Consider the following 52,723-nt stretch of genomic DNA (forward strand, 5'->3'; position numbering starts at 1 on the left):
CGCCATGTATTCGCTGTACAAATCGTCGAAATGCATTTCCGAACCAACCCAACCACGACACATCCAGTTTTCAGACAGCAGTCAGGAACCCCAGGATGAGCAGAGCCTGATCCAGCGTCATCAGCGATGGCGGGTCTCCCGCATCGATATTGTCGACAAGCCACAGATCGGGCCGTGCCAACCGCATGCGCTCGATGGCCTGCCGGTCGATGGCCTGGCTGGCGCGGCCGTACATCAGCAGCGTAGGTGCGTCGATCTTGGCGGCGATCGGGAACAGATCGTATTCGCGGCCGGTCATAGCCCCGAAATTTCCCGTAGTGGCCGGATCAAATGCAAGCCGGAAGCCATCCGGGCCGGTTGTGATCCTGTTCTCGATGTAGCGGTTGAACACCTTGTCCTCGATCGGCCGCACAACGTCGTTGGTGGCGCTCAGATAATTCTTGGCCGCCGCACGGGTCGGAAATGCAAGCGCGCTCTCTTTCAAAACCTCGTCTCTCATCGCGTCAACCTTGGGCCCACCAAGCATGGGCACATCGTTGAGAACGATTTTTGAAGCCTTGGAGCGGGTCATCTGCAGAAACAACAGCAGGATCGTGCCGCCCCACGAAGTGCCGATGAAGTGGTTCTCCGTACTCGCGAACTCGCCGAGCGCACGCAGGCATTTTGCGTAGACGTTGATGTCGTATCCTGAACCCAGATAAGCGCTGCGCCCGCGCCCCAGCAGGTCCGGGCAGATCACCAGGAAGCCGTTACGGCACAGGAAGGTGGCGAGGTAGTCGAAGTCGGCGCCATTGCCGGTGAAGGCATGCAGGCAGAAGACCGTCGCGCGCGGCGTGCCGGCAGGCCTCCAGATGCGCACGAACATTGCGGCATAGCGGTCATCCAGCCGGATGAGGATCTCTTGCGTCAGCGCCTCAGCGGAGTCGACCGATTGCATCAGAGGTCGCGCTTGCGGACGGCGCGCTTTACCGAGCCGCGATTGTCGATGAAGTCACGTTTCCAGAATACCGACTTGTCTAGGTTAATGAGCTTGGCTTTCTTGATCATCGGTAGGATGTGGGATGAGGACCTTGTCGCCAGCACCGTCACCGCGGTGGCATCGCCCCCAGGGAAGGGATTGAGTGGCCCGCCATTCGTCGCCCAGGCTTCGGCTATCTCACGGCTGGTCTGGATCCAGCCGACATAGGCGACGATTACGTCGTCGATCGAGCCGATCATGTGCGTCTGCTGATCCAATTGAAAACGCAGTGTCTTCACCATCAGGCCGAACTCATAGCCGTCGAAAGGCGGATAGTGCGCAATAAAGTTGCAGACGAGCCCGAGCGAAACCGGATTGCTCGGAACGTGGGAAAACAGAAGGCTGCTCATGTCGAGATTTTATTGACCCCGCCCGACCCAGATCATAACGATCAATCCGTACTCGCCACGAAACACGAACACAATCGGAATTACCGGACTGCCGTGGCTGATCACGCCGCATGTCCAACCGCATAATATCACAGGCTCGGATGCATCCGAATCACCGCGCTAAGCAGCGGTTGCCGAAGAGAAGCAGGAGAACCCAGAATGGCCGAAGACAGTCCTTTCACCGTCGACGCGGACTGGCTGCAGGGGCGCCTGGGCGAGCCTGGTCTGACGATCATAGACGCGTCCTGGTACCTGCCGGCGCAAAAGCGCGACGCGCGCGCCGAGTATAACGCAGCCCACATCCCAGGCGCCCGTTTCCTGGATCAGGATGCCGTATCGGATCCCGACGCTGCTTTGCCGCACACGCTGCCGTCACCGCAGCATTTTGCCCAATATGTCGGTGCCATGGGCGTCTCGGCCGACGACACCATCGTCGTCTATGATGGACCAGGCTTCTTTTCGGCTCCGCGCGCATGGTGGATGTTCCGGATCATGGGTGTCTTCCAGACCTATATTCTGGACGGCGGTTTCGACGGCTGGAAAGCGGCCGGCCGGCCGGTAACGGCCGAACCGACGAAAATCGCGCCAAGCGTATTCCACGCCAATTTCGACGCCGGTCGCGTCGCCAGCCTCGCCGACATGCGCCGGATCGTCGAGACCGGCGCCAGCCAGATCGCCGATGCCCGCGGACCGGGCCGCTTTACCGGCGCCGAACCTGAGCCTCGCCCGGGTATCCGCTCCGGTCACATGCCGGGCGCGCGCAATGTGCCGTACTCCGCACTGTCGGAAAACGGCATGCTGCTGTCGAAGGACCGTTTGCGCAAGGTGATCGAGGAGGCCGGCATTGACCTGTCGAAGCCTGTCGTCACATCTTGCGGCTCCGGTGTCACCGCCGCGGTGATCACCCTGGCGCTGGAGACGCTTGGCCACACCGACAACAGGCTCTATGACGGCTCATGGACCGAGTGGGGCGGGCTCTCCGACACGCCTGTCGCGACGGGCCCTGCGATGACCGGCCCCATGACGACCGGCAAGGAATGACTACGATGGAAAACGGCGTGTTGCAGGACATTGAAGTCACCGTGACTTTTCTCGAAATGCATGCCCCTCCCGCCGCCTCGCCGCCAATGCCCTACAACCGTCAGGTCGCGCTGCTGAAAACCAGGGACATTCCCTTGCATTTTTACCGCTACTTGATGGACCGGGTGGGGCGCAAATGGCACTGGGTGAATGTTCTCAGGCTGAATGATGAGGAGCTTGCGGCCGGTATCCACCGTGAGGATCGCGACATCAGGGTACTCTATCTCGATGGCGCGCCGGCCGGCTTCTTCGATCTCAAGCCGCATCTGCCGGAGGAAGTCGAACTTGCCTATTTCGGCATGATGGAGCATGCCACCGGGCAGGGCATTGGCCGCTGGTTCCTGGGCTCGGCGATCGCCGCCGCGTGGTCGTACGGACCAAAACGGGTGACGGTGCAGACCTGTACGCTCGACCATCCGGCGGCTCTGCCGCTCTACCAGAAGCTCGGTTTCAAGCCGGTCGCGCAGAAGAAGGAAACGGTACACCCGCTGCCTTTCGCAGAGCGCTCGGCCAGCGTCATGCGGCCGTGACCACGGCTACCAATATCCGGTCGGTGCTTCGGCACTTGGCATGAATCGGGTGGGAAGCGTCAGCCCGTGCCTATAATTTCCGGTCGACGACACCGGAGATTTCACCATGACCATCCAGTTCAAGGCTCTGCCGACCGAAAATGTCAGAGCGCTGCAGCGCGGCGGACCTGATGCCTACGGCCACACGCCCGAGCGCAGGATTTCCGATGGCGACGGCATGCCTTGCCGTCATTGTCTGAAGAACATTGCAGCCGGCGATGCCTACCTCACTCTGGCTTACCGGCCGTTTCCGAACCTTCAGCCCTATGCCGAAACCGGCCCGATCTTCCTGCACGCCGAGGAATGCGAGCGTGCCGCCGAGATCCAGGCGCTTCCCGAGATTCTCGAAAGTCCGGACTATATCGTGCGCGGCTATGGCAGGGACGACCGTATCGTCTACGGCAGCGGCGGTGTCATCCCGACCGAGGCAATTGCTAAGCGGGCCGAGACACTGTTCGAACGCGACGACATCGCCTATGTGCATGTCCGCTCGGCCCGCAACAACTGCTACCAGTGTCGGATCGAACGGCCTGAGCCGAAAAATGCAGGCAGGAACCCTGTCGTACTCCCGTCGCATTGACGCTGTAAAAGGCAATTGTCGATCGATTGGCCGACCGCGGATGAACCGGCGGCAATCTCGACATCGAGGAAGCGGGGCTTTGGCTCCGCTTTTTTGTTGGCTGCGCTTTGCGCGCAAAGAAAAAACCCGCCGGTGTGAACCGGCGGCAATCTCGACGTCGAGGAAGCGGGGCTTTGGCTCCGCTTTTTTGTTGCCTGCGCTTTGCGCGCAAAGAAAAAACCCGCCGGTGTGAACCGGCGGGCGAGACTGAAGAAGCTCTTGGTTTCTGTTGAAGTCAGGCGGCCAGCACAGCCTTCGGCTCGACCAGATCGTAGCCGAGCGCTTCTGCAACCGCACGGTTGGTGATCTTGCCCTTGTGGACATTGAGGCCGTTGCGCAGGTGGTGGTCGTCGACCAGCGCCTTCAGGCCCTTGTCGGCGAGCTGCAGGCCGTAGTGCAGGGTCGCATTGTTGAGGGCATGGGCCGAGGTGACCGGCACAGCACCTGGCATGTTGGCGACGCAATAGTGGATAACGCCGTCGACTTCGTAAGTGGGCTCGGCGTGAGTTGTCGCATGCGAGGTCTCGAAGCAACCGCCCTGGTCGATGGCGACGTCGACCAGCACCGAGCCCTTCTTCATGCCGGACAGCATTTCGCGGGTGACGAGCTTGGGTGCTGCCGCGCCCGGGATCAGCACGGCGCCGACGACGATGTCGGCCGAGAAGCATTCTTCCTCGAGCGCCTCGACGGTCGAATAGCGGGTGTGCACACGGCCGGCGAAAAGGTCGTCGAGCTGACGCAGCCGTGGGATCGAGCGGTCGATGATGGTGACGTCGGCGCCAAGACCGACGGCCATGCGGGCGGCATGCAGGCCTACGACGCCACCGCCAAGCACGGTGACCTTGCCGGGCAGCACGCCAGGCACGCCGCCGAGCAGCACGCCTCGGCCGCCATTGGCCTTCTGCAGCGCCGTGGCGCCGGCCTGGATCGACAGGCGGCCGGCGACTTCCGACATCGGCGCCAGGAGCGGCAGGCCGCCACGATCGTCGGTCACGGTTTCGTAGGCGATTGCCGTCACGCCGGAAGCGAGCAGGCCCTTAGTCTGCTCCGGATCCGGAGCCAAGTGAAGATAGGTGTAGAGGATCTGGCCATCACGCAGCTGGACCCATTCATTTGGCTGCGGCTCCTTAACCTTGACGATCATGTCCGACTTGGCGAACACGTCGGCGGCGGTCTTGGCGATGGTGGCGCCGGCAGCGCGGTAGGCGTTGTCATCGGCGCCGATCCCGGCACCGGCACCGGCCTCGACCAGCACTTCGTGGCCATGGGCGACATATTCGCGAACCGAGCCGGGCGTGAGGCCGACACGGTATTCGTGGTTCTTGATTTCCTTGGGGCAGCCGACGCGCATTTTTCTTCTCCTGATCCGGCCCTTTCGGGCTCACTCCCTGTATTGTCGCAGTGAACCATGAATCGGCGCGCAAGTGTTTGCGAATGCGCTTGCGCGGGCGGGCAGCTTTCGATAATCGTTGCGTGAAATAGCCACTTTTTCGCAGGATTCACGAAAAATGCCGCTCGACAGGATTGATATCGCCATTCTCGAGGCTTTGCAGAAGGATGGCAGGATACCCAATGCGGCACTTGCGGAAAAGGTCGGCCTGTCGCAGTCGGCCTGTTCGCGCCGGCTCGACAATCTCGAGAAATCCGGGACCATTCGCGGCTACCACGCCCGGTTATCCAACGCAGCGCTCGGTCATCAGATGACCGCGATCGTGCATATATCGCTGTCGGGCCAGTTCGAGAAGACGCTGTCGGATTTCGAGGCGGCGATCAAGCGTTGCCCCAACGTGCTGTCCTGCCACCTGATGTCGGGCGAATACGACTACATCCTGCGCATCGCGGCAAAAGACCTCGTCGACTACGAGCGCATCCACAAGGAGTGGCTGTCGGCGATGCCGCATGTCACCAAGATCAATTCGTCATTCGCCTTGCGCGAAATCGTCGACCGGACCGCCATGGGCATGAAGCCGGAAATGGCTTAGCAGCTAGCTGGCTTTGAATGCCTCCGTCACGATCCGATCCATCGGAATGTCGTGCGGCTGCGGATAGATGGTGACGATGCGCTGCAGATCGTAGCCGACGCCGATGACCAGCGGTTTGAACGGCATGGCGGCCAGCGTGCGGTCGAAGAAGCCGCCGCCATAGCCCAGGCGATAGTTCGCCGGGTCGATGCCGACGATCGGCGAGATGACGATATCAGGCAGCACCGGATCGCCCTCGGCTGGGATCGGGATGTTCCAGACGCCCTTTTCCAGCCGGTCGCCGGATTTGTAGGCGCGAAAGATCAGCGGCTGCCCTTTCTCGACGACGATGGGCAGCGCGGTGCGGCCGCCTCGCTCATTGACGGATGCCATCCATGGCCGCAAGTCCGGCTCGCCGCGAAACGGCCAGTAGAGGCTGACCATGCGGCCAGCGATCTCGCCGATGACCGCGTCAAGCCCATCCGCAATGCGTTGCGACATCGCCGTTCGAGTGTCGGCGGAAACAGTCAGCCGAGCGCCTATCAGCCGTTCGCGCTCGGCCTTGCGCCAGCGCCTCACATCGGTCCAGTCGCTCAAAGGGGCCCGGAATTCGGGATCGAGCTCGTGCATGAAGCAGGGTGGCGAAGAATACTGCGCCGGACCCTGGTCGTCATGATCGTCGGCCATGCCTCACCTCATCTTGCTGTTACGTCGAAACTATACCTTGGGATGGAGGGCGGCATGTGCATACACGACACTTGGCGGCGAGTCCCGGTCAGTCACACGCGGACTGGCATTGTTGCATTGCACAAAAACACCTACATCGAAGTCGGCGAATTGTTCGCCTTGGTGAACGACATGGACGAAGCCAGACATCACGTGGTCGTTGTCGGCGCGGGTTTCGGCGGCCTCGAATTCACCCGTGCGCTGGCTGGTGCACCGGTGCGCATCACCATGATCGACAAGCGCAACCATCATCTTTTCCAGCCGCTGCTCTATCAGGTGGCGACGACGGCGCTGGCGACCTCCGAGGTCGCCTGGCCGATCCGCCATCTCTTGCGCAAGCGCAAGGACGTGACGACGCTGCTGGCCAATGTCGCCGGCGTCGACCGTGCCGGCAAACGCGTGCTGCTCGATGACGGCGGTGCCGTCACCTATGACACGCTGGTGCTCGCCACCGGTGCCCGCCACGCCTATTTCGGTCACGACGAATGGGAGCCGTTCGCGCCAGGCCTGAAGACGCTGGAGGACGCCACCACCATTCGGCGCCGCATTCTGCTCGCCTTCGAACAGGCCGAGCGGGAGACCGATCCCGCCAAACGCCAGGCGCTGCTGACCATCGCGATCGTCGGCGGTGGGCCGACGGGCGTGGAACTGGCCGGCACCATCGTCGAGTTGGCGCACGACACATTGCTCGGCGAGTTCCGCAACATCGATACACGCGAAACGCGCGTGGTGCTGATCGAGGCCGGCGACCGCATCCTGGCCAATTTCGCGCCGAAACTCTCCGACTATGCCGGGAAGGCACTCGATCGGCTTGGCGTCACGGTTGAACTCGGGCGGGCTGTCACACGCTGCGACGCCGACGGCGTCGTCTTTGGCGACAAGCAGCTACAGGCGAGAACAATCCTGTGGGCGGCCGGCGTCGCCGCCTCGCCAGCCGCCGAATGGCTGGGAGCGAAGGCGGACCGCGCGGGCAGGGTGCTTGTCGAGCCTGACCTCAGCGTGCCGGGCAGCCCGGAGATTTTTGTCATCGGCGACGCCGCCCTCGTGCTGCGGCCCGATGGACGGCCGGTACCCGGCGTGGCGCCTTCAGCCAAGCAAGAGGGACGACATGTTGCGGCCACCATCAAGGCCAGGCTTGATGGTGACACGGCCGCGCGTCCTTTCCACTACAGTCATGCCGGCGATCTGGCGACGATCGGCAAACGCGCCGCCGCGATCGATTTCGGCTGGATCAAGCTCACGGGCTGGCTCGCCTGGTGGCTGTGGGGAATTGCGCACATCTATTTCCTGATCGGCTTCCGCAACCGGCTTGCGGTTTCCCTGAGTTGGCTATGGATCTACGTCACAGGCCAGCGCAGTGCGCGCCTCATCACTCAGGGCGACGACGACAAGGGCTGATCTTCTTCGCCCACGCACGTTCATCCGCGCGTCATCTGTTGCTGATCGACTGACGTTCCGATCCGCGCGACTTCTTGAATGGACTCAGGTCGGTTTCAGCGCGAAGTTCGCTTCTGGGCACGGCTTGTCACGTCGTTGAAGTAGGAGGAAACATGTCGCAACTGCTCCACGCCGTTTCTCGCCGCGGTCTCCTCGCTGGCGCCGCCGCCACTGGGGCACTGATCATGCTTCATCCCTTCTCCGCCCGCGCTCAAGGTAACCAGGCGCATCTTCGCATCATGGAAACCACCGACATCCATGTGAATGTGCTGCCTTATGATTACTACGCCGACAAAGCCAACGACACGATGGGCCTGTCGCGCACGGCGTCGCTGATCGACGCGGTGCGCAAGGAAGCCGTCAATTCGATGCTGGTAGACAATGGCGACCTGCTGCAGGGTAACCCGATGGGCGACTACATCGCCTATGAAAAGGGCCTGAAGGAGGGCGATCTGCATCCGATCATGAAAGGCATGAACCTGCTCGGCTACGAGTGCTCGACGCTCGGCAACCACGAGTTCAACTACGGCCTTTCCTTCCTGGACAAGGTGCTGGCCGGCGCCAATTTTCCGTTCGTGTGCGCCAATCTGATCCGCGGCACCGAACTTGCCGCCAATCCGCGAGACGACAAGCTCTACCTCAAGCCCTATGTGATCCTTGACAAGAAGATCAAGGACGGTTCGGGCGCCGAGCAGCCGATCAGGATCGGCATTATCGGCTTCGTGCCGCCGCAGATCATGGTCTGGGATCTCAAGAATCTCGAAGGCAACGTCAAGACGCGCGACATCGTCGAGGCGGCAAAGGCCTGGGTGCCGCAGATGAAGGAGGAGGGCGCCGACATCGTCATCGCCCTCTCGCATTCCGGCATCGATGTGAAGCAGGGCGACATGATGGAGAACGCATCGTTCTTCGTCGCCGGCGTCGACGGTATCGATGCGGTGTTCACCGGCCACCAGCATCTGGTGTTCCCCGGCAAGAAGGATTTCCAGTCGCTCGGAGGCGTCGACACGCAAAAGGGCACGCTGCAGGGAAAGCCCGCCGTCATGGGCGGGTTCTGGGGCTCGCATATGGGATTGATCGACCTGATGCTGGAGCGTGACGGATCGAAATGGAGGGTCGTTTCCGCCACCACAGAGGCGCGGCCGATTTTCGAGCGCGTCGACAACAAGAACAAGCCGACCGTCGCGGACGACAAGCGCATCATCGCGGCCCTCGAGCAGGACCACCAGGCGACCTTGGCCTATGTGCGCCGCCCCGTCGGCAAGACCTCCGCGCCGCTCTATTCCTATTTCTCGCTGGTCGCCGATGATCCGTCGGTGCAGGTCGTCAGCCAGGCGCAGACCTGGTACTTGAAGGACATTCTCAAGAGCACGCAGTGGAAGGACATGCCGCTGCTGTCGGCCGCCGCTCCCTTCAGGGCCGGCGGGCGCAACGGCGCCGACTACTATACCGACGTGCCGGCCGGCGACATCGCCATAAAGAATGTCGCCGACCTTTATCTCTATCCCAACACCGTGCGGGCTGTCGAAATCACCGGCGCTCAGGTCAAGGAATGGTTGGAAATGTCGGCCGGCATCTTCAACAGGATCGAGGCGGGTAAGGCCGACCAAACGCTCATCAACACCGACTTCCCATCCTACAATTTCGACGTCATCGACGGCGTCACCTACAGGATCGATCTTTCGCAGCCGCCGAAATACGACGCCAAGGGCGGGGTGGCGAATGCCGGCGCCAACCGCATCGTCGACTTGATGTTCGACGGAAAACCAATTGATCCCAATCAAAAATTCGTCGTTGCGACCAACAATTACCGGGCCGGCGGCGGTGGCAATTTCCCTGACATCAATGCATCGAAGATCATCTATGAGGCGCCGGACACCAATCGCGACGTTATCGTTCGCTATATCGTAAGCCAGGGTATGATCAACCCGTCGGCGGACGGCAACTGGTCGTTCGCGCCGCTGCCCGGAACCAGCGTCATGTTCGAGACGGGCGTCAAGGCGAAGGACTTCATCGCCGATGTGAAGTCGCTGAAGATCGAACCAGCGGGCGAGGGCGAAGCCGGTTTCGCAAAGTATCGCATCCTGCTCTGATCCGGTCGGATAAGGATCTGTCTTCGCGCCGTCCCCCGCGCAGGAGATGACGTCCTGCTCGGGTGGTGGCATCACCGCTCCTCCTGGCGGCCCGTTTTGGGCTGGCGGGGCCGTGGCATCGTCCCGCCATTGGTCCCAACTAAGCCTTGTAGACCACCTGGCGCACATCGATGTAGCTGGCGCGGAAACCGGCTTCGCAATAGTGGAGGTAGAATTCCCAGAGCTTCTTGAAGCGGTCGTCGAAGCCGAGCGGCACGATCTTCTCCCACGATACCCAGAAACGCTGCCGCCATTCGGCGAGCGTGCGCGCATAGTCGTCGGGAAACACGCGCTCACGCAAATGCGCAAGGCCATGGTCCTTGCCTAATGCTTTCAGGATCGACGGCGTCGGCAGCATGCCGCCCGGGAACACATAGCGCTGGATGAAATCCGGCCTGGCGCGATAGGTGTCGTAGGCGGCTTCGTTGATGGTGATGATCTGCAGGCCCGCGGTGCCGCCGGGCTTCAGACAGGCCTTCATCTTGGAGAAGAACACCGGCCAATATTTCTCGCCGACCGCTTCGAACATCTCGATGGACGCAATGCGGTCGTAACGTCCTGTTTCGTCGCGATAGTCCTGCAGCTTGATGTCGACCCTGTCGGCAAGCCCGGCCTTGGCGATGCGTGCCTTGGCGAAATCGTGCTGTTCGCGGCTGATCGTCAGTCCCGTAACGCGGCAGCCGATTTCGCGTGCCGCGAATTCGGCAAAGCCGCCCCAGCCGCAGCCGATCTCCAGCACATGATCCTTTTCGCCGATACCCGTATCCCTGGCCAGTTCCCGATATTTGGCGGTCTGGGCGCTCTCCAAATCGTTGGCGCCATTCGCGTAAAGCGCTGAGGAATAGGTCATGCTCGGGTCGAGCCACTCCTTGTAGAAGGCGTTGCCGAGATCGTAATGCGCCGAGATGTTGCGTTTCGAACCGGTGCGCGTGTTCTCGTTGAACCAGTGGCGGATGCGTTGGACGGTGCCGATGAGCCAGCTGGCGCCGCCGGCGACGCGTTCGCCGATCGCCGAATTGACCACGAACAATTCCAGGAAGCTGGTGACGTCAGGACTTTCCCAATCGCCATCCATATAGGATTCGGCAACGCCGATCGTGCCACCGGAAAAGGCGCGGCCCGGCAGGCGCCAGTTCTTGAGCACCAGTTCGGCGTCCGGGCCGGGCCCCTTGCCGCCGACGAGGACGGCGCGGCCGTCAGGCATCCTGACCTTCAGCGAACCGCGCGGCAGGTTCATCGCCGCCGACAGTACCATGCGCGCCTTGGCCGGCAGGCCCTTGACGATCTCGGCGAAATTGAACTCGTCGAGCCTGACCGCCTCGCCGGGCGCTGCGCGATCATGGTCCCCATATGCCATTTCATGCCCCCGAATTTCCGTGGTGCCGGCGCAAATTGCCGACCTACGGTTTTCTTTCATTCGCCAGCTTCGAATGCCTTGCCTTGTCCCGTGGCTCACCGGTTCGGCGACAGCCTGGCTCGAACGAAAGCGCGCGCCCGTTGACCGCAGCTTCAGCGCTTCCCGGTGGATGTCTGCCACAATCTTCCACGTCATGAGGGGGAACTTCAAGAGGCAGGCTGTTGGCTGGGCTGTGCCAAGTGGCGCCTGGCATCTGCTCTCCGCGTCGAGGTGCTGCCCAAACTCAAAAACGTCTATGGCCGCCACCGCGCTTGTGCGATAGCTTTAGCCATGCGTTATGTAGTCGTCATTGCCGCCATTGCGTTCTTCCTGATCTGGGACGGCCTCTACAATCAGGGCCGGTATCTCGACATCTCGGTCAGGGAACTTTCCCATGCCGTGCGCTACGTCACCGGCAAGGCCTGAATATCCCTTTCAAGGATTGCAGCCCGGCGCTTCATTCGAGATGTTCGTCGCTGCGAGATGAGGTCCCTCCGGGGCGCGTCGCAAGGACGCGTGGCGCCATGAACGGTTGACGCGACGAGACCGCCATCACAAAAGACGCCGGCATTCAGATCGAGGAGGCGGGATTGATCCGGCATATCGTTTTCTTCAGCGCGCGTCGCAAGGAGGATGTGGAGGCAGTGCGCACCGGGCTGCTGGCCCTCGGCAATATTCCTCATTCCAGCCTTTTCGAGGTCACCTTGAACACCAAGGTCGATCCGCTGTCGGACGAGATCGACGTCGTCGTCTACGCCGAGTTCGCGGACGAAGCGGCGCTGGCCGCTTACAAGGCGCATCCGCTCTATGCGCAGACCACCAGCATGGTCAAACCATTGCGCGAACTGCGTTATTCCGCCGATGTCGTTGCCGGCAGCTGCGCCGCCGCTGGCGGCGAGGATTGCAATCACGTCTTGAACCGTTTCGCGGAATGATGCACATCGCGCCTGCATGACCCGATCCACAGCAGCCGGCATTCATCCGCTCGATCATCTGGTGCTGCCGACGCAGGACCTCGATGTGGCGCGAGCCCGGCTCACCTCGCTGGGCTTCGTCGTCGCCCCGACCGGCGTTCATCCCTTTGGAACGGAAAACTGCTGCGTTTTCCTCGCCGACGGAACCTATCTGGAGCCCCTCGCGATTGGTAATGAGCAGGCAGCGATCGACGCGGCTGCCGAGGACAACGTCTTCGTCACCCGCGACCGTCTCTATCGCGAAAGCCGCGGCGATGAAGGATTTTCCGCGGTGGTTCTGGCTACCGACAATGCCGATGCCGACCATGTGCGCTATGTCGAAGCCGGCCTGTCGGCTGGAGACACGCTGAGCTTCTCGCGCGCTTTCACCGATACATCAGGCAAAAGCGACATGGCGTCATTCAAATTGGCCTTCGCCTCGGCCAGCGGCGCAACCGATGCGTTCCTGTTTGTCTGCCAGCGGATCAACGCACCAAAAGTGGACCGCGCGGCCTTGCAAGCTCACCCCAACGGCGCCACCGGCATTGTGGAAGTGGTCGCGGTCGGCGACCAGCCCGCCGAACAGCATCGCCTGATTTCCGTGGCATTGGGCGATCCTGCCGCCAGCGGGCAGGGCGGTGCGTTTCACTTGCCGAATGCAACTCTAAGTGTGCTCGACCCAGCGTCTTTCGCTGCCCGCTTCGGCATTTCGGCCGGTTTACCCACGCAGCTTCGTTTCGCTGCCGTCGTCTTTGCGGTCCGCGGCATCAATGTCGTTTCAAGGCTGCTTGCAGCCAACTCCATCGAGCACGATATAGCGGGCACTGACATTGTCGTGCAGCCGGCATCCGGACAGGGCGCGGCTTTCATCTTCCGGGAGATCCCATGAACAACCCCCTGGCGCCCAATTCGGCGGTAACCGTCGGCAACGTCGTCTTCGACAACAATGCGGCCCTGGCGCTGATCGCCGGCCCGTGCCAGTTCGAATCGCGCCAGCATGCCTTCGATATGGCGGGCGCGCTGAAGGAATTGACCGGCAAGCTCGGGATCGGCCTCGTCTATAAGACCAGTTACGACAAGGCCAACCGCACCTCGCTTTCGGCGACACGCGGCGCCGGCATCGACGCAGCGCTCCCCGTCTTCGACGAACTGCGCAAGGAATTTTCGCTTCCCGTGCTGACCGATGTCCACACCGAGGAACAATGCGCGATCGTCGCGCCGCATGTCGATGTGCTTCAGATTCCTGCCTTCCTGTCGCGCCAGACCGACATGCTGGTCGCCGCCGCACGGACGGGCAAGGTGATCAACGTCAAGAAGGGGCAGTTTCTTGCGCCCTGGGATATGAAGAACGTGGTCGGCAAGATCACCGGTTCCGGCAACGCCAACGTCTTGACGACCGAGCGCGGCGCGTCCTTCGGCTACAACACGCTGGTGTCGGATATGCGCGCTCTGCCGATCATGGCCGAGATCGGCGCGCCGGTGATCTTCGATGCCACGCATTCGGTCCAGCAGCCGGGCGGGCAGGGCGGTTCGTCTGGTGGCGAGCGCCGCTTTGTCGAGACCTTGGCTCGCGCGGCCGTCGCCGTCGGTGTTGCCGGCGTCTTCATCGAGACCCACCAGGATCCCGACAATTCGACCTCTTCCGATGGTCCCAACATGGTGCCGCTGAAGGACATGCCCGCACTTTTGGAACGGCTGATCGCGTTCGACCGGGTGGCGAAGGGCCGTTAAGCTCTGCCCATTCCTGCCGGCGCTTGTTGCCGGCAATTTCGGGTTGTACGCTTGACCGGCAAATGAACGCTTTTGGCAGGAGGAAGCCATGTCTGTCGCCCGCGTCACCGAAATCACCTCATCGTCGGAAAAAAGCTTTCAGGACGCCATCGAGCAGGGAATTGCGCGCGCCGCCAAGACACTGAAGAACGTGGAAGGCGCTTGGATCCAGGACCAGAAGATCGTGGTCGAGGACGGCAAGATCGCTGCTTATCGCGTCAACATGAAGGTGACTTTCATTCTCGCGGAGTGATCGGCCGACGCCGAAAAAAGTCGGGAACTTTCGCCCGTCCCTCTCATTGTCGAAGCAGAGTTTAACGACAATGAGGAGCACGCCATGACAACTCAGACAGGCCACACCCAGGCCATTGCCGCTTCGCGAGTCATCGGCACATCGGTCTACAACACCGAAGGCAAGAGCATCGGCAGCATCGAGGACGTCATGCTCGATAAGACATCGAATGGCATCATGTTTGCTGTGATCGGGTTTGGCGGCTTTCTTGGCATTGCCGAGAAGTACCATGCCATCCCTTGGGCAAGTCTCGACTATGATGAGGACAAGGGTGGCTATGTCGTACCCTTCTCCAAGGAACAGCTGAAGGCAGCGCCCGCCCATTCGATCAACGAACTGGCCGGCGCCGACGGTGAGAGAGCGCGTGACGAGTCGTACAGGTACTACAAGGTCACGCCTTACTGGCATTGATGTGACATTCAAAAAAAGGGCCCCTCTCGACGAGGCCCTTTTTGATTCAGCGCGATGCTATCCGCTGATATGCAAGGCCGGCAAAGGCGCGCTGGCCTTTGGCGGCGACTGCTGATTGTCGCATGACGTCAGGAACGCCGCCGCGATCAGGAACAGACTGACGATACCGCTCAACTCAGACATGGCGAAACTCCTCCTGTTTCGCCCCGCGCGACAACAGCCATAACCTGGAATGCGTCGCCGGCGGCATGACTTATGATGACAGAAATTTGCGCTTCGTGAATCGCGAGCGCGGCACTATTCAGCCGTGGCTGGATTGCCTTTTGCGTCGCTTTGGCTAAGACGGGCGCGACCTTTCGTCAGATCAATCGGGGACATCGCAATGACCGCCATCATCGACATTGTCGGACGTGAAATCCTGGACAGCCGTGGAAACCCGACCGTCGAGGTCGATGTCGTGCTCGAAGACGGTTCGATGGGCCGGGCCGCGGTGCCGTCGGGGGCCTCGACCGGCGCGCACGAAGCCGTCGAGCTTCGCGACGGCGGCGCCCGTTATCTCGGCAAGGGCGTGCTGAAGGCCGTCGAGGCGGTCAACGGAGAGCTGTTCGAGGCGATCGGCGGCATGGAAGCCGAGAACCAGATCCATATCGACCAGACGATGATCGAACTCGATGGCACGCCCAACAAGAGCCGGCTCGGCGCCAACGCCATCCTCGGTGTCTCGCTGGCGGTGGCCAAGGCCGCGGCCGATGCCGCCGGCCTGCCGCTCTACCGTTATGTCGGCGGCACCAAGGCCCATATCCTGCCGGTGCCGATGATGAACATCATCAACGGCGGCGCGCATGCCGACAACCCGATCGATTTCCAGGAGTTCATGATCCTGCCGGTCGGTGCACCGACTTTGCGCGAAGGTGTGCGCTGGGGCTCGGAAATCTTCCACACGCTGCGCAAGAAGCTGAAGGATGCCGGCCATAACACCAATGTCGGTGACGAGGGCGGCTTTGCCCCGAACCTGAAGAGCGCGCCGGTGGCGCTCGATTTCATTATGGAGTCGATCGAGAAGGCCGGCTTCAAGCCGGGCGAGGAGATCGCGCTCGGCCTCGACTGCGCCGCGACCGAGTTCTTCAAGGACGGCAACTACGTCTATGAGGGCGAGAAGAAGACGCGTGATCCCAAGGCACAGGCAAAGTACCTCGCCAAGCTCGCCGCCGACTATCCGATCATCTCGATCGAGGACGGCCTGGCCGAGGATGACTGGGAAGGCTGGAAGTACCTGACCGACTTGATCGGCAAGCAAACGCAGCTGGTCGGCGACGACCTCTTCGTCACCAACACGGCGCGCCTGCGCGACGGCATCCGCATGGGCGTTGCCAATTCGATCCTGGTCAAGGTCAACCAGATCGGCTCGCTGACCGAAACGCTCGACGCGGTCGAGACCGCGCACAAGGCCGGCTATACCGCCGTCATGTCGCACCGCTCGGGCGAAACCGAAGATTCGACCATCGCCGATCTAGCCGTCGCGACCAACTGCGGACAGATCAAGACCGGTTCGCTGTCGCGCTCTGACCGCATGGCCAAATACAACCAGCTGATCCGCATCGAGGAAGAACTCGGCAAGCAGGCGCGTTACGCCGGCAAGTCGGTAATCAAGAGCTGATCCGAAAACGCCATCCCACTATTGCTCGAGGGCGGGATCATTCCCGCCCTTTTTCATCTGAGCACAGCCATACCGGCCATCCGTAACCGTCCGTTAAGCACAATCGGGCGAAAAAGATCGTGAGCCGCCTGAGTTCGCGGCCGCGAGGAAACGGGCTATGTGGACGCGTCAGCACAAGCAGAGAAATACCGGCCGGCTGATCATCCCCTCCCTATGCGCGGTGTTCCTGGCCTATTTCGGCTTTCATGCCTATCACGGTGAGTTCGGCATCAACTCGAAATATCAGCTGGAAGCGCAGACTGTCGCGCTGCAGGCCCAGCTTGACGCCGTCAAGGCCCGACGGATGGAGCTCGAACGGCGCGTTCGGCTCATGCATGACGGCACGCTGGAGAAGGACATGCTCGACGAGCAGGCGCGCAAGGCGCTCAACCTGTCCCAGGCTGATGAAATCACCATCATGCTACCGGCATCGTCGAAATAACTGACTTTCAGTTAATCACCAATATTTTCAATGATTTTAATCCCTTAGGCGCATGCCAGCTATGCAAATTCGTCATGGCGCAACGCTGTGACGCGTGTTAGCCTTGCATAAATCGGTGGGGAGAGCTGATCTCCCAGGGCGGATTTCATCCGGCCCTAATGTCCGCAAAGAGACGCCAACAGGGAGTGATGCATGGCCACCGCAGCCAGAAAAGCGCCTGCCAAATCGAAATCCGACGGCAAATCGGGGCTTTCAGCGCCCAAGCCTGCTGAATTCACCAAGGACGAAGAGCTTGCCGCCTACCGGCACATGCTGCTCATCCGCCGCTTCGAGGAAAAGGCCGGCCAGCTCTACGGCATGGGCTTCATCGGCGGCTTCTGCCACCTCTATATCGGCCAGGAAGCCGTCGTCACCGGCATGAAGATGGCGCTGATCGATGGCGATCAGATGATCACGGCCTATCGCGACCACGGCCACATGCTGGCGATGGAGCTCTCGCCGCGCGGCGTCATGTCCGAGCTGACCGGCCGTCGCGGCGGCCTGTCGCGGGGCAAGGGCGGCTCCATGCACATGTTCTCCAAGGAGAAGCATTTTTACGGCGGCCACGGCATTGTCGGCGCGCAGGTGTCGCTCGGCACGGGCTTGGCCTTCGCCAACCGCTATCGCGACAACAACAATGTCTCGCTGACGTATTTCGGCGACGGCGCCGCCAACCAGGGCCAGGTCTATGAAAGCTTCAACATGGCCTCGCTGTGGAAGCTGCCGGTGATCTACATCATCGAAAACAACCGCTACGCCATGGGCACCTCGGTCTCGCGCTCTTCCGCCGAGACGGATTTTTCGCATCGCGGCGCCTCGTTCAAGATTCCCGGCATTCAGGTTGACGGTATGGATGTGCGCGCGGTCAAGGCTGCCGGCGATCTCGCCACCGAATGGTGCCGCGCCGGCAACGGCCCGCTGATCCTTGAGATGCAGACCTACCGCTATCGCGGTCACTCGATGTCGGACCCCGCAAAGTACCGCTCGAAGGAAGAAGTGCAGAAGATGCGCTCCGAGCATGACCCGATCGAGCAGGTCAAGACGCGGCTGATCGAGAAGAAGTGGGCAACCGAGGACGAATTGAAGACCATCGACAAGCAGGTCCGTGACATCGTCGCGGACGCCGCCGAATTCGCCCAGAACGACGCGGAGCCGGATCCGTCCGAGCTCTGGACCGATATCGTATTGTAAGGGAGGGCCAGGACATGCCGATTGAAATTCTCATGCCCGCTCTCTCGCCGACCATGGAAGAGGGCAATCTTTCCAAGTGGTTGAAGAACGAGGGCGACAAGGTCGTCGCCGGCGACGTCCTCGCCGAGATCGAAACCGACAAGGCGACGATGGAAGTGGAAGCCGTCGACGAAGGCACGCTGGGCAAGATCCTGATCAGCGCCGGCACCGAAGGCGTCAAGGTCAACACGCCGATCGCCGTCTTGCTGCAGGACGGCGAGAATGCCGGCGATATCGGCAAGTCCGTGGCTCCCGCCAAGGCGGAAGCACCCGCAAACGCTGATGCTCCAACCGAGGAGAAGGCGGAGGCCGCAAGGCCAGCCGCGGCACCTGTCGCGGCCGCTCCGAAAACGGAAATCGCCGCCGATCCGGATATCCCGGCCGGCACGGAAATGGTCTCGACGACGGTTCGCGAAGCATTGCGCGATGCCATGGCCGAGGAGATGCGCCGCGACGGCGATGTCTTCGTCATGGGCGAGGAAGTCGCCGAGTACCAGGGCGCCTACAAGATCACGCAAGGGCTGCTGCAGGAATTCGGACCGCGTCGTGTCGTCGACACGCCGATCACCGAACATGGTTTTGCCGGGGTTGGCGTTGGTGCTGCAATGGCCGGCCTGAAGCCGATCGTCGAGTTCATGACCTTCAACTTCGCCATGCAGGCGATCGACCAGATCATCAACTCCGCCGCCAAGACGCTCTATATGTCGGGCGGCCAGATGGGCGCGCCGATCGTGTTCCGTGGGCCCAACGGGGCGGCTGCCCGCGTCGCCGCCCAGCACTCGCAGTGCTATGCCGCCTGGTACAGCCACATTCCGGGCCTGAAGGTGGTGATGCCGTATACGGCCGCTGACGCCAAGGGCCTGCTCAAGGCGGCGATCCGCGATCCGAACCCGATCATCTTCCTCGAGAACGAAATCCTCTACGGCCAGTCCTTCGACGTGCCGAAGCTGGATGATTTCGTGCTGCCGATCGGCAAGGCGCGCATCCACAAATCGGGCAAGGATGTCACCATCGTGTCCTTCGGCATCGGCATGACCTATGCGGTCAAGGCTGAGGCCGAACTGCGCGGCATGGGCATCGACGCCGAGATCATCGACCTCAGGACCATCCGTCCGCTCGACCTCGACACCGTCATCGCGTCGGTCAAGAAGACCAACCGGCTGGTCGTGGTGGAAGAAGGCTTTCCGCAGAACTCGGTCGGCGACCATATCGCCAACCAGGTCTCGCTGCGCGCCTTCGATTTCCTCGACGCTCCGGTCATCACCATTGCCGGCAAGGACGTGCCGATGCCCTATGCGGCGAACCTCGAGAAGCTGGCATTGCCGAATGTCGGCGAGGTCATCGAGGCGGTCAAAGCCGTCGCGTATCGCTGAACCGGGCGGGAGGACAAAATGCCAATCAACATCACCATGCCGGCCCTGTCACCGACGATGGAAGAGGGCAATCTGTCGAAGTGGCTGGTCAAGGAGGGCGACAAGGTTTCGCCCGGCGATGTCATCGCCGAAATCGAAACCGACAAGGCGACGATGGAAGTCGAAGCCGTCGATGAGGGCACGGTTGCAAAGCTCGTTGTTCCGGCCGGCACCGAAGGCGTCAAGGTCAACGCGCTGATCGCCGTGCTTGCGGCTGAGGGCGAGGATGCGAGCGCCGCCGCGAAAAACGGTGGTGCAGCGCCTGCGAAAGCGGATGCTCCCAAAGCCGAGGCACCAAAGGCTGAGGCTCCCACCTCCCCCTCCGATGGGGGAGGTCGCGCCGCAGGCGCGGGTGGGGGTGAACCCGCCGCCGCAACCCCCACCCCGGCCGGAAGGCCGGCCGGCCCTCCCCACAAGGGGGAGGGTGAAGGTCGCACCTTTGCCTCACCACTTGCGCGCCGCATCGCCAAGGATGCGGGCGTCGATGTGTCGGCGGTGACCGGAACCGGCCCGCATGGCCGGGTGGTGAAAGCTGACGTCGATGCCGCGATTGCCGGCGGCGGTGCCAAAGCAGCACCCGCGGCCAAGGCTCCGGCTGGCGCGCCTGCTGCCGCCGCTCCGACGGCGAAGGCGATGTCCGACGAACAGGTGCTGAAGCTGTTCGAGGAAGGCTCCTACGAGCTCGTCCCGCATGACAATATGCGCAAGACCATCGCGCGCCGCCTCGTCGAGGCCAAGACCACCATCCCGCATTTCTACCTGACGCTCGACTGCGAGCTCGATGCACTGCTGGCACTGCGCACGCAGATCAACGCGGCGGCCCCGGTGAAGAAGACCGACAAGGGCGAGGCGCCGGCCTACAAGCTGTCGGTCAACGACATGGTGATCAAGGCGATGGCCATGGCTTTGAAGGCGGTGCCGGATGCCAATGCGTCATGGACCGAAAGCGCCATGGTGAAGCACAAGCATGCCGATGTCGGTGTCGCCGTCTCGATCCCCGGCGGCCTGATCACGCCGATCATCCGACGCGCCGACGAAAAGACGCTGTCCACCATCTCCAACGAGATGAAGGACCTGGCGAGCCGGGCGCGCAGCCGCAAGCTGAAGCCCGAAGAGTATCAGGGCGGCACCACGGCCGTGTCCAACCTCGGCATGTTCGGCATCAAGGACTTTGCCGCCGTGATCAACCCGCCGCATGCGACGATCCTGGCGGTTGGTGCCGGTGAAGAGCGGGCGGTGGTCAAGAATGGCGAGATCAAAATCGCCACCATCATGTCGGTGACGCTGTCTACCGATCATCGCGCCGTCGACGGAGCGCTCGGTGCCGAACTGCTGGTCGCCTTCAAACGGCTGATCGAGAACCCGATGGGCATGCTGGTGTAGGAAAGGAGAGGGCGGTGAGGAAATTCGTCACCAGCCTTTTCGTCCTGATCATTTCCGGATTCGCCGGCGGGTGAAACGCGGCAAGGCAGACATAGGCGGGTTGAGCGGATGAAGACGGTGCTTTGCTACGGCGACTCGCTGACCTGGGGTTACAATGCCGAAGGCGGGCGACATGCGCTCGAGGATCGCTGGCCAAGCGTGCTGCAGGCTGGCCTCGGCGGTGGCGTCCAGGTCATCGCTGATGGTCTCAATGGCCGCACCACCGCCTTCGACGATCATCTTGCCGGCGCCGACCGCAACGGCGCGCGGCTGCTGCCCACGGTGCTGACGACGCACGCGCCGATCGACCTGATCGTTATCATGCTCGGCGCCAATGACATGAAGCCATGGATCCACGGCAATCCGGTCGCCGCCAAGCAAGGCATCCAGCGGCTGATCGACATTGTGCGCGGCCACGACTATCCGTTCGACTGGCCGGCGCCGCAGATCCTGATTGTTTCGCCACCTGTCGTCAGCCGCACTGAAAATGCCGATTTCAAGGAAATGTTTGCTGGCGGCGATGACGCCTCGAAGCAGCTGGCACCGCAATATGCCGGGCTGGCCGACGAAGCCGGCTGCGGCTTCTTCGATGCCGGCGCGGTGGCCATCACCACACCGCTCGACGGCGTCCACCTCGACGCCGAAAACACGCGGAACATCGGCAAGGCGCTGACGCCGGTCGTGCGTGTCATGCTGGAACTGTGAGTAAGGAGAAAAACCGTGGCTGAGAACTACGACGTCATCATCATCGGCTCCGGTCCCGGCGGCTATGTCACGGCGGTGCGTTCCGCCCAGCTTGGCTTCAAGACGGCGATCGTCGAGCGCGAGCATCTCGGCGGCATCTGCCTCAATTGGGGCTGCATCCCGACCAAGGCGCTGCTGCGCTCGGCCGAGATCATGCACTATTCGGATCACCTGAAGGACTATGGCCTGAAGCTCGACGGCGGCAAAATCAGCGCCGATACCGCCGCTGTCGTCGACCGGTCGCGCAAGGTTTCGCTGCGGCTCAATGGCGGCGTTGCCTTCCTGATGAAGAAGAACAAGGTCGACGTCATCTGGGGCGAAGCCAAGCTGTCGAAACCCGGCGAGATCGTCGTGTCCAAGACGGCGAAGAAGCCGATGGAGCCGCAGCCGCCAGTGCCGAAAGGCATCAAGGGCGAGGGCACCTACACCGCCAAGCACATCATCCTGGCGACCGGCGCCCGGCCGCGCGCGCTGCCCGGCATCGAGCCGGACGGCAAGCTGATCTGGACCTATTTCGAAGCCATGGTGCCGAAGGAGATGCCGAAGTCGCTGCTGGTGATGGGCTCAGGCGCCATCGGCATCGAATTCGCGTCCTTCTACCGCACCATGGGTGCCGATGTGACGGTCGTCGAACTCTTGCCCGCTGTGATGCCGGTCGAGGACGCCGAAGTCTCGAAATTCGCGCAGAAGCAATTCGAAAAGCAGGGCATGAAGATCATTCTCGAAGCCAAGGTGACCAAGGTCGAGAAGGGTGCCAACTCGGTCACCGCGCATGTCGAGATGAAGGACGGCAAGGTCGAGAAGATCACCGCCGACCGCATGATCTCGGCAGTAGGCGTCCAGGGCAACATCGAAAATCTCGGGCTTGAGGCGCTTGGCGTGAAGACGGAGCGAGGCTGCGTCGTCGTCGACGGTTACGGCAAGACGAACGTGCCCGGCATCTATGCGATCGGCGATGTCGCCGGCCCGCCGATGCTTGCCCACAAGGCCGAGCATGAGGGCGTGGTGTGCGTCGAGAAGATCGCCAATTTTCCAGGCGTGCATGCCACCGACAAGCTGAAGATCCCCGGCTGCACCTATTGCAATCCGCAGGTCGCCTCCGTTGGCCTGACGGAAGCCAAGGCCAAGGCCGAGGGCAAGGATATCCGCGTCGGCCGCTTCCAGTTCGCCGCCAACGGCAAGGCGATCGCGCTCGGCGAGGACCAGGGGTTCATCAAGACCATCTTCGACAGGAAGACCGGTCAGTTGCTCGGCGCGCATATGGTCGGCGCCGAGGTGACCGAACTGATCCAGGGCTTTGTCGTGGCGATGAACCTCGAAACGACCGAGGAAGAGCTGATGCACACCATCTTCCCGCATCCGACGCTGTCGGAGATGATGAAGGAAAGCGTGCTCGACGCCTATGGTCGCGCGCTGAACGCATGATAGATTCGCCGCAAGAGACTCAGCCGCGAAAGCCCTGGGATCTCGACGGCAAGGTACTTCGTTTCCGGATGCATTTTTACTCTCGCAAGGAGAAGGCATATGCACTTGAACGGCGTGGGCTGGATCGCAGCCATCATCATCGGCGGCCTGGCAGGCTGGCTCGCGGAAATGGTCATGAAGAGCAACACCGGCATCTTCATGAACATTGTCATGGGCATCGTTGGCGCCGTCGTGCTGAATGCCATCCTGCAGGCCTTGAATATCGGTGTCTTCGGCGTCGGTTGGACCGCCTATCTCGTCACCGGCTTCATCGGTGCCTGCCTGCTGATCTGGGTCGGTCGCCTGGTGCGCCGCTAGTCGATATCGTTCTGGCCATGCGAAAACGGTTGTAGTGGCATGCGCTCCTGCAGCCTTTTTCTTTGCGCCGAAAAGTCCTAGATGACGTTAAAATGACGATCGCCGACGGGCGGTCGCGAGAAAAGCCAGGGTTCAGATGGTCACTGTCCTCGACACGATCGCCAACGCGCCGCGGCTGCGGCATCCCGAGAAGGCGCACAAGCCCGACCAGGAGGTGTTGCGCAAGCCAGACTGGATTCGCGTCAAGGCGCCGGTCTCGAAGGGCTATGCCGAGACGCGCGAGATCGTCAAATCGCACAAGCTGGTGACCGTCTGCGAAGAGGCCGGTTGCCCGAACATCGGTGAGTGCTGGGAAAAGAAGCACGCCACCTTCATGATCATGGGCGAGATATGCACCCGCGCCTGCGCTTTCTGCAATGTCGCCACCGGCATTCCGACGGCACTCGACCCCGACGAGCCGGCGCGCGTCGCGCATGCCGTCAAGCAGATGGGGCTCAGCCACGTCGTCATCACTTCGGTCGACCGCGACGATCTCGCCGATGGCGGCGCACAGCACTTCGCCGACGTCATCCGCGCGATCCGGGCGGCAACGCCGTCGACCACGATCGAAATCCTGACGCCCGATTTCCTGCGCAAGGACGGCGCGCTGGAGATCGTCGTGGCGGCCAAACCCGACGTCTTCAACCACAATCTCGAAACCGTGCCGTCGAACTATCTGACGGTTCGGCCGGGCGCCCGCTATTTCCACTCGATCCGGCTGTTGCAGCGGGTCAAGGAACTCGACCCTTCGATCTTCACCAAGTCCGGCATCATGGTGGGGCTGGGTGAGGAGCGGAATGAAATCCTGCAGCTGATGGACGATCTGCGTTCGGCCAATGTCGACTTCATGACCATCGGCCAATATCTGCAGCCGTCGAAGAAGCACCATCCGGTGATCCGCTTCGTCACCCCGGAGGAGTTCAAGTCCTTCGAGACGATCGGCCGGACCAAGGGTTTCCTGCTGGTGGCATCGAGCCCGCTGACGCGTTCGTCGCACCATGCCGGCGACGATTTCGCCAGACTGCGTGCGGCGCGCGAGGCGCAGCTCCAGAAGTCGGTCTAGCGCAGGGTTCATGCCGAAATTCGAAGCCACCCGCCGCGTTGCTCATACGCCGCAGCAGATGTTTGCGCTGGTTGCCGACGTCGAGGCCTATCCGCAATTCCTGCCGCTCTGCGAAGCGCTGACGGTGCGCTCGCGCAAGGAGCGTGACGGACGCACCGTTCTCGTCGCCGATATGAGCATCGGCTACAAGGCGATCCGCGAGACCTTTACGACGCAGGTCCTGCTGAAGCCCGACGAGAACGCCATCGATGTTAAGTACATTGACGGCCCGTTCAAATATCTGAGCAATGTCTGGCGTTTCGAACCCGACGGCCCCGGGTGCACAGTGCGCTTCTTCATCGACTACGAATTCAAGAGCCGCATCCTCGGCGCGGTGATGGGCACCATGTTCGACCGCGCCTTCCGCATGTTCGCCGAGGCTTTCGAAAAGCGCGCCAACGTCATTTATGGCGCTGCACCGTCGGCCTGACGTTGTCCAAGTGCACGCAGACCAAGTTCCAGCGCGCGCTTGACGGTCTCTTGACGAACGAAATCGCGGCCCTTGTCGGCAAACAGCCTGTGTTCTACCGTCACGGTCTCGCCGTCCAGGCCAATGCCGAACCACACCAGGCCGACCGGCTTTTCCGCCGAACCGCCGCCGGGTCCGGCGATGCCGGTCACGGCGAGAGCAAGCCCGGCCCGAGAACGGGCAAGCGCGCCTTTTGCCATCTCGATCGCCGTTTCGCGGGAAACGGCACCATGCACGTCCAGCGTTGAGGCGCGAACGCCAAGCATGTCCACCTTGGCTTCGTTGGAATAGGTGATGAAGCCGCGATCGACCACGGCGGAGGAGCCGGCAATGTCGGTCAGCGCGGCGATGATCATGCCGCCGGTGCAGCTTTCCGCCGTCGCGACCATGATGCCGCGCTCCCGGCAGGCCTCGAATAAAGCGGTTGCCAGCGCGCTGTTGCTCATTCCGGCACCTCGCCGGGAAACACCACGCTGGCGGTAGCGATCGCTGCGATGCCTTCCTCGCGGCCGACGAAGCCGAGCTTCTCGTTGGTTGTCGCCTTGATGGAGATGCGGTCGGCGGAAATCCCCAACATCTGCGACAGGGCTGACGTCATGGCCTCGCGGTGCGGACCGACGCGCGGCGCCTCGCAGATCAGCGTGATATCGGCATTGGCGATGCGCCCGCCGCGCTCGCGTACCACTCTTGCCGCATGTTCGACGAATATACGGGACGCAGCACCTTTCCATTGCGGATCCGACGGCGGGAAATGCGTGCCGATGTCGCCGGCGCCGCAGGTCGCCAGCAGCGCATCGGTGAGGGCGTGCAGCCCAACGTCGGCGTCGGAATGGCCGGACAGTTTCTTGTCATGCGGAATGGCGACGCCGCACAAGGTGACGTGGTCGCCGGCTTCGAACGCATGGACGTCGTAGCCGTTGCCGGTGCGGATGTCGGGGAAGAGTGTTCGTTCGCTGGAAAGCCGCTGGTGCGCCATGGCGATATCCCGTGCCCAGGTAAGTTTGATATTGTCCGGCGAGCCCGGAACGAGCTTGACTGGAATATGCGCCCATTCGGCGATCGCCGCGTCGTCGGTGAAATCCAGCTTGCCGAGCTGATGGGCCTTGTCGTGTGCGGCAAGAATCGGCCCGTAGGGGAAACCTTGCGGCGTTTGTGCCGCGTGTAGCCCGCTGCGGGAAACGGTTTCCGCAACCACGCCGGACGTCGATTCGCGCTTCAGCGTGTCGGCGACGGGCAGCGCGGGCAATGCCCCTTCATTCTCGCCGATGGCGGCGATGATGCGGTCGATCAATTCCGCGTCGACGAAAGGGCGGACGGCATCGTGAATCAGAACCCGGTCCGGCGCGTGGTCCTTGAGCGCAAGCAAGCCGAGGCGGACGGACTCCTGCCTGGTCGGCCCGCCAACGACGGCGGTGACGCGTTGCGCATGAAGGCCCGCCGCCTGCCGGAACAGTTCGTGGTCGTCGGCATGGATGGCGACGACGATCTGGCCCGTCTGCGGATGGGCCAGAAACATCTCCAGCGTATGCGCAATCACGGCGCGGCCACCGATGTTTTGGTACTGCTTGGGCCCATTGGCCTGCCCGGCACGAGCGCCGCGGCCGGCGGCGACGATCACCACCGCGACCCCGCCTCGCGCGCTCGAGCTTTCATTTGCCTCAATCATGCCGATTGGCTTAGCGCACGATCCCCAAAAGTGTAATCGGTTTTCGGAAAAGATCGTGCGCCAAATATGAAGATCGCAAGGCGCCATTTGCGCATGTCGGGGATGCGCGGCGCTTTCGTCGCGGCAAAATCCGCCGGCCGGAATTTTCCCAATTGCGCCTTAATGTGACGTCATTCCGCGTTGCACATTGCGACGGTTCTGGCTAGAGAATGTGCAACGAATGGACATGCTTGGTTTTTGTGCATGGTTAACTTGACCAAATTGGCCGCACCTCTTGATATCGGCGGCGTAAGAATCCGCAATCGCGTGTTCCTCGCGCCCATGTCGGGAATTACGGACCAGCCTTTCCGGCAGCGCGCCCACGCGCATGGCGCCGGCCTGGTCGTGTCCGAAATGGTGGCAAGCGGCGAACTGGCCAAGGGAAGAGCCGGCTTCGACCTGCGCATACGCCATTCCGGCCTGCCCGTCCATATGGTGCAGCTAGCCGGCCGCGAGGCGATCCATATGGCTGAAGCCGCGCGGATCGCGGCCGGAGAAGGCGCCGACATCATCGACATCAACATGGGCTGCCCGGCCAAGAAGGTCACCGGTGGTTATGCCGGCTCGGCATTGATGCTGGACCTCGACCATGCGCTTTCGCTGATCGAGGCCGTGGTTGGCGCGGTTGACGTGCCGGTGACCGTCAAGATGCGGCTTGGCTGGGACGAAGGCGCACTCAACGCGCCAGCCCTGGCACGCCGTGCCGAGCAGGCGGGCGTCAGCATGGTGACGGTGCATGGACGCACGCGCTGTCAGTTCTATCAGGGCAAGGCCGACTGGCGCGCGATCGCTCGCGTCAAGCAAGCCGTCTCCATCCCGATCGTAGCCAATGGCGATGTCTGCTCGCCGGCCGAGGCCGCCGCCATTCTCGATCAGTCCGGCGCCGATGCGGTGATGGTCGGCCGCGCGCATTATGGCGCGCCCTGGATCGCCGGTGGCATCGCAGCCGCGGCAGCAGGCGAAACGGCGGCCAACATGCCTGGGAATCCCGCGGCATTGGCCGACTATGTCGTCGCTCACTACGAGGACATGCTGGCGCTTTATGGCGTCGAGAGTGGCTTGCGACAGGCGCGCAAGCATCTGGGCTGGTATCTCGATCGCCATGCCGGCGGCGTCGCCGACGACAGCCGAAAAGCGATACTGACCGCCTTCGAACCGGCCCGCGTCGTCGTCTTGCTGCGCGATGTGTTTTCGCGTGATCCGCAACCCTTGAACCTGCGGAGCGCCGCATGAACGCCACCGCTGGCCAGGGCATCGAGACGGCGGATGCCGCCCAGATCGTCCTCAACACCATCCGCCGCCCGGTGATCATGATCAGCGATGAGGGCTTCATCACCTTCGCCAATGCCGATGCCGAGGACTTTTTTCGCTCCAGCGCGACCATGCTGGCGCGCAACACCCTGTCCAAGCTCATTCCCTTCGGCAGCCCGCTGCTGACGCTGGTCGATCAGGTGCGCGAGCGCCGGGCCCCGGTCAACGAGTATCGGGTCGACGTGTCGTCGCCACGCCTCGGCATCGAAAAAGTCGTCGATCTCTATGTCGCGCCCGTGCCCGAGTTTCCTGGCTCGGTGGTGGTGATGTTCCAGGAGCGGTCGATGGCCGACAAGATCGACCGGCAGATGACGCATCGGGGTGCCGCGCGTTCGGTGACCGGTCTGGCGGCGATGCTCGCCCACGAAATCAAAAACCCGCTCTCCGGTATCCGCGGCGCCGCGCAACTGCTCGAACTGTCCGCCTCCGATGAGGATCGCGCGCTGACGCGGCTGATTACCGACGAAACGGACCGCATCGTGTCGTTGGTCGATCGGATGGAGGTGTTTTCCGACGAGCGGCCGATCGATCGTTACCCCGTCAACATCCATGTCGTGCTCGATCATGTGAAGGCGATCGCCAAAAACGGTTTTGCAAAGAGAATCAAAATATTGGAGGACTATGATCCATCATTGCCTCCAGTATTCGCCAATCGCGACCAGCTGATCCAGGTGTTCCTTAACCTGGTCAAGAACGCCGCCGAGGCGATCGGCAGCGACCCGCAGGGCGAGATCGTGCTTTCGACGGCGTTCCGGCCGGGCATCCGTGTTTCCGTTCCGGGAACGCAGGATCGCGTGTCGCTGCCGCTGGAGTTCTGTGTGCGCGACAATGGCTCCGGCGTCTCGGAGGATATCCTGCCGATTCTGTTCGATCCCTTCATCACCACCAAGCCGAACGGCTCGGGGCTGGGGCTCGCACTCGTCGCCAAGATCGTCGGCGAGCATGGCGGCATCATCGAATGCGAATCGACGCCGCGTATCACCACCTTCCGCATCCTGATGCCGGCCTGGAAGGAAACGCAGTTCGGTGCCGATGAAGACGGCGAAGGAGACCGCAAATGACCGTTCGCGGCAATATTCTCGTCGCCGATGACGATGCGGCGATCCGCACCGTGCTCAATCAGGCTCTGTCGCGCGTCGGCCACGAGGTGCGCGTCACCTCCAATGCCTCGACATTGTGGCGCTGGGTGGCGGCAGGCGAGGGCGACCTCGTCATCACCGACGTGGTCATGCCGGACGAGAACGCCTTCGACATGCTGCCGCGCATCAAGAAGGCGCGCCCGGAGCTGCCGGTCATCGTCATGAGCGCCCAAAACACCTTTATGACCGCGATACGCGCGTCCGAAACCGGCGCCTATGAATATCTGCCAAAACCGTTCGACCTGACCGAGCTCCTCAACATCGTCAACCGGGCGCTGTCTGAACCGCGGCGGCCAAAGATCGATGCGCGGCCGGATGAACAGCCCGAAACGATGCCGCTGGTTGGCCGCTCGGCAGCCATGCAGGACATCTACCGCATGCTGGCGCGCATGATGCAGACCGACCTGACGGTGATGATCTCCGGCGAATCCGGCACCGGCAAGGAACTTGTGGCGCGTGCGCTGCATGAATATGGCCGCCGTCGGGGTGGGCCGTTCGTTGCCATCAACATGGCGGCGATCCCGCGCGACCTGATCGAATCGGAACTGTTCGGCCACGAGAAGGGTGCTTTCACCGGCGCCCAGAACCGCTCCACCGGCCGCTTCGAGCAGGCTGAAGGCGGCACGCTGTTCCTCGACGAGATCGGCGACATGCCGATGGAAGCGCAGACGCGTTTGCTGCGCGTCCTGCAGCAAGGCGAATACACGACGGTCGGCGGCCGCACGCCGATCAAGACCGATGTGCGCATCGTCGCCGCAACCAACAAGGACCTGCGCACGCTGATCAACCAGGGGCTGTTCCGCGAGGACCTGTTTTATCGCCTCAACGTCGTGCCGCTCAGGCTGCCGGCGTTGCGCGAGCGTTCCGAGGATGTGCCCGACCTCGTGCGCCACTTCTTCAAGCTCGGCGAACTGGAAGGGCTGCAGACCAAGCGCATCTCGTCCGGCGGCATCGAACTGATGAAGCGCTACCCCTGGCCGGGCAATGTGCGCGAGCTCGAAAACCTTGTTCGCCGCCTCGCCGCGCTCTATTCGCAGGACGAGATTTCCGCGGAAATCATCGAGGCGGAGCTCAAGACCGGCGAGCGTCCCGTGGTGCCGGATGGCGGCAACCTCATTCCCGACGACCTCTCCATCGGCCAGGCGGTCGAGCACTTCCTGCAGCGTTATTTTGCCTCGTTCGCCGGCGAATTGCCGCCCGCCGGCCTCTACCAGCGCATTCTGTCCGAAGTCGAATATCCGCTGGTCCTGGCCTCGATGACGGCAACCCGTGGTAACCAGATCAAGGCCGCGGAACTGCTGGGGCTTAACCGCAACACCCTGCGCAAGAAGATTCGCGAATTGGGCGTCAACGTCTACAAATCATCGCGGCCGGGCTGAGCGCTGATCTGGCACCAACTCTTTTTAGGGGACTGAGCGGGGAAAGATTTCCGCCATTGTCACACTTGTTGCATAATCGCCACAATGCATTGCATACATCGGACGCAATCATTGGCTCCAGACGGCGACATGACTCCCCAGGCACCTGTACTCAACCGACCGCTTTTCAGCCAACCCGGCGCACGCGACGGGCGCCGGCTGCTGGCGCTGCCCGGCGTGGTGGCGGTGGTCGGCGCGCTGATCATGGCGGCCATTTCGTTCACCATCCTGGTCGGCGCGACGCCGATCGCGCCTGACGCCAAGACGACCTGGGCGCTAATCGCGCTCAACGCCGCCTTCGTGCTCGTCCTCATCGCACTGGTCGGACGCGAGGTGCATCGCATCGTCATGGCGCGCCGGCACGGCAAGGCGGCCTCGCGGCTGCATGTTCGCATCGTCGCCATGTTTGCCCTTGTCGCCGCCATCCCGGCCATCATGGTGGCGATCATCGCATCGATCACGCTCGATATCGGCCTCGATCGCTGGTTCGAGATTCGCACCAAGACGATCGTCAATTCCTCGCTCTCGATCGCCGATGCCTATGTCCAGGAAAACGCCCGGAATTTGCAGGGCACAACGCTGTCGATGGCCTATGATCTCGATGCGTCGCGGACGCTCTACGGCCTTGATCGCACAGGCTTTCTCGACCTCCTGAACAAGGAGGCGGTGGGCCGGTCGCTGGCCCACGCCGCGCTTATCAAGCCCGACGGCTCGTTCGTGATGAGCGCCAAGACGGATGCCGATTTCGCCATGCCGGAACCACCGGAAGGCGCGGTCAACAGCGCCACCGACGGCAAACCCGTGCTGATAGAGCCGCGCACCCGCAACATCATGGGCGCCATCGTCAAGTTGCGTGAGATCGAGGGCCTCTATCTCTACACCATCCGTCTTGTCGATCCAGAGGTGATCAAGGCGCGGCAGATCGTCAGGTCCAACACGGATGAGTATCGCAATCTCGAAGACAACAGGCGCACCTCGCAAGTTGCCTTCGCACTGCCCTATCTGTCGCTGACCCTGATCATCATCCTATCGGCGATCTGGACCGGTATCGCCGTTGCCGACCGCTTGGTGCGCCCCATTCGCCAGCTCATCGGTGCCGCCGACGAGGTCGCGACCGGCAATCTTGACGTCGCGGTCCCCGTCAGGCCTTCGGACGGTGACGTCGCCTCACTCGGCGACACGTTCAACAAGATGCTTCTGGAACTAAAATCGCAGCGCAACGAGATCCTGTCGGCGAAGGACCTGATCGACGAGCGGCGACGCTTCTCGGAAGCGGTGCTAGCCGGTGTCACCGCCGGTGTGATTGGGGTCGATCCCTATGGCATCGTCACCATCGTCAATCGCTCGGCCGAATCGATGCTGGCGATCTCCGCCACCGCCGCACTCGGGCAGAACCTGTCCTCCATTCTGCCGCATGTCGGCCGTGTCTTCGAGATCGGCCGCCAGTCGGGCAAGCCGGTCTATCGCGAGCAGGTGACATTCTTCCGCGCCGGCACCGAGCGCACCTTCAACGTGCAGATCACCGTCGAGGCCGGCGATGACGGCTCGGAGGAAAAATCCTACGTCGTGACGGTCGACGACATCACCGACCTGGTTCAGGCACAGCGTTCCTCCGCCTGGGCGGATGTGGCGCGGCGCATCGCCCACGAGATCAAGAACCCGCTGACGCCGATCCAGCTTTCCGCCGAACGCATCAAGCGCCGCTATGGCAAGGTCATCACCGAGGACCGCGAGGTTTTCGACCAGTGCACCGACACGATCATCCGGCAGGTCGAGGATATCGGCCGCATGGTCGACGAATTCTCGGCTTTCGCGCGCATGCCCAAACCCGAGATGAAGGCCATCGATTTGCGCGAATCACTGCGCGAGGCTTCGTTCCTGGTCGAAGTCAGCCGCGCCGACATCACCTTCGAGCGGGTCTTCGGCAACGAGCCGCTCAAGGGCACTTTCGACAGCCGCTTGATGGCGCAGGCTTTCGGCAATGTGATCAAGAATGCCGCCGAGGCAATCGACGGATCGGAACAGAAGGACGGTTCGCGCGGCATAATCCGGATTCAAGCCGGCCGTCAGAATGGCGCGATTCGAATCGACGTCATCGACAATGGCAAAGGCCTGCCGCGCGAGAATCGCCAACGGTTGCTCGAGCCCTACATGACCACACGCGAGAAGGGCACCGGGCTTGGCCTCGCTATCGTCAAGAAGATCGTGGAGGACCATGGCGGCAGGCTGGAACTTCACGATGCGCCTGCGGACTTCCACGGCGGGCGCGGCGCGATGATCAGCATCATCCTGCCGCCCTCGGCTGCCATGCCGTCGCGCGGTGAAGCCAAGGCGGAACACGAAAGAGAAACTGAAAAGGTCGGTAATGGCGTCTGATATTCTCATCGTCGATGACGAGGAAGACATCCGCGAGCTCGTCGCAGGCATCCTGAGCGACGAAGGTCACGAAACCCGTACGGCATTCGATGCCGACAGCGCGCTGGCGGCCATCGCCGACCGGGCGCCCAGGCTGATTTTCCTCGACATCTGGCTGCAGGGCTCGCGTCTGGACGGACTGGCCTTGTTGGACGAGATCAAGACCATGCATCCCACCTTGCCGGTGGTGATGATCTCCGGCCACGGCAACATCGAAACAGCGGTCTCCGCCATCCGTCGTGGCGCCTATGACTTTATCGAGAAGCCATTCAAGGCCGACAGGCTGATCCTCATTGCCGAGCGTGCGCTCGAGACCTCGAAACTGAGGCGCGAGGTTTCGGACCTCAAGCTGCGCAGCGGCGAAACTTTCGACCTGATCGGCATGTCATCGGCGATGAGCCAGTTGCGCCAGACCATAGAGCGCGTCGCGCCGACCAACAGCCGCGTTATGATCATCGGCCCTTCCGGCTCGGGCAAGGAACTGGCCGCTCGCGCCATCCACACGCTGTCGGTGCGCAAGGGCGCACCATTCGTGACTTTGAGCGCCGCCAACATCACGCCCGAACGCATGGAAATCGAGCTGTTCGGCACCGAATCGAATGGCGTCGAGCGCAAGGTCGGCGCGCTGGAAGAGGCCCATCGCGGCATTCTCTACATCGACGAAGTGGCCGACATGCCGCGCGAGACACAGAACAAGATCCTGCGCGTTCTGGTCGAGCAGCAATTCGAGCGGGTAGGGGGCACCAAGCGGGTCAAGGTCGATGTCCGCATCATCTCTTCGACCTCGCAGAACCTGGAGGCCATGATCGCCGATGGGCGTTTTCGCGAGGATCTTTATCATCGCCTGGCGGTGGTTCCGGTCATGGTGCCGGGGCTGGCCGAGCGGCGCGAGGATATTCCCTACCTCGTCGACAATTTCATGAAGCAGATCGCCCGTCAGGCCGGCATCAAGCCGCGCCGCATCGGCGATGATGCGCTTGCCGTGCTGCAGGCGCACAACTGGCCGGGCAACGTCCGCCAGCTGCGCAACAATGTCGAGCGCCTGATGATCCTGGCGCGCGGCGACGATGTCGATGCACCGATCACCGCGGACCTTCTGCCGTCCGAGATCGGCGATGTCATGCCTCGCACGCCGAATCAATCCGACCAGCACATCATGGCGCTGCCCCTTCGGGAGGCGCGTGAGCAGTTCGAGAAGGACTATCTGATCGCCCAGATCAACCGTTTTGGCGGCAACATCTCGAAAACCGCCGAGTTCATCGGCATGGAGCGCTCCGCTTTGCACCGCAAACTGAAGTCGCTGGGCGTCTGACGCGCTGGCGCCTGTCCGGCCGCGCCTGGGCCAAGCATTTGCCGGTTACGGCGGCAGCGGAATCGCATAAGAAGGCCCGAGAATTTTTCAGGGGTCGCCAATGCCGCGCATTGCCTATGTCAACGGGCGCTACGTCGCCCATGCGGACGCTTCCGTGCATATCGAGGACCGCGGCTATCAGTTCGCCGACGGCGTCTACGAGGTCTGCGAGGTGGCGCGCGGCTTCATCGTCGACATGCCGCGCCATCTGGCCCGGCTGAACCGGTCGCTCACCGAACTGTCGATCGCCTGGCCGGTGGCGCGCAACGTGCTGCCGCTCATCCTGCGCGAAGTTGTCAATCGCAATCATGTCGCCAACGGTCTGGTCTATGTCCAGGTGACGCGCGGCGTCGCCAGCCGCGACTTTGTCTTCCCTTCGGCGGACACCAAGCCGTCCCTGGTCGTGACCGCGAAGAAGGCCGATCCCGCCGCCGGTACAAAGCGAGCGGAGGCCGGCATCGCCGTCATCACCGTGCCGGAGAATCGCTGGGATCGCGTCGACATCAAGAGCGTCGGGCTATTGCCCAATGTATTGGCCAAGCAGAAGGCCAGGGAAGCCGGTGCGCAGGAAGCCTGGTTCGTCGATACCGACGGCAACGTCAAGGAAGGCGGATCGTCGAACGCCTGGATCGTCACCAGGGACGGCGTCCTGGTCACCAGGCCGGCCGACCATGGCATCCTGCGCGGCATCACCCGCACCACCATGTTCGAAGTGGCGGCAAAGCTCGGCCTGAAGATCGAGGAGCGCGGCTTTTCGGTTGCCGAGGCCAAGACGGCACGCGAGGCGTTCATCAGTTCCGCAACGACGATTGCCATGCCGGTCGTGGCCATCGACGGTGATCCGGTCGCCAACGGGCACCCCGGCTCAATAACACTTTCGTTGCGGCAGGCCTTTTTTGACATTGCGGAAAAAAGTCCAGCCTGATAACCGCACAGGTGGAATGAACATCAATATATCTCGTTCTGCTTGTCGTTACTGACGGCAAGATGGTGTTTGCGCGCTTGACATGTGCCTGACAATTTGGCGCATTGGCTTGCAAACCGAAGGGGATCGGCGAAAGACAAGAACAATGGCGGAACGATCGCAAAACCTTCAGGACCTGTTCCTGAATTCAGTTCGCAAGAGCAAGAACCCGCTCACCATCTTCCTTATCAACGGCGTGAAGCTGACCGGCGTGGTCACTTCGTTCGACAATTTCTGTGTGCTGCTGCGCCGTGACGGTCACTCCCAGCTCGTCTACAAGCACGCCATTTCCACGATCATGCCGAGCCAGCCGGTTCAGATGTTCGATGGTGAGGAAAGCCAGGGCGCCTGATTGGCACGTGAGAAGGACGCGGACGGCACGGTTCGCGGAAAACCAGCACATCATCCCGGGACGGAAGCCAAGGGTCCGACCCCGGCTGTGGTCATTGTGCCCGTGCTTACCCGCCAGCCGCGCGGCGACGACGACACGAACCGTCCTCGGCTCACGCGTTCGGCTGAAGCCCGCCATGATGAGGCAGTCGGCCTCGCTCGCGCCATAAATCTTGATCTGATCCACACGGCGGTGGTGACCGTCAACGATCCGCGTCCGGCGACCTTGCTCGGCAGCGGCAAGGTCGAAGAATTCGCCGAAATCGTTAGGGAAGGCCACGCGGAAGTCGTCATTGTCGATCATCCGTTGACGCCGGTGCAGCAGCGCAATCTTGAGAAAGAGTTGCAAGCCAAGGTGCTGGACCGCACCGGGCTGATCCTCGAGATCTTTGGCGAGCGCGCCCGCACCAAGGAAGGCACGCTGCAGGTCGAACTCGCCCACCTCAACTACCAGAAGGGCCGGCTTGTGCGCAGCTGGACCCACCTCGAGCGCCAGCGCGGCGGCGCCGGCTTCCTCGGCGGCCCCGGCGAAACCCAGATCGAATCGGATCGGCGCGTCCTCCAGGACAAGATCATCAAGCTGAAGCACGACCTGGAAACCGTGCGCCGCACCCGTGATCTGCACCGTGCCAAGCGCAAGAAGGTGCCGTTTCCAGTGGTGGCTATCGTCGGCTATACCAATGCCGGCAAGTCGACACTGTTCAACAGGCTGACCGGGGCAGGCGTGCTGGCGCAGGACATGCTGTTTGCCACGCTCGATCCGACGCTTCGGCGTGTGCGGCTGCCGCATGGCACGCCGATCATCCTTTCGGACACGGTCGGTTTCATCTCGGACCTCCCGACGCATCTGATCGCGGCTTTCCGTGCCACGCTGGAAGAGGTTGTCGAGGCTGATCTCGTCATCCATCTTCGCGACATTTCCGATCCCGACACCGCAGCACAGGCCGAGGATGTCGAGCGCATCCTGGCCGATCTCGGCGTCGACGCCAGCGACAGCAAGCGCGTGATCGAAGTCTGGAACAAGATCGACCGACTGGACGAAGGCAACAGGAGCCGGTTGCTTGCCGATGCCGCCGACGGCAGCAAGGGTCCGCCCATTGCCGTATCGGCGGTGACCGGCGAGGGCATCGAAGCGCTGAAGGCGATCATCGAGACGCGCATGGCGGGCGAGCTTGAAGATCTGACAGTGACGATCGAGCCGGCGCAGTTCGGCCTTGTCGACTGGCTTTACCGCAATGGCGATATCGTTTCGCGTACCGACAACGACGACGGCAGCGCCACCATCTCGCTCAAGGCCACGCAAAGCGCCCGCGAAGAGATCGAAAGCCGATTGCGCAGGAAAAACAACGGCTAACCCAGAGCAATTCCAGGAAAAGTGTATAGCGGTTTTCCGTCCGGAATTGCCGAGCTATTGGCTTATCTCGCGGTTTTTGCTTGCTGCCAGAGCGCTTCCATCTCGGCAAGTGTCGCCTTGTCGAGCGTGTTGCCGGACTTTTCCAGGGCCTGCTCGACATAATGGAAGCGCGAGCGGAATTTTTCGTTGGTGCCGCTCAACGCGGCTTCCGAATCGAGCTTGAGGTGGCGACCAAGGTTGACGACGGCGAACAGCATGTCGCCGAACTCATCCTTGATCGAGGCCGTCTCGCCTTTGGCCAGTGCCTCGCGCAATTCGCCGATCTCTTCCTCGATCTTGTCGAGGATGGGAGCCGCCTCGCTCCAGTCGAAGCCGACGCGGGCGGCCTTCTCCTGAAGTTTTAGGGCTCGCGTAAGCGCGGGCAGGGCGACCGGAACACTGTCCAGAAACCCCTTGCCATTGTCCTCGGGGTCGAGGCCGCGCGCGAGGCGGGCCTGCCGTTTCTCCGCCTTTTCCTCGGCCTTGATCTTTTCCCACATGCCCTTGGCCATGCCGGCGCTGCGGGCCTTCTCGTCGCCGAAGACATGCGGGTGGCGGCGAATCATCTTGGTGGTGATGGCCTGAACCACGTCGCCGAAGGCAAATTCACCGGCTTCCTCAGCCATCTGCGCGTGATAGACGACCTGCAGCAGCAGATCGCCGAGTTCATCGCGCAGATCGTCGAGGTCGCCGCGCGCGATGGCATCAGCCACCTCATAGGCTTCCTCGATCGTGTAGGGCGCGATGGTCGAGAAATCCTGTTCGATGTCCCACGGACAACCGGTCTTCGGCGCCCGCAGCGCCGCCATGATCTCGATCAAGCGCGAAATGTCTTTGGATGGCGTCATGCGGCGGATTCTATCCCGAGGGGGGCTGCGCGGACAACGCTGTCAGCCGGCGAGGGCGCCTTGTCCACAGCTGCGATCCCAGATCTTCAGTCGAGCACCGAAACGATCGCCTTGGCGAGGTCGTCCATGCCGTCCTCAGGCAAACCGGCGACATTGATGCGGCTATCGCCGACCATGTAGACACCATGCTCGGCACGCAGCCGCTCGACCTGCGCTTCCGTGAGGCCAAGCCGCGAGAACATGCCGCGGTGGCTGGCGACGAAATCGAAGCGGTCGGAATTGGACTGCCGGCGCAGCGCCTCGGCGAATTGGACGCGAAGCCTCAGCATGCGCAGGCGCATCTCCTCCAGCTCGGCTTCCCAGTCGGCGCGCAGGGCGGCATCTTCCAACACGATGCGCACGGCCGCGGCACCGTGGTCCGGCGCCATCGAATACATGGCGCGCGCGGCCGACAGCATTTGGCTCATCGCCACATCAGCTTGCGCGCTGTCCCTGGCCAGGATCATCGCCGCGCCGACACGATCGCGGTAGACGGCGAAATTCTTCGAGCAGCTGGAGGCGACAACCATTTCCGGAACTTTCGCCGCCAGCAGGCGCAAGCCCAGCGCGTCGGCCTCGAGCCCATCGCCAAAGCCCTGATAGGCGATGTCGACAAACGGCAGCAGCCCGCGCTCGACGACCAGATCGGTGACGGCCTCCCACTGCGCCGCGTCCAGATTGGCGCCGGTCGGGTTGTGGCAGCAGCCATGCAGCAGCACCAAGTCGCCGCTCCTGGCCGTCCGCAACGCCGCCAGCATGTCGTCGAAGCGCACAGCACCCGAGGCGGCATCGAAATAGGGGTATTCGCGGATCTGCAGGCCGGCGGCGCGCATCACCGGCATGTGGTTCGGCCAGGTCGGGTCCGACAGCCAGGCGGTTGCATCCGAACGCGTGCGCTTCAGCAATTCCGCCACCAGCCGCAGCGCGCCTGAGCCGCCCGGCGCCTGTGCCGCCCGGATGCGCGTCATATCTGCGCCCGGGCCGAAGGCGAGCTTGGCCATCACTGTGTTGAAGCCGGTGTCGCCGGCAAGACCGAGATAGGTCTTGCTATCCTGGCTGTTCAGCAGCCGCTTTTCGGCCTCACGCACCGCGCGCATGACAGGCGTCTTGCCGTCGCGATCCTTGTAGACGCCAACGCCGAGGTCGACTTTGTCGGGGCGCGGATCGGCGCGATAGAGGCCGATCAAGGCCAGGATCTTGTCGGCGGGGGCGGGCTGCAGGTCTTCGAACATCGCTATGGTTCCGTTGGCGCGGCGGAGTGATACGCAAATCGAACGCGCTTCACCAGCGCTTTCGGCTTGATCAGGGCGAAAACCGGCGCCTCGGCATGCCATGCCAGATCCCGTCGGCGACCGAGGGCTGAGCGACCAGCGCCGAGAAAAAACCGAACGGGTCAGGATTAAAACCCCCACATGCCGCGTAAACAGGGCATGAAACGGTCGATGCCACGCTTTGACATCATAGGACAGCTCGGATCGCTGCGGCGCTACGCGCAGTCGCTGACGCGCGACAGTGCGGACGCCGAGGATCTCGTGCATGACGCGCTGGTGCGCGCCTATGAGCGGCGCGGCACCTTTCGCTCGGGTGGAAACCTGCGGGCGTGGCTGCTGTCGATCGTCCACAATGCGTTTGTCGACCGCATGCGCTCACGGCGCTCGGAAGCGGTGCGCATCGAACAGGCCGGATACCTCGCCGATGCAAGCACGCCGGCGCCGCAGGAGCATTCGGTGCGCCTGGCGCAGGTGCGGGATGCCTTTTTCAACCTGCCGGAAGAGCAGCGTTCGGCGCTGCATCTGGTTGCCATCGAAGGGCTTTCCTACCAACAGGCGGCCAATGCCACCGGGGTGCCGCTGGGCACGCTGATGTCGCGCATCGGCAGGGCGCGCGGCGCCTTGCGCCTGATGGAGGACGCCGCCCCGGCGCGCGGAAAAAATCATCTTAGGATCGTGGGAGGTGAGCAATGACCGCTCTTGTCGACCCCGTGACCGACACCGATCTCGACGCCTATGTCGATGACCAGCTGGACGTGCCCCGCCGCATCGAGGTCGAGGCATTCCTGTCCACACGTCCGGAGGCCGCCGCGCGCGTGATGTCGGATCTGCGGACCCGCGATGAACTGCGCGTGGCGATTGCCGGCTCAAATGGCATCGCGTGGCCGGCGACCGCTGACGCGGCGCGGCGGCTGGAGAGGGGGCTCGCCCGCGGCCGCATGTTCGGCGTGTTGCAGCGCGCTGCCGCCGTCGCGGCCTTCGTTGCCGCCGGCTGGCTGGCGAACGGCATCATCGGGCCGATGTCGGTAACCAAGGTCGTCGCTTCGCCGCAGCCACCCGCCTATGTCGACGAGGCGGTGCGGGCACACAGAACGACACTGGTGCGCGAAACCATGCCCTCGCAGCGGGAAGCGCCAAACTATGATGCCGGCGAGATCCGCGCCGCGACCGCGATCGTCATGCCGTCGCTGCCCAAGGACTGGAAGGTGCGCGACGTGCAGATCTATCCGTCGCGCTTCGGCCCCAGCGTCGAGATGGCTGTCGACACCAAGGAGATGGGCCTGGTGTCGCTGTTTGCGATCCGGCCGGGAACCTTCGACGTCGTGAAGCCGACGGTCGCGCCCTCGGGAGATATCTCCTCGGCCTATTTCCAGATCGGTGAGGTCGCCTATGCGGTGGTGGCGCGCAGCGGGGTTCATGACCTCGACCGCGCCGCCGAGACGCTCGCCAGAACGCTTTACTGACCGCCCCACAAAGGAGAATAGAAATGAACACGCCCAATCTGGGATATCGCGTTGGCAGCGGCGCCCAAACCGGAGCCGTCTTTGACGAGGGCCTGCGCCAGCACATGCTGCGCGTCTACAACTACATGGGCCTTGGCCTGGTGGTCACCGGCCTCGTCGCCTTCATGGTGTCGTCGACGCCGGCGCTCTACGTGCCGATCTTCTCCAGCCCGCTGAAATGGGTGGTGATGCTGGCGCCGCTGGCCTTCGTCATGCTGTTTTCGTTCAAGATGCAGACCATGTCGGCGGCGAGCGCCCAGATGATGTTCTGGGCCTTCTGCGCGGTGATGGGCCTGTCGCTGGCCTCCGTGTTCCTGGTCTTCACCGGCACCAGCATCGCGCGCACCTTCTTCATCGCCGCCACCATGTTCGGCGCCACCAGCCTCTATGGCTACACGACCAGGCGCGACCTGACGCAATTCTCGTCGTTCCTGATCATGGGCCTGATCGGCGTGGTGATCGCCAGCATCGTCAACATCTTCCTCGGCTCGACCGCGCTGCAGTTCGCCATTTCGGTGATCGGCATCGCCGTCTTCATCGGCCTGACCGCCTGGGACACGCAGACGATCAAGGAACAGTATGCCGAGAACTTCGACGCGGAATCGCGGCAGAAGCTGGCCGTCTTCGGCGCCTTCTCGCTCTACCTGAACTTCATCAACATCTTCCAGCTGCTGCTGAACTTCACCGGCGAGCGCGAGTAACGACTGTCCGCTGTAGGCAGGGGCGGGGATTGTGGCTTGATGCGGAGAGGTGGCCGGAGGGATTCTCCGGCCACAATTCGTTCCGGCAAGAGGCTGCATCTTGAGTCCCCAGGAGCTTTTGCTAGTCTGCCTCGGCCTTCAACACCGCGCGAGGACAAGTGGCAGACAGCCAAACGCTTCATGGCGACGGCATCTCAGCTGTAATAACCGGGCAGGGCGCCGAACTGGTTTCGCTGCGGGATGCGCAAGAATTTGAATTCCTATGGCAGGCCGGGCCAGAGTGGCGGCGTCATTCGCCGGTGCTGTTTCCGATCGTTGGGCGGCTGAGGGGTGATCAGTTACACCATCGGGGTCAAACCTATCCGATGACGCAGCATGGGTTCGCCCGCGACAAGCCGTTTGCGTGGGCGGAGAGGGGACCTCGATCCTGCACGCTGGTTCTCACCGACGATGCCGACACACGCGCGCGCTACCCCTTCGCCTTTCGTCTTGATGTGACCTATACGCTCGACCGCCGGCAGCTTGGCGTGACCTTCGAGGTCACCAACACCGGCGACGAGCCGCTGCCGGCCTCAATCGGCGCGCACCCTGCATTCAACTGGCCATTGCTGCCGGAATTGCCCAAGGAATCCTACCGGCTGACCTTTGCCGAAAATGAACCGGCGCCGATCCGCCGCCTCAAGGATGGCCTCCTGCTCCCAGCGCCGCGGCCGACGCCCATTGAAGGCAAGACTCTTGCACTGTCCGAACGGCTGTTCGATGACGACGCAGTCATCCTGGATCGGCCCGCGAGCACCAGCGTGCGCTACGCCGCCGATCATGGTCCGGCTATCGAAATGTCATGGCAGGGAGTTGAGGAACTTGGCATCTGGTCCAAACCCGGCGGCGCGCCGTTCCTGTGCATCGAGCCCTGGCACGGCATCGCAAGCACGGCCGATTTCGACGGCGAGTTCAGCGACAAGCCTGGCGTGATGCTGATCGAACCGGGAGCGAAGCGTTCGCTGGGCTACCGGATCAGCCTGGAAGAGGGCTGCTCTCGTTCTTGACCCATAAGTTGCGTGGGATTTGACAGGGCTCGAGAGCTGTCGCGAGAGATCTGCCTTGCGTTTACGTTGAACGGATTATAGTTTATGTTCAACACAGGAGGCTGGCATGGGTGCTCAAATCCCTTCTGCTGAAGACAGTGAGGCAAAAGTTGCGATGACCCGCAACAAGCTTGTGCTTGAGCAAGCGAGGGCGGTTGGCCTTCTCGGCACGGCGAAAAATACCCGTTTGTCGGGGCGTGTACCATCTGAGTTGATCGACGCGGCGAAGAAGCGCGCCCATGTCACTTCGGATACTGAGCTGTTGGAACTGGCATTGTCACGGTTGGCCCTGGAGGATGACTTTGGCGCCCGCCTCGTCAAGCGCAAAGGCAGCATTCCATCGGATGTAGACCTTGGGATTTGATCTCTCTGAAGCCCTTCGATCGATTAAACCCCAGAAACGACAGGGAACGCTTGAGCGTCGGGCCGATGACGATCTGCCTTGGGTCGATGATGAGCCAACCATTGGCGGCCCGCTGTTTCTGGACACCAGCGTCTATCTGGACGTGCTGCAGGGGCGGTCGCCGGCGGAGGTGGACACGCTTCTAACCTATCGCCTATGTCACCATTCGGCGGTCTGCCTGTCTGAGTTGACCCATGCATTCGGTCGCCTGGATCCGAAACATGCTTCCACAAAAGCGGTGCTGGAAACAATCCAGGCGACGGTAAACGATGTACCGGAGCACAGGCTTCATGCTCCAGACACAGCAATCTGGGGTCAAGCGGGTGTCCTTTCCGGCTTGCTATTTCGGTTGAGCAATTTGCCAAGGGGTGCGGGGCACGAGCGTCGATTCCTCAATGACGTGCTGATTTTCCTGCAGGCGCGGCAGCTTGGTGCAAGTGTGCTTACCGGCAACATCAGGGACTTCGACTATCTTTCCCAGATGATTCCGACGGGGCGCATTATTCTGTACCGAACTTCCACAGCCTCGCCATCCGAATGAACATCGCGCTCGCCCAGTCTTCTCCGCATTCGTCACGAACTGGAGCTGTCGGGACGGGAGCGGTCCACCGACGTCAATCATCTACAGAACGGACCGGCGTTCCTGCGCTATCGACGGGCGGGGTTCTAACCCTCGGGTTCCTACCATCCAGAAGTCGCATAAGATAGATTATGGAACTGACGCCTTGACCACCAGCTGGAAATAACCGCGGATTTTCATAGGCTTGAGACGACCGATGCATGTTGCCTTGAGTGAATGATCAACGCTACGCTGTTTGGATGTCGATAGCAAAGCGTGAGATGGAATCGGCGATCGAGGTGTTCGTGTATGGATACAGCACCGACCGGAGCCGAACCTTTCCTTACGAAGCCAGCCGCGTCGGACCATTGTGGCTGATGCGCGATGCCGTGCGCAAGAACCCTCGTAATTACCGCAGCGAGGAATGGGTCGTCCACGACGTCGCTCCTCAGGAGGCTGATGCGATCGCGCGGCAGCACGCACGGTCGGGCTTCGCCATCTCCGTCATGATGGCGAACGAGGAGCCCGATGGACCGACGCGAACTGCCTATAAGGATCTCGGCTATCGGCTGCTTCGGACGGAAGGTTTCTTTCTCCAGCGGTTGCGCCAGATTCCGAACCCGCCGGCCGTCGTCTCGATCGAACGCGTGCAGACAGTCGAACGGGCGGCGCAATTGGGAAAGATCATGCGCAAGCGGCCGATCGCGGCCGATCTGCTCGGTGACGGCGCGCCGTTCCGGCAATATGTGGCGGTCGATGGCAACGATATCGTTGGGCGCGTGCGCAGCGTGAACGCCGCGGGAGCCACGTGGTGCGCGGCCATGTATGTCGAGCCTTCGCACCGGCGTCGCGGCATCGGCCAGGCGCTGATGTCTAAAATGCTGCACGACGACAGGGCTCGTGGGGCGCGGTGTTCGGTGCTGGCGGCGACACACGCTGGGGCGCTGCTATATCCCCGCATGGGTTACGAGCGCATCGGCACGCTGTTGATATTCCAACCGAAGAAGCGAACGGCCAAATGAACAGGCGCCAAATAAACAGACGTATGTATCACGCTGTTTCATAAGGGATTTCAATCACCATACCATCATATGCGGGCTCAATGGTGTCAGGCGTCTCAGCCATGACCGTGGCGTAGTCGAGCGGCACATGCATATGCGTCAGCACGGAGTGTTTTGGCGCCAGCCGTTCGATCCATTCAAGCGCCTGGCCAAGCGACAGGTGGCTCGGATGCGTTCTGTACTGCAGCGCGTCGATGATCAGGACATCGAGGTCGCGCAGCCGTTCGACGGTGGCATCTGGAAAGTCGCTGACATCAGGGCAATAGGCCAGCCCCCCAACACGAAAGCCGAGCGAGATGATGTCGCCATGGACCTGCGGCAACGGCTCGAGGGCGAGGGCACCCCCCTCTCCTTCGATCATCACCGGCCTTGCGTGGTCGATGATATGGGCACTGACGATCGGCGGATAGGAACTGCCTGGCGGTGTCTCGAAGCAGTAGCCGAACGCCTGGCGCAGCCGCAGCATCGTCGGCTCGTCGGCATGGATATCGATCCGCTGGCGTTGATCGTGGACGAAGCCGCGCAGATCGTCGATGCCGTGGATGTGGTCGGCGTGCGGATGCGTATAGACGGCCGCGTCAATGCGCCTGACAGAGGCCAGCAGCATCTGCTGGCGGAAATCCGGCCCCGTGTCGATGACGACTGTCGTGCGGTTGCCGTTCGCCGCGATCCGTTCAACCAGAATGGCGGTTCGCGTGCGCCGGTTCTTAGGATTGTCCGGGTCGCACTTGCCCCAGTCGCCGGTTATGCGCGGCGTACCTGGCGACGAGCCGCAGCCGAGAACGGTGACGCGCAGCCTGTCGGTCATGCCTTGGACGCTCGCTGGTCCGGGCGCGGCATTTTTCCAAACAGCCGGAAGAAATTATTCGTCGTCAGATCAGCGATTTCAGCCTCGCTGACACCAATCGTCTCTGCCAGCACCTTGGCGGTTTGCGCGACATAGGCCGGCTCGTTGCGCTTGCCGCGAAACGGCACCGGCGCCAGGTATGGTGCGTCGGTTTCGACCAGCAACCGGTCATGCGGCACATCGGCGGCGATGGCGCGCAATTCTGCCGAATTCTTGAAGGTCAGGATACCCGAGAACGACACATAGCCGCCGAGCGAAACGCCGATTTCGGCCAATCCGCGTCCCGAGGAGAAACAATGCAGGATGAAGGGGAAGGCGCCCTTCCCTGTTTCCTCCTCGAGAATGTCAGCCATGTCGCCGTCAGCGTCGCGCGCATGGATGACGAGAGGCAGGCCGGTCGCGCGAGCGGCGGCGATGTGGGTGCGAAAGCCCTGCGCCTGCGCATCGCGCGGCGCCTTGTCGTAGAAGTAGTCCAGTCCAGCCTCGCCGATCGCCACCACCTTCGGGTGGGCAGACAGGCGGACAAGCTCCTCGGCCGTCACGTCCAGCTCTTCGGCGGCATTGTGCGGATGGGTGCCGACAGAGCAATACACTTCGTCGAAAGTCTCCGCGATTTCAAGTATTTGCTGAAACCGCTTCACGCGTGTAGAGATTGTTACCATGCGGCCGATTCCGGCCGCTAGGGCGCGGGCGACGATGGCCGCCCGCTCCTCGGCGAAATCTGGAAAATCCAGATGGCAGTGGCTGTCGACGAGCATCAGGCGTTCGTGCCCGGTTGGTCGACGTAACGCGGAAACACACCTTCCGGCACGGGCAAGGCAGCACCCGACACAAGCGCATGATCGGCGTGGACATGCACGAAGTCGCGCTTGTCCGCCGGCACCGCCAGCAGGTCAAGCAGCTTCGTGGCCGATCCCGGAATGAAGGGTTGGCATAGAACCGCCACACGCCGCACCACCTCGGCTGTCGTCCACAGCACCGTTTCCATACGCTCCGGATTGGTCTTCTTCAGCGCCCATGGCTCCTGTCCGGCGAAGTAGCGGTCGGCTTCCGCCACCACGCCGAAGATCGCCGCCAGCGCCAGATGGATGCCTTGTTCGGCCATAGCCTTGCGGGCGGTGGCCAGAGCGGCGGCAGCCTGGTCGAGGATCGCCTTGTCGGCATCCGTCAGGTCGCCGCGCTTCGGCACCACGCCGCCGCAGTTCTTGGCGATCATCGACAGCGAACGCTGCGCCAGATTGCCGAGGCCGTTGGCAAGATCGGCATTGGTGCGGTTGACGATCGCCTCGTGGCTGTAGCTGCCGTCCTGGCCGAACGGCACTTCGCGCAGGAAGAAGTAGCGCACCTGGTCGAGTCCGTAGTGCTCGATCATGGCGAACGGGTCGATGACGTTGCCGACCGATTTCGACATCTTCTCGCCGCGGTTGAACAGGAAGCCGTGGCCGAAGACGCGCTTCGGCAGCGGGATTCCGGCCGACATCAAGAAGGCCGGCCAGTAGATGGCGTGGAAGCGGACGATGTCCTTGCCGATGATGTGCGCATCGGCCGGCCAGAATCGCCATTTCTCGTCATTTTCATCGGGATAGCCGACACCGGTGATGTAATTGGTCAACGCGTCGACCCAGACATACATCACGTGCTTGTCGTCGCCGGGCACCGGAACGCCCCAATCGAAAGTGGTGCGCGAGATCGACAAATCCTTCAGCCCCGATTTGACGAAGCTCATCACCTCGTTGCGTCGCTCGGCCGGGCCGATGAAGTCGGGCTGGTTTTCGTAAAGCGCGATCAGCTTGTCCTGGTAGGCCGAAAGGCGGAAGAAATAGCTCTCTTCCTCGACCCATTCGACTGGCGTTCCCTGCGGCCCATAGCGGACATTGTCGGGACGGACCTCCGTCTCCTCCTCGCCGTAATAGGCTTCGTCGCGGACCGAGTACCAGCCGGCATAGCCACCCTTGTAGATGTCGCCATTGGCATCCATCGCCTTCCAGATCGCCTGCGAGGACGCGTAGTGACGCTCTTCCGTGGTGCGGATGAAGTCGTCGTTGGAGGCGTTGAGCGCGGCTGCCATGCGTTTGAAATCGGCTGAATTGCGGTCGGCCAGCTCGCGTGCCGCGACGCCTTCGCGCTTCGCCGTCTGCAGCATCTTGATGCCGTGCTCGTCAGTGCCGGTGAGGAAGAAGACCTGCTTGCCGTCGAGCCGCTGGAAGCGCGCAAGCGCGTCGGTGGCGATCAGTTCGTAGGCATGGCCGATATGCGGCTTGCCGTTCGGATAGGAAATCGCGGTCGTGATGTAGAATGTGTCGCGTGACATGAATGAACCGTCATGAATGTCTGAATGGAAGCCGTGGCGGTGGATATCGCATCGAGACGGCATTTGCCATCCCGGTGGGGCCGTCACATTCGCATTGCAGAATTCAGGCGGTCGATCATGGTCAAGGCGTGCTGCTTCTTGTCGAGATTATAGGTATCGGTCTCAGATATAGCGTCCAGCGCCTCATGCCAAGTGTCCGACAATGCTTTCGCCCTTGCGAGATCGCCGGCCAGGGCGGCCTGGCTTGCCGCGTCCGACAATAAATCAAGTGCACGGCGATTGAAGATGTCGAACTGGATCGCCTGGTCGCGGCCGGCAACGGCTTCGGCGAGGCGGTAGGCTCCACCGACGTCGCTCCTTCCTGCCGCGACCAGCGTGTCGAGGGTCTGGGCGATCTCCAGCCCGCCATATTGCGTCAAAAGGATCGCGTTGCGGGCGCTGCCCCCTGCCCGCTCGACCAATGCCGCTCGCGCGGCCGGATCGTCCGGTGGTGGTGCTTCGGCGGTCTTCAGCACCGCCAGCAGTTCGTCGGCGTCGAGGGGCGTCAGGCGCACGACCTGGCAGCGCGAGCGGATCGTCGGCAGCAGGCTGCCCGGCGCGTGGACGATGAGAATGAACAGCGTTCGTGCCGGCGGCTCCTCAAGGTTCTTCAGCAAGGCATTGGCGGCATTGGCATTCATGTCATCGGCCGGGTCGACGATGACCACCCGATAGCTGCCGTCGTGTGAGGTCAGCGACAGGAAGCGGTTGACCTTGCGGATCTCGTCGACGGTGACGACGGTCTTGAAGCTCTTGGTCTTGTCGTTCAGCGGACGGGTGAGATGCAACACGCCCGGGTGCGCCCCGGTTGCGATCTGGCGAATCAATGGCGAGGCCGGATCAGGCACGGCAAGGCTTTCCGGGGCCTGCTCGAAGGCTGGGTGCTTCAGCAGGTGATGCGCGAGATGGAAAGCGAGCGTTGCCTTGCCGATGCCGACTGGTCCGGCGAAGATCAGCGCATGCGGCAGTTTTCCCGCGCGATAGGCGGCGGCGAGCATGCCGGCCGCCTGCCCGTGTCCGACCAGACGAGGCGTTTCCGATGGTTCGGGCACGCCGTCCAGCGTGTCATGCTGTTCCGGCGCGATGCGTTCGAAGATCATACCGGTGCGGCCTGCCTGTTGCGCGCCGGAGCTTTCGCCTCCAAAGCCGCGAACACGGCGGCGGTGACGACGTCCTCCACCGTGTCGGGATCGGCGGATGCGTCGACGACAATGCAGCGTTCCGGCTCGGCCCGGGCGATCGCCAGAAAGGCCTCGCGGCGGGCCTGGTGGATATCAAGCGTTTCCTTTTCGAAACGGTCGGCACCGGCATCGCTGCCGCGCCGCAGCGTTGCGCGCTTCAGGCCCTCGGCCGGATCGATATCGAAGATCAGCGTCATGTCGGGCATCATGCCGTTGATGGCGACCTGTTCCAGCGCCGTCATGAACGCCGGGTCGATCCCGCCGGTTACGCCCTGGTAGACGCGCGAGGAATCCAGGAAACGGTCGCAAAGCACGATGGAGCCGCGCTCGACCGCCGGCCGGATGACCTGCTCGACATGGTCGGAACGCGCGGCAGCGAAGAGCAGCGCTTCCATCTTCGGCCCGAATGGCTCCGCAGCGCCTGAAAGCAGCACATGCCTGACCGCCTCGGCGCCCGGCGAGCCGCCCGGTTCGCGCGTCAGCAGGACATCATACTTCTTGGCGCGCATCTTTCTCGCCAGCCGCTCGATCTGCGTCGACTTGCCTGCGCCCTCGCCGCCTTCAAAGGTGATGAAAAATCCGCGCGCCAATCGAAAGAGCCTCTGTCCATGTTGGAGTGGATTGTTGCGCTCTAGATAGTCCGCGTTCGGGGAAACGTCCATGCTGTCGGCGTTATCGCAGCCAGCCGATCGCCAGTTCCTTGACGGCATCGAGCGCGCGTTGCGGCAACGTGCCGACGCCGATCGTTTCGGCGGCGAAAAGCGGCGTCTCCTGGCTCAGCGTGTCGCCGATCCATACGCGCAGCGCGCCTACCGGCTGGCCCTCCTCCACCGGTGCGGCGACCGGGCCGGTGTAGACGATCCTGGCCGTCAGCTTGTCGCGGTTGGTGATCGGCAGGAAGATGTCGATCGGCCCTTTTGCCTTCAACGTCACGCCGGATTTCGCACCGCCAAAAACCTGGGCCTCGCCGACCACCTCGTCCCTGGCGAAGATCTCGGTCTTCTCGAAGGAGCGCGCGCCCCAGTCGAGCAGCTTCCGCGCTTCCTCGGCGCGTTCCTTGTCATTGGCCAGCCCGCTCATTGCCGCGATCACCCGTGTTCCGTTGTGGCTGGCCGAAGCGACGATGCCGAAACCGGACGCCTCGCTCGCGCCGACAGCCAGGCCATCAGCGCCAATATCCATGGCCAGCAGCGGGTTCCGGTTCTTTTGCGTGATCTTGTTCCAGGTGAAATCCTTGAGGCCATAGTAGCGATAGAAATCCGGATAATCACGCCACAGATGCAGGGCCAACTGCGCCAGTTCGCGCACGGTCGTCTGCTGGCCGTCGGCAGGCAAGCCGGTCGAATTGACGAAAGTCGATGTTTTCAGACCGATCTGGCGGGCGCGCTCGGTCATCTCTCCGGCAAAATTGTCCTCGGATCCTGCCATGCCTTCGGCAATCACGATACAGCCATCATTGGCCGCCTGCACGGTCACGCCCTGGATCAGGTCTTCGAGGCGGATTGCCGACTTGAGCTTGGCAAACATCGTCGATGTTCCCGACGGCGCGCCGCCCTTGCGCCACGCGTTTTCGCTCACCACGAACGTGTCGTCGAGCTTGAGGCGCCCGGATTTGATGGCGTTGAAAACCACTTCCATGGTCATCAGCTTGGCCGTCGAGGCCGGTGGAATCGGCTTGTCGGCATCTTTCGAGAACAGCACGGTGCCGGTGTCGGCATCGATCATGAAGGCCTGTGCGGCCTTGGTCTCGAAAAGCTGCGCGTGGGCTGGAGCAAGGGAAAGCAGGAGGCCGAGAAGAAAAACCCCGGCGAAAGGCTGAAGCAAGCGAAACTGCATGAAATTCGACCCATTGGCCGGTCCTCCGGCAAGCCCGCGAAACTATCGGGCTTTTTCCAGGACGGATCAACTGTCCAAAGGAGTATCGGCTCTCAATTCAGTTGCGCACAGCCAAAGCATCGGGTGCGCCGTGCGACCACGCCGCTTGCAGCAACTCGTCCAGGCCGCCACGGCCATTCGGATAAAGATTGACCGCATACCAGTCATTGCCGTCGAGATCGGAACGCTGGATCTCCGTTCGGCCAAAGGGCTCGAGTGCCGCTGCCACGCGTTTGGCTTCGGCGGCGTCGTCGAACGTGCCGGCGGCGACATAGTCGGAGTTGGACGGCGAAGCTTGCGGATTCGATTTCTTCCACGACTGCAGGATGTCGGCCGGCGACATGCCGCTGTCGTCCAATGCGGCGAAGACATCCGCGCGTCGCACGCGCTCATCGGCATAGGACAGCGAGGCCATCGCGAATGGCGACTGCGGTGGGAGACCGATCCCGGGCCGTTCGGGAACGATCGGTCCGAAATCGGGCAGCACCAGGTCACCGAAAGCCGGCGCCTGCGCCGACAAGGCCGGCTGCGCCGCAACTACTTGTCCGGAATCCGTCAGCTGGCCCGGGAACGGTGCGGCGGTCGCGCCCACCGGCACGCTGGGCGAAGGTCCGTTCATAGCGACCATGACGCCGCTCGGTAAACCATCCGAGGGGTCCGGAATCCTGTTGCCTGGATGGTAGGATGCCATCAGGTACTGATCGTCATCGCCGTCGAGCGGCGCGCGACCGACATATTCGACCTTGACCTTCGCGGTGCCGACCTTGGCATAGTCGAGCATCTGCGCGGCACGCTCAGAGACGTCGATGATGCGGCCCTCATGATAGGGGCCGCGGTCGTTGACGCGCACGATGACCGAACTGCCGGTTTCGAGGTTGGTGACGCGGGCGTAACTCGGCAGCGGCATGGTCGGATGCGCGGCGGTCAGATGCGTCGTGTCGTAGACTTCACCATTGGCGGTCAGCCGGCCGTGGAAGGCGTCGCCATACCAGGAAGCCAGGCCGACCTTGGCGTAGCGCTTGTCTTCCTTGGGATAGTACCACTTGCCGCGCACCTGATAGGGTTTGCCGAGCTGATCGCGGCCGCCGCCGCGCCGCATGAAGGCCACGCGCGGGCTCGCCTTCACGCCATATTCGGTTTCGGAGAAATATTCCTTGGAACGAGGCTTGGGATTCACCATTCCCTTCGGCTCAGGCTGCGACGCGCAGGCCGCCAGCAGCGCAGCCGACGCGGCAAACAGCGTAAGCGTGGAAGCGCAACGAAGACGCGGGCGCGTCGTAGCCTGCATTTTCCTGAAATCCCCTACAGTCTCAATCAAGACGCCGTAATTTTGAACAGCAGAGGAGCCAAAGCACTCACTCGGCAACACCAACGACGCCCTGAACCCCGATCCTTTGTGCGCAGGAATTGTTTATCACGGTATTAATCGATTGTGGCCGGAACCGGGCAAGATTGTGACGCCTGCCCGCCATGTCGGACAGGAAACGCGCACGAACCTGCGTGCTGGTTGACAGGCCTTTGTCGGGCACACTAGATCATTCGCATGTGACGGACAGTCACTGGAGGGATGGCCGAGCGGTTTAAGGCACCGGTCTTGAAAACCGGCGTGGGCGCAAGTTCACCGTGGGTTCGAATCCCACTCCCTCCGCCATATGGCACCATGTACGGCCCGGAGACATGGGTAACAGAATGTACCTCAGACATGGGTGACAACCTCGTGCCGAACGGGTTGTCGATGGTCTGCAAGGTCCTCTGTTCCAGGTCGATATATCCCAGATCATAGTG

55 protein-coding genes and 1 tRNA gene (1 of these 56 running past the window's edge) are annotated in these 52,723 nt (G+C 62.4%); 38 read left to right on the plus strand and 18 right to left on the minus strand.

Annotated elements, in window-relative coordinates; translation table 11 throughout:
• The 3 genes in view from JT360_RS15670 to JT360_RS15680 are tightly spaced (at most 34 nt apart) and all read right to left on the minus strand, a layout consistent with a single transcriptional unit that may run on beyond the window.
• On the minus strand, positions 1–36 hold the 5' portion of the coding sequence (locus JT360_RS15670; RefSeq protein ID WP_214472544.1) for a Stf0 family sulfotransferase. 753 nt of this gene lie to the left of the window's left edge; only the first 36 of its 789 coding nucleotides appear in the window; its start codon is at positions 34–36; the stop codon falls past the left edge of the window.
• 34 nt (positions 37–70) lie between these two features.
• On the minus strand, positions 71–937 hold the full coding sequence (locus JT360_RS15675; RefSeq protein WP_214472545.1) for an alpha/beta fold hydrolase: 867 nt from the start codon (positions 935–937) through the stop codon (positions 71–73).
• On the minus strand, positions 937–1,368 hold the full coding sequence (locus tag JT360_RS15680; protein ID WP_214472546.1) for a hypothetical protein: 432 nt from the start codon (positions 1,366–1,368) through the stop codon (positions 937–939). Before JT360_RS15680 ends, JT360_RS15675 begins: the two co-directional genes overlap by 1 nt.
• 198 nt (positions 1,369–1,566) lie before the next feature.
• Between JT360_RS15680 and sseA the strand changes: the two genes are divergently transcribed.
• From sseA to JT360_RS15695, 3 genes are all read left to right on the plus strand, one after another.
• Complete coding sequence (gene sseA, locus JT360_RS15685; RefSeq protein WP_214472547.1) at positions 1,567–2,448, plus strand: 3-mercaptopyruvate sulfurtransferase; 882 nt, start codon at positions 1,567–1,569, stop codon at positions 2,446–2,448.
• A 5-nt stretch (positions 2,449–2,453) separates the two neighbouring features.
• Positions 2,454–3,017, plus strand: coding sequence for a GNAT family N-acetyltransferase (locus JT360_RS15690; protein WP_214472548.1), 564 nt, complete (start codon positions 2,454–2,456; stop codon positions 3,015–3,017).
• Positions 3,018–3,123: 106 nt separating this feature from the next.
• Positions 3,124–3,636: a DUF1203 domain-containing protein gene (locus JT360_RS15695; protein ID WP_214472549.1), complete on the plus strand. Its 513-nt coding sequence runs from the start codon at positions 3,124–3,126 to the stop codon at positions 3,634–3,636.
• Between the two features lie 274 nt (positions 3,637–3,910).
• Here the strand turns inward: JT360_RS15695 and ald are convergent, their stop codons facing one another.
• Positions 3,911–5,026, minus strand: a complete 1,116-nt coding sequence (gene ald, locus JT360_RS15700) for an alanine dehydrogenase (RefSeq protein ID WP_214472550.1) — start codon at positions 5,024–5,026, stop codon at positions 3,911–3,913.
• Between the two features lie 157 nt (positions 5,027–5,183).
• On the opposite strand from ald, the gene JT360_RS15705 reads away from it, so the two are divergent.
• A complete protein-coding gene (locus JT360_RS15705; protein ID WP_013531467.1) occupies positions 5,184–5,657 on the plus strand; it encodes an Lrp/AsnC family transcriptional regulator in 474 nt (157 codons plus the stop codon).
• Positions 5,658–5,660: 3 nt separating this feature from the next.
• On the opposite strand, the gene JT360_RS15710 is transcribed toward JT360_RS15705, so the two are convergent.
• On the minus strand, positions 5,661–6,323 hold the full coding sequence (locus JT360_RS15710) for a 5-formyltetrahydrofolate cyclo-ligase (RefSeq protein ID WP_214472551.1): 663 nt from the start codon (positions 6,321–6,323) through the stop codon (positions 5,661–5,663).
• A gap of 171 nt (positions 6,324–6,494) precedes the next feature.
• Here JT360_RS15710 and JT360_RS15715 point away from each other — a divergent pair, with 171 nt between their 5' ends.
• Together JT360_RS15715 and JT360_RS15720 are read left to right on the plus strand one after the other, a co-directional pair.
• Positions 6,495–7,760, plus strand: a complete 1,266-nt coding sequence (locus tag JT360_RS15715; RefSeq protein ID WP_214472552.1) for an NAD(P)/FAD-dependent oxidoreductase — start codon at positions 6,495–6,497, stop codon at positions 7,758–7,760.
• Between the two features lie 152 nt (positions 7,761–7,912).
• Positions 7,913–9,892, plus strand: coding sequence for a bifunctional 2',3'-cyclic-nucleotide 2'-phosphodiesterase/3'-nucleotidase (locus tag JT360_RS15720; protein WP_214472553.1), 1,980 nt, complete (start codon positions 7,913–7,915; stop codon positions 9,890–9,892).
• A gap of 139 nt (positions 9,893–10,031) precedes the next feature.
• Here the strand turns inward: JT360_RS15720 and JT360_RS15725 are convergent, their stop codons facing one another.
• Complete coding sequence (locus JT360_RS15725) at positions 10,032–11,288, minus strand: SAM-dependent methyltransferase (RefSeq protein ID WP_214472554.1); 1,257 nt, start codon at positions 11,286–11,288, stop codon at positions 10,032–10,034.
• Positions 11,289–11,618: 330 nt separating this feature from the next.
• Here JT360_RS15725 and JT360_RS33970 point away from each other — a divergent pair, with 330 nt between their 5' ends.
• The 6 genes from JT360_RS33970 (at position 11,619) to JT360_RS15755 (ending at position 14,753) form a co-directional block, all read left to right on the plus strand.
• Positions 11,619–11,753: a hypothetical protein gene (locus JT360_RS33970; RefSeq protein WP_258583856.1), complete on the plus strand. Its 135-nt coding sequence runs from the start codon at positions 11,619–11,621 to the stop codon at positions 11,751–11,753.
• Between the two features lie 164 nt (positions 11,754–11,917).
• Positions 11,918–12,262 (plus strand): Dabb family protein, encoded by a 345-nt coding sequence (locus tag JT360_RS15735; RefSeq protein WP_214472556.1) that lies wholly within the window; start codon positions 11,918–11,920, stop codon positions 12,260–12,262.
• A gap of 16 nt (positions 12,263–12,278) precedes the next feature.
• Entirely contained in the window at positions 12,279–13,169 is an 891-nt protein-coding gene (locus JT360_RS15740) for a VOC family protein (protein WP_214472557.1), read from the plus strand.
• Positions 13,166–14,011 carry a 3-deoxy-8-phosphooctulonate synthase gene (gene kdsA, locus JT360_RS15745; RefSeq protein WP_214472558.1) on the plus strand — a complete coding sequence of 282 codons (846 nt, stop codon included), beginning with the start codon at positions 13,166–13,168 and terminating at the stop codon, positions 14,009–14,011. The genes JT360_RS15740 and kdsA overlap by 4 nt, the downstream gene beginning before the upstream one ends.
• A gap of 88 nt (positions 14,012–14,099) precedes the next feature.
• The gene (locus tag JT360_RS15750) at positions 14,100–14,303 is read left to right on the plus strand and encodes a dodecin family protein (protein WP_214472559.1); all 204 of its coding nucleotides are present in this window, start codon (positions 14,100–14,102) and stop codon (positions 14,301–14,303) included.
• 84 nt (positions 14,304–14,387) lie between these two features.
• Positions 14,388–14,753 (plus strand): PRC-barrel domain-containing protein, encoded by a 366-nt coding sequence (locus JT360_RS15755; RefSeq protein WP_214472560.1) that lies wholly within the window; start codon positions 14,388–14,390, stop codon positions 14,751–14,753.
• A 57-nt stretch (positions 14,754–14,810) separates the two neighbouring features.
• On the opposite strand, the gene JT360_RS33975 is transcribed toward JT360_RS15755, so the two are convergent.
• Positions 14,811–14,936 carry a hypothetical protein gene (locus tag JT360_RS33975; protein ID WP_284731743.1) on the minus strand — a complete coding sequence of 42 codons (126 nt, stop codon included), beginning with the start codon at positions 14,934–14,936 and terminating at the stop codon, positions 14,811–14,813.
• 199 nt (positions 14,937–15,135) lie between these two features.
• On the opposite strand from JT360_RS33975, the gene eno reads away from it, so the two are divergent.
• From eno to JT360_RS15805, 10 genes are all read left to right on the plus strand, one after another.
• Positions 15,136–16,410, plus strand: coding sequence for a phosphopyruvate hydratase (gene eno / locus JT360_RS15760; protein WP_214472561.1), 1,275 nt, complete (start codon positions 15,136–15,138; stop codon positions 16,408–16,410).
• A gap of 157 nt (positions 16,411–16,567) precedes the next feature.
• Positions 16,568–16,891, plus strand: a complete 324-nt coding sequence (locus JT360_RS15765) for an FtsB family cell division protein (RefSeq protein ID WP_214472562.1) — start codon at positions 16,568–16,570, stop codon at positions 16,889–16,891.
• Positions 16,892–17,083: 192 nt separating this feature from the next.
• On the plus strand, positions 17,084–18,121 hold the full coding sequence (gene pdhA, locus JT360_RS15770; protein ID WP_214472563.1) for a pyruvate dehydrogenase (acetyl-transferring) E1 component subunit alpha: 1,038 nt from the start codon (positions 17,084–17,086) through the stop codon (positions 18,119–18,121).
• A 14-nt stretch (positions 18,122–18,135) separates the two neighbouring features.
• Positions 18,136–19,533: a pyruvate dehydrogenase complex E1 component subunit beta gene (locus tag JT360_RS15775; protein WP_214472564.1), complete on the plus strand. Its 1,398-nt coding sequence runs from the start codon at positions 18,136–18,138 to the stop codon at positions 19,531–19,533.
• 18 nt (positions 19,534–19,551) lie between these two features.
• Positions 19,552–20,955, plus strand: coding sequence for a pyruvate dehydrogenase complex dihydrolipoamide acetyltransferase (locus JT360_RS15780; protein ID WP_214472565.1), 1,404 nt, complete (start codon positions 19,552–19,554; stop codon positions 20,953–20,955).
• Between the two features lie 108 nt (positions 20,956–21,063).
• On the plus strand, positions 21,064–21,699 hold the full coding sequence (locus JT360_RS15785; RefSeq protein ID WP_214472566.1) for an SGNH/GDSL hydrolase family protein: 636 nt from the start codon (positions 21,064–21,066) through the stop codon (positions 21,697–21,699).
• A 15-nt stretch (positions 21,700–21,714) separates the two neighbouring features.
• Positions 21,715–23,163: a dihydrolipoyl dehydrogenase gene (gene lpdA, locus JT360_RS15790; RefSeq protein ID WP_214472567.1), complete on the plus strand. Its 1,449-nt coding sequence runs from the start codon at positions 21,715–21,717 to the stop codon at positions 23,161–23,163.
• Positions 23,164–23,262: 99 nt separating this feature from the next.
• Positions 23,263–23,520, plus strand: a complete 258-nt coding sequence (locus JT360_RS15795; protein ID WP_214472568.1) for a GlsB/YeaQ/YmgE family stress response membrane protein — start codon at positions 23,263–23,265, stop codon at positions 23,518–23,520.
• 136 nt (positions 23,521–23,656) lie between these two features.
• Positions 23,657–24,622 carry a lipoyl synthase gene (gene lipA, locus JT360_RS15800; RefSeq protein ID WP_214472569.1) on the plus strand — a complete coding sequence of 322 codons (966 nt, stop codon included), beginning with the start codon at positions 23,657–23,659 and terminating at the stop codon, positions 24,620–24,622.
• Between the two features lie 10 nt (positions 24,623–24,632).
• Positions 24,633–25,091 (plus strand): type II toxin-antitoxin system RatA family toxin, encoded by a 459-nt coding sequence (locus JT360_RS15805; RefSeq protein ID WP_214472570.1) that lies wholly within the window; start codon positions 24,633–24,635, stop codon positions 25,089–25,091.
• Here JT360_RS15805 and JT360_RS15810 read toward each other — a convergent pair.
• Together JT360_RS15810 and JT360_RS15815 are read right to left on the minus strand one after the other, a co-directional pair.
• Positions 25,067–25,576 carry a CinA family protein gene (locus JT360_RS15810; RefSeq protein WP_214472571.1) on the minus strand — a complete coding sequence of 170 codons (510 nt, stop codon included), beginning with the start codon at positions 25,574–25,576 and terminating at the stop codon, positions 25,067–25,069. The genes JT360_RS15805 and JT360_RS15810 overlap by 25 nt on opposite strands.
• On the minus strand, positions 25,573–26,796 hold the full coding sequence (locus JT360_RS15815; protein WP_214472572.1) for a bifunctional 2-C-methyl-D-erythritol 4-phosphate cytidylyltransferase/2-C-methyl-D-erythritol 2,4-cyclodiphosphate synthase: 1,224 nt from the start codon (positions 26,794–26,796) through the stop codon (positions 25,573–25,575). Before JT360_RS15815 ends, JT360_RS15810 begins: the two co-directional genes overlap by 4 nt.
• Positions 26,797–27,039: 243 nt before the next feature.
• Between JT360_RS15815 and dusB the strand changes: the two genes are divergently transcribed.
• The 8 genes from dusB to hflX all read left to right on the plus strand — a co-directional run bounded on the left by dusB (position 27,040) and on the right by hflX (position 37,177).
• Positions 27,040–28,068 (plus strand): tRNA dihydrouridine synthase DusB, encoded by a 1,029-nt coding sequence (dusB, locus tag JT360_RS15820; RefSeq protein WP_214472573.1) that lies wholly within the window; start codon positions 27,040–27,042, stop codon positions 28,066–28,068.
• Positions 28,065–29,207: a two-component system sensor histidine kinase NtrB gene (locus JT360_RS15825; RefSeq protein WP_214472574.1), complete on the plus strand. Its 1,143-nt coding sequence runs from the start codon at positions 28,065–28,067 to the stop codon at positions 29,205–29,207. The genes dusB and JT360_RS15825 overlap by 4 nt, the downstream gene beginning before the upstream one ends.
• Positions 29,204–30,664 carry a nitrogen regulation protein NR(I) gene (ntrC, locus tag JT360_RS15830; protein WP_214472575.1) on the plus strand — a complete coding sequence of 487 codons (1,461 nt, stop codon included), beginning with the start codon at positions 29,204–29,206 and terminating at the stop codon, positions 30,662–30,664. Before JT360_RS15825 ends, ntrC begins: the two co-directional genes overlap by 4 nt.
• 129 nt (positions 30,665–30,793) lie before the next feature.
• Positions 30,794–33,079 carry a sensor histidine kinase NtrY-like gene (locus tag JT360_RS15835; RefSeq protein ID WP_214472576.1) on the plus strand — a complete coding sequence of 762 codons (2,286 nt, stop codon included), beginning with the start codon at positions 30,794–30,796 and terminating at the stop codon, positions 33,077–33,079.
• Entirely contained in the window at positions 33,069–34,430 is a 1,362-nt protein-coding gene (gene ntrX, locus JT360_RS15840; RefSeq protein ID WP_214472577.1) for a nitrogen assimilation response regulator NtrX, read from the plus strand. Before JT360_RS15835 ends, ntrX begins: the two co-directional genes overlap by 11 nt.
• A 100-nt stretch (positions 34,431–34,530) precedes the next feature.
• A complete protein-coding gene (locus JT360_RS15845) occupies positions 34,531–35,394 on the plus strand; it encodes a D-amino-acid transaminase (RefSeq protein WP_214472578.1) in 864 nt (287 codons plus the stop codon).
• A 145-nt stretch (positions 35,395–35,539) separates the two neighbouring features.
• A complete protein-coding gene (hfq, locus tag JT360_RS15850) occupies positions 35,540–35,785 on the plus strand; it encodes an RNA chaperone Hfq (protein ID WP_006202172.1) in 246 nt (81 codons plus the stop codon).
• Positions 35,786–37,177: a GTPase HflX gene (gene hflX, locus JT360_RS15855; RefSeq protein WP_214472579.1), complete on the plus strand. Its 1,392-nt coding sequence runs from the start codon at positions 35,786–35,788 to the stop codon at positions 37,175–37,177. It abuts the gene before it with no gap.
• Between the two features lie 62 nt (positions 37,178–37,239).
• On the opposite strand, the gene mazG is transcribed toward hflX, so the two are convergent.
• Together mazG and JT360_RS15865 are read right to left on the minus strand one after the other, a co-directional pair.
• Positions 37,240–38,064, minus strand: a complete 825-nt coding sequence (gene mazG, locus JT360_RS15860; RefSeq protein WP_214472580.1) for a nucleoside triphosphate pyrophosphohydrolase — start codon at positions 38,062–38,064, stop codon at positions 37,240–37,242.
• An 86-nt stretch (positions 38,065–38,150) separates the two neighbouring features.
• Positions 38,151–39,335, minus strand: coding sequence for an amino acid aminotransferase (locus JT360_RS15865; RefSeq protein ID WP_214472581.1), 1,185 nt, complete (start codon positions 39,333–39,335; stop codon positions 38,151–38,153).
• 198 nt (positions 39,336–39,533) lie between these two features.
• On the opposite strand from JT360_RS15865, the gene JT360_RS15870 reads away from it, so the two are divergent.
• The 7 genes from JT360_RS15870 to JT360_RS15900 all read left to right on the plus strand — a co-directional run bounded on the left by JT360_RS15870 (position 39,534) and on the right by JT360_RS15900 (position 44,646).
• Positions 39,534–40,067 (plus strand): sigma-70 family RNA polymerase sigma factor, encoded by a 534-nt coding sequence (locus tag JT360_RS15870; protein WP_502845468.1) that lies wholly within the window; start codon positions 39,534–39,536, stop codon positions 40,065–40,067.
• Positions 40,064–40,837 carry an anti-sigma factor family protein gene (locus tag JT360_RS15875; protein ID WP_214472583.1) on the plus strand — a complete coding sequence of 258 codons (774 nt, stop codon included), beginning with the start codon at positions 40,064–40,066 and terminating at the stop codon, positions 40,835–40,837. Before JT360_RS15870 ends, JT360_RS15875 begins: the two co-directional genes overlap by 4 nt.
• A 23-nt stretch (positions 40,838–40,860) precedes the next feature.
• The gene (locus JT360_RS15880; protein WP_214472584.1) at positions 40,861–41,577 is read left to right on the plus strand and encodes a Bax inhibitor-1/YccA family protein; all 717 of its coding nucleotides are present in this window, start codon (positions 40,861–40,863) and stop codon (positions 41,575–41,577) included.
• Between the two features lie 158 nt (positions 41,578–41,735).
• Positions 41,736–42,623, plus strand: a complete 888-nt coding sequence (locus JT360_RS15885) for an aldose 1-epimerase family protein (RefSeq protein ID WP_214472585.1) — start codon at positions 41,736–41,738, stop codon at positions 42,621–42,623.
• A 106-nt stretch (positions 42,624–42,729) separates the two neighbouring features.
• Positions 42,730–43,026 carry a hypothetical protein gene (locus JT360_RS15890; RefSeq protein ID WP_214472586.1) on the plus strand — a complete coding sequence of 99 codons (297 nt, stop codon included), beginning with the start codon at positions 42,730–42,732 and terminating at the stop codon, positions 43,024–43,026.
• Entirely contained in the window at positions 43,016–43,606 is a 591-nt protein-coding gene (locus tag JT360_RS15895; RefSeq protein WP_214472587.1) for a type II toxin-antitoxin system VapC family toxin, read from the plus strand. The genes JT360_RS15890 and JT360_RS15895 overlap by 11 nt, the downstream gene beginning before the upstream one ends.
• Positions 43,607–43,905: 299 nt before the next feature.
• Positions 43,906–44,646 (plus strand): GNAT family N-acetyltransferase, encoded by a 741-nt coding sequence (locus JT360_RS15900; protein WP_250888834.1) that lies wholly within the window; start codon positions 43,906–43,908, stop codon positions 44,644–44,646.
• 28 nt (positions 44,647–44,674) lie between these two features.
• Here JT360_RS15900 and JT360_RS15905 read toward each other — a convergent pair whose 3' ends face one another.
• From JT360_RS15905 to JT360_RS15935, 7 genes are all read right to left on the minus strand, one after another.
• Positions 44,675–45,493, minus strand: coding sequence for an MBL fold metallo-hydrolase (locus tag JT360_RS15905; protein WP_214472589.1), 819 nt, complete (start codon positions 45,491–45,493; stop codon positions 44,675–44,677).
• A complete protein-coding gene (locus JT360_RS15910) occupies positions 45,490–46,290 on the minus strand; it encodes a TatD family hydrolase (protein ID WP_214472590.1) in 801 nt (266 codons plus the stop codon). Before JT360_RS15910 ends, JT360_RS15905 begins: the two co-directional genes overlap by 4 nt.
• Positions 46,290–47,843 carry a methionine--tRNA ligase gene (gene metG / locus JT360_RS15915; protein WP_214472591.1) on the minus strand — a complete coding sequence of 518 codons (1,554 nt, stop codon included), beginning with the start codon at positions 47,841–47,843 and terminating at the stop codon, positions 46,290–46,292. The genes JT360_RS15910 and metG overlap by 1 nt, the downstream gene beginning before the upstream one ends.
• Before the next feature lie 83 nt (positions 47,844–47,926).
• Positions 47,927–48,982 carry a DNA polymerase III subunit delta' gene (locus tag JT360_RS15920; protein ID WP_214472592.1) on the minus strand — a complete coding sequence of 352 codons (1,056 nt, stop codon included), beginning with the start codon at positions 48,980–48,982 and terminating at the stop codon, positions 47,927–47,929.
• A complete protein-coding gene (gene tmk, locus JT360_RS15925; protein WP_214472593.1) occupies positions 48,979–49,653 on the minus strand; it encodes a dTMP kinase in 675 nt (224 codons plus the stop codon). The genes JT360_RS15920 and tmk overlap by 4 nt, the downstream gene beginning before the upstream one ends.
• 82 nt (positions 49,654–49,735) lie before the next feature.
• Positions 49,736–50,899, minus strand: a complete 1,164-nt coding sequence (locus JT360_RS15930) for a D-alanyl-D-alanine carboxypeptidase family protein (RefSeq protein WP_214472594.1) — start codon at positions 50,897–50,899, stop codon at positions 49,736–49,738.
• Positions 50,900–50,996: 97 nt separating this feature from the next.
• The gene (locus JT360_RS15935) at positions 50,997–52,226 is read right to left on the minus strand and encodes a septal ring lytic transglycosylase RlpA family protein (RefSeq protein WP_214472595.1); all 1,230 of its coding nucleotides are present in this window, start codon (positions 52,224–52,226) and stop codon (positions 50,997–50,999) included.
• A gap of 273 nt (positions 52,227–52,499) precedes the next feature.
• Between JT360_RS15935 and JT360_RS15940 the strand changes: the two genes are divergently transcribed.
• A tRNA-Ser gene (locus JT360_RS15940) sits at positions 52,500–52,589 on the plus strand.
• Positions 52,590–52,723: the final 134 nt, after the last annotated feature.

This window comes from Mesorhizobium sp. dw_380 (assembly GCF_018588885.1).
GTDB lineage: Bacteria > Pseudomonadota > Alphaproteobacteria > Rhizobiales > Rhizobiaceae > Mesorhizobium.

Coding starts and splice junctions, on each gene's coding strand:
- JT360_RS15675 (WP_214472545.1), bottom strand. CDS start 937: ATGCAATCGGTCGACTCCGCTGAGGCGCTGACGCAAGAGATCCTCATC.
- JT360_RS15680 (WP_214472546.1), bottom strand. CDS start 1,368: ATGAGCAGCCTTCTGTTTTCCCACGTTCCGAGCAATCCGGTTTCGCTC.
- sseA (WP_214472547.1), top strand. CDS start 1,567: ATGGCCGAAGACAGTCCTTTCACCGTCGACGCGGACTGGCTGCAGGGG.
- JT360_RS15690 (WP_214472548.1), top strand. CDS start 2,454: ATGGAAAACGGCGTGTTGCAGGACATTGAAGTCACCGTGACTTTTCTC.
- JT360_RS15695 (WP_214472549.1), top strand. CDS start 3,124: ATGACCATCCAGTTCAAGGCTCTGCCGACCGAAAATGTCAGAGCGCTG.
- ald (WP_214472550.1), bottom strand. CDS start 5,026: ATGCGCGTCGGCTGCCCCAAGGAAATCAAGAACCACGAATACCGTGTC.
- JT360_RS15705 (WP_013531467.1), top strand. CDS start 5,184: ATGCCGCTCGACAGGATTGATATCGCCATTCTCGAGGCTTTGCAGAAG.
- JT360_RS15710 (WP_214472551.1), bottom strand. CDS start 6,323: ATGGCCGACGATCATGACGACCAGGGTCCGGCGCAGTATTCTTCGCCA.
- JT360_RS15715 (WP_214472552.1), top strand. CDS start 6,495: ATGGACGAAGCCAGACATCACGTGGTCGTTGTCGGCGCGGGTTTCGGC.
- JT360_RS15720 (WP_214472553.1), top strand. CDS start 7,913: ATGTCGCAACTGCTCCACGCCGTTTCTCGCCGCGGTCTCCTCGCTGGC.
- JT360_RS15725 (WP_214472554.1), bottom strand. CDS start 11,288: ATGGCATATGGGGACCATGATCGCGCAGCGCCCGGCGAGGCGGTCAGG.
- JT360_RS33970 (WP_258583856.1), top strand. CDS start 11,619: ATGCGTTATGTAGTCGTCATTGCCGCCATTGCGTTCTTCCTGATCTGG.
- JT360_RS15740 (WP_214472557.1), top strand. CDS start 12,279: ATGACCCGATCCACAGCAGCCGGCATTCATCCGCTCGATCATCTGGTG.
- kdsA (WP_214472558.1), top strand. CDS start 13,166: ATGAACAACCCCCTGGCGCCCAATTCGGCGGTAACCGTCGGCAACGTC.
- JT360_RS15750 (WP_214472559.1), top strand. CDS start 14,100: ATGTCTGTCGCCCGCGTCACCGAAATCACCTCATCGTCGGAAAAAAGC.
- JT360_RS15755 (WP_214472560.1), top strand. CDS start 14,388: ATGACAACTCAGACAGGCCACACCCAGGCCATTGCCGCTTCGCGAGTC.
- JT360_RS33975 (WP_284731743.1), bottom strand. CDS start 14,936: ATGTCTGAGTTGAGCGGTATCGTCAGTCTGTTCCTGATCGCGGCGGCG.
- eno (WP_214472561.1), top strand. CDS start 15,136: ATGACCGCCATCATCGACATTGTCGGACGTGAAATCCTGGACAGCCGT.
- JT360_RS15765 (WP_214472562.1), top strand. CDS start 16,568: ATGTGGACGCGTCAGCACAAGCAGAGAAATACCGGCCGGCTGATCATC.
- pdhA (WP_214472563.1), top strand. CDS start 17,084: ATGGCCACCGCAGCCAGAAAAGCGCCTGCCAAATCGAAATCCGACGGC.
- JT360_RS15775 (WP_214472564.1), top strand. CDS start 18,136: ATGCCGATTGAAATTCTCATGCCCGCTCTCTCGCCGACCATGGAAGAG.
- JT360_RS15780 (WP_214472565.1), top strand. CDS start 19,552: ATGCCAATCAACATCACCATGCCGGCCCTGTCACCGACGATGGAAGAG.
- JT360_RS15785 (WP_214472566.1), top strand. CDS start 21,064: ATGAAGACGGTGCTTTGCTACGGCGACTCGCTGACCTGGGGTTACAAT.
- JT360_RS15795 (WP_214472568.1), top strand. CDS start 23,263: ATGCACTTGAACGGCGTGGGCTGGATCGCAGCCATCATCATCGGCGGC.
- lipA (WP_214472569.1), top strand. CDS start 23,657: ATGGTCACTGTCCTCGACACGATCGCCAACGCGCCGCGGCTGCGGCAT.
- JT360_RS15805 (WP_214472570.1), top strand. CDS start 24,633: ATGCCGAAATTCGAAGCCACCCGCCGCGTTGCTCATACGCCGCAGCAG.
- JT360_RS15810 (WP_214472571.1), bottom strand. CDS start 25,576: ATGAGCAACAGCGCGCTGGCAACCGCTTTATTCGAGGCCTGCCGGGAG.
- JT360_RS15815 (WP_214472572.1), bottom strand. CDS start 26,796: ATGATTGAGGCAAATGAAAGCTCGAGCGCGCGAGGCGGGGTCGCGGTG.
- dusB (WP_214472573.1), top strand. CDS start 27,040: ATGGTTAACTTGACCAAATTGGCCGCACCTCTTGATATCGGCGGCGTA.
- JT360_RS15825 (WP_214472574.1), top strand. CDS start 28,065: ATGAACGCCACCGCTGGCCAGGGCATCGAGACGGCGGATGCCGCCCAG.
- ntrC (WP_214472575.1), top strand. CDS start 29,204: ATGACCGTTCGCGGCAATATTCTCGTCGCCGATGACGATGCGGCGATC.
- JT360_RS15835 (WP_214472576.1), top strand. CDS start 30,794: ATGACTCCCCAGGCACCTGTACTCAACCGACCGCTTTTCAGCCAACCC.
- ntrX (WP_214472577.1), top strand. CDS start 33,069: ATGGCGTCTGATATTCTCATCGTCGATGACGAGGAAGACATCCGCGAG.
- JT360_RS15845 (WP_214472578.1), top strand. CDS start 34,531: ATGCCGCGCATTGCCTATGTCAACGGGCGCTACGTCGCCCATGCGGAC.
- hfq (WP_006202172.1), top strand. CDS start 35,540: ATGGCGGAACGATCGCAAAACCTTCAGGACCTGTTCCTGAATTCAGTT.
- mazG (WP_214472580.1), bottom strand. CDS start 38,064: ATGACGCCATCCAAAGACATTTCGCGCTTGATCGAGATCATGGCGGCG.
- JT360_RS15865 (WP_214472581.1), bottom strand. CDS start 39,335: ATGTTCGAAGACCTGCAGCCCGCCCCCGCCGACAAGATCCTGGCCTTG.
- JT360_RS15870 (WP_502845468.1), top strand. CDS start 39,534: ATGAAACGGTCGATGCCACGCTTTGACATCATAGGACAGCTCGGATCG.
- JT360_RS15875 (WP_214472583.1), top strand. CDS start 40,064: ATGACCGCTCTTGTCGACCCCGTGACCGACACCGATCTCGACGCCTAT.
- JT360_RS15880 (WP_214472584.1), top strand. CDS start 40,861: ATGAACACGCCCAATCTGGGATATCGCGTTGGCAGCGGCGCCCAAACC.
- JT360_RS15890 (WP_214472586.1), top strand. CDS start 42,730: ATGGGTGCTCAAATCCCTTCTGCTGAAGACAGTGAGGCAAAAGTTGCG.
- JT360_RS15900 (WP_250888834.1), top strand. CDS start 43,906: ATGGAATCGGCGATCGAGGTGTTCGTGTATGGATACAGCACCGACCGG.
- JT360_RS15905 (WP_214472589.1), bottom strand. CDS start 45,493: ATGACCGACAGGCTGCGCGTCACCGTTCTCGGCTGCGGCTCGTCGCCA.
- JT360_RS15910 (WP_214472590.1), bottom strand. CDS start 46,290: ATGCTCGTCGACAGCCACTGCCATCTGGATTTTCCAGATTTCGCCGAG.
- metG (WP_214472591.1), bottom strand. CDS start 47,843: ATGTCACGCGACACATTCTACATCACGACCGCGATTTCCTATCCGAAC.
- JT360_RS15920 (WP_214472592.1), bottom strand. CDS start 48,982: ATGATCTTCGAACGCATCGCGCCGGAACAGCATGACACGCTGGACGGC.
- JT360_RS15930 (WP_214472594.1), bottom strand. CDS start 50,899: ATGCAGTTTCGCTTGCTTCAGCCTTTCGCCGGGGTTTTTCTTCTCGGC.
- JT360_RS15935 (WP_214472595.1), bottom strand. CDS start 52,226: ATGCAGGCTACGACGCGCCCGCGTCTTCGTTGCGCTTCCACGCTTACG.